We start from the raw sequence: 57671 nt of genomic DNA, 5'->3' as shown, positions 1-57671 counted from the left end.
CCGGATGGCCCCGAAATATCACCCAACGCCGCTGTCAGGCAGCGGCCGCAAGGCCCTGACGAAGGAGCTCGGTAAGGCGCGAGCAATGGCCATGATACTGGCCACCCGATCGGCAGAAATGCGGGCGAAGGGAGAAGCCGTCATCCAGCAGGCGGACAAGCTGCTGTGCGAGAGCTGGAACGAACGCATATGGTCCGACGGAGAACCCGATCGATCCGTCGCCTACGATCGACCAGGCCGTGAACGGAGGCTTTCCCTGGCTCGAGATCATGTGCGAACGTTGCAAGACACCGAGTGACGTTGATCTCGCGGCGATGAAGCATCCGCCGACCACCTTCGTGCATGATCTCGTCAGCCGGCTGCGCTGCCGCAAATGTGCCAGGGTAGGCCGACGGCCCTCCGCGACTCTGGTACAACTGGCCTGGCAACCGCGCCACCCTCGGACCGAAGCCTGACCGATGTGCAATCTCTACTCGATCACGACCAACCAGGCCGCCATCGCCGCGCTGTTCCGCGTCGTCAACCGATACGTCGGCAATCTGGCGCCGATGCCGGGGGTTTTTCCCGATTACAAGGCGCCGATCGTGCGCAATGGGCTTGGAGGCCGCGAACTCGCTATGGCACGGTGGGGAATGCCGTCTTCGCAGCACGCCATGATGGAAGCAACCAGGAAGCGCGCAGCAAAGCTTGAAGAGAAAGGCAAAACGGTCGATTTCAAGGAACTGCTGCGGATGGAGCCGGACGGCGGCACGACCAATATCCGCAACGTGAAGAGCAAGCACTGGACAAGATGGCTCGCCCCCAAAAGCCGCTGCGTGGTGCCGTTCAATTCCTTCAGCGAGTTCAACAAGGCCGAGGGCGGCGATATCTGGTTCGCGCTCGATGAATCTCGTCCTCTCGCCTGCTTCGCCGGCATCTGGACCAATTGGACATCCGTTCGGAAGGTCAAGGAAGGCGAGACGACCAACGACCTCTACGCGTTCCTCACGACCGAGCCAAATGCAGTGGTCGGCGCCATTCACCCGAAGGCGATGCCGGTGATCCTGACATCACCGGACGAGGTCGAGGCCTGGATGACGGCACCTACCGAGGAGGCACTGAAGCTGCAGCGGCCGCTTGCCGACGGAGCGCTCCAAATCGTCGCTCGCGGCATCAAGGAAGATACGGCCGGGCTCGGGACGTGACCGCCGAACGACGACAACAGGCAATTGGGCCGGTCACGTCCAAACCAGGGAAATCGTGCACTGTAACAGAAAAGAGACCGAGCGCCGGACGCCGAACCGAGTCCAAGCACCTATCAAAAGCAGTCCCCACCTGTCAAATCTACCAGTATCGACAAGACATCCGGCTCGGTAGAATCGCGCTAGGCATATCGTGCAATCAGCTAATGTTGTTGAGCGGTACCCTTGAGTGGGGTCCGCGTGCAGGCGCAGTCAATAACGGAGCCGACGACCTCGCCGAGGCAAGCCGATTTCGCGCGCGTGACATGAAAAGGAACGAGCACCACCCAGTCAAACCGCGTTGGGCTCAAGGGCAAGCGGAGCATATCGCAAAAGTGATCGATATCCGCCTCTAAGACAAATGTTGCCGCGCCTGCCCCAAGCATGCTTCGGAGGCGCCCTAGCCTGCCCAAAATGCCGCTTGTCGCAATTGAGCTGCCGTCCACGAGTTGATTGTATGTGCCAATGGGCACTGATGATCTCCAGACGTCCGGCTCGCGTGGTAGAACGCCAAATAGCTGCGGCTGCGCCGGGGCGGACTCTTTTCTTGAGCATCGCCGGCACGCATTTCTAATTCCACCCTATGTCCGACAATACAAGGCAAGCACCGCTTCGAGAGCGTCAGGAAAGGACCGATACCGCTCACATAGGATTCGATCACCGTTAGTGCCTCGCAGATTGCGATATCGCTAACATGGTCGATGTGACAAAACGCCGGGAGAACGTTGGCCTGCACGATCCGCTGCGGCTTTCTGTGGCGGCGGCCATGGCGTTTCCCGACGGCTCAATGACCGCTTCCGGGTTGCGGAGGGAAAACGCGCGGCGCAGACTCGTCATTGAGCGTGTCGCCGGCAAGGATTACACGACACTCTTTTACATAGAGAGAATGAGAGAATTATGGGCACGGATCGACAAGGTCTTGAGCTCGCCCCTGTAGCCGCCGTTGTCCGTGCGGGTGACGAATCCGATTGCAGTCATGGTCTGTCTCCTTCGCTGCCGCAGGGCCGATCCCCTGCGATGGCGAGACCGTCATGGGGAGCGAGACGCCATTGAACCCATCGGGGCGAAGCGCAGCGGCGCACCCGAGACAGCGCCTTTTTTGCAGCGAAGCGGCCGCGAGGAGCCGGCTTGCCGGCGGAGAAAAAAGGAGCTGGCGAGGGTTTCGGATGGCGGGTCGATTCCCATAGGTCGTCACGTCCATAAGCAGGGAAATCGTCCGCGGAGGCAGCCACAGGACCAGACATTGACTGCAATCGAAGCGCCGAACCGAGCGTCTCAGGCGGCGCGTCAGGCCAATGCACTACCTGTCAAATCTACCAGTATCGGTTGGACACCCAGCGCGGTAGAATCGCGCGAGGCATATCGAGCAGCCGACGAATGTCATTGAGTGGTGAGACTGTCGGTAGTATTTAGCCAGCGGATCAGCGAGGGAGCCGATCGCCTCACTTAAGCGAGCCGACTTCGCGCGCGTGAATAAGGAGCAAGCATCAGCCAGACAGAGCAGTGTTGGCGCCAAAAGCGGATTGAGCATATCGCAAAAGTGATCGATATCCGCATCTAGGACAATATTGGCGCGCCTGCCCCAAGCATTCCTCGCAGCCGCCCTAGCCTGCCCAAACTGCCGCTTGTCGCAATTGAGCTGCCGTCCGCGAGCCGATTGTATGTGCCGATGGGCACCGATGACCTCGAGACGTCTAGCTCGCGTGGAAGAACGCCTCTTGGCGGTTCCGCTGAGCGGCGCGGTGCTCCCGATCATTGCGGACGAGCACCAGCGGGTCCGATCCCTGTCCGGCAATTCAAGGCGAGCACACGCTTCAGGGGACGAGAAAAGGAGCAATGGCGTTCGCGTGAAATCCGATCATCGTTAGTGCTTCGCAGATTACGCTCTCGCTAACATGGTCGAGTTCTCAAAACGCCGGGAGAACGTTGGCCCGCACGACCCTCTCCGGCTATCTGTGGCAGCGGCCGTGGCATTCCCGGATGGTTCGATGACCGCTTCCGGATTACGTCGAGAGAACGCTCGCGGGCGGCTCGTCATCGAGCGCATCGCGGGTAAGGACTACACGACACTATTTCATATTGAGCGAATGAGGGAATTATGCCGCGTCGAAGCAAAGGGGCCAGGCTCCAGCTCAAAGCCGCCCGACGAGACAAGGCCGGCAACGTCACCCATAGAGCAACCTGGATCATCCGGGACAACGGCCGGGATATCGGCACAGGCTGCGCTGCAGATGAAATTACGGCCGCCGAGCAAGCGCTGAAGGATTACATCGCATCGAAGTACACCCCCAAGCGCAAGGCCCAGGACATTGAATCGATCCCGATCGGCGATGTGCTGTCGATCTATCTCGATGCCGAGCTCGCCAAGCTCCGCGACCGATTCAAGATCGCCGAAGATCAAGAAGAGACGATTCCCGGCATACGCAAGTTCAAGAAGCGCATCGGCCGACTGAACGATTGGTGGGGCGCCAAGATGCTCGCCGATGTCGACGGCGAGCAGTGCCGTCAATTCGCTAAAGAGCGCGGCAACAAAGGAGGCTCAAGGCGCGACCTCGAAGACCTGCGCGCGGCCATCAATCATCACGCTGCAGAGGGCTATCATCGAGGGATCGTCAAAATTACGTTGCCCGCCAAGGGCGAGCCGCGCGATAGATGGCTCACGAGATCCGATGCCGCGAAGCTGATCTGGACGTGTTGGCGGTACCGCGAGATGCAGAAAATGTTCCGGGGTCCGCTCAAAGGCCAAAAGGTCGCGACCGGGAAGAGGCCCTTACGCCATCTCGCACGATTCATTCTGATCGGGGTCTACAGCGGATCCCGAGCCGGCGCGATCGCAGCGGCTTCGCCCATTCCGGCCGTCGGCCGTGCCTTCGTCGACCTGGATCGCGGCATCTACTACCGACGCCGCCAGGGCGACGCAAAGACCAACAAACGGCAACCGCCGGTGCCGGTCCCGCCGCGCCTGCTCACACATCTCAGGCGATGGCACCGGATCGATCATCACGCCAAGCACTTCGTGGAGTTCAATGGACAGCCCGTTGCCTCAGTGAAGACAGCATTCAAGACTGCCGTGCGACTGGCAGGCCTTGGCGTGGGCATCTCGCCTCATACACTCAGGCATACAGCGGCGACCTGGCTGATGCAGCGCGGCGCCGATCCGTGGCAGGCAGCAGGCTACCTCGGCATGTCGCTTGACGTTCTGCTCAACACCTACGGCCATCATCACCCCGACTATCTCTCGGACGCCGTCGAGAAGATCGGAAAGCGAGAGAGGAGAGTCGAAGGAACCGGCGGCAGTTTCGGTTCGGTGATGCCACTGCGGGGATAGAGAATGTCGTTTCGCGTTACTTGGATTGGTAGTGCGGTCCGGGTAACGGCTGGTTCACGTGGCATCCCAAGAGTTGTTCGCGGCGGAGAGAGTGTCAGTCAATCCCTAGTGAAAGATAGAGGATTTTCGAACCTTCTAGATCAAAACCCACCACTTGAGCCACGGTGAACACTGGAGTTTCGCATCCAATGTCCTCCACTCACCGTTAGCCGCTTTCCAGCGCAAAGGTGATTGAACTATTTCTCGCTCCTACCCTCCTTGTACGCGATCATTTCGATCTTCATGTTCTCGTTTGGCGAGGGTAACGCCGGGACGCCCACGCAGCACCGGGCGGGCTTATGTCCTTCCATCGCCTTGAGATAGATTTCGTTCACGGCATCGTAGTCGCCGACATCAACGAGATACACGTTGACCTTGACGACGTCGGCAAACGTCGCCCCGCATTCCCTGAGAATCTCGGCGAGATTCTTCATGCATTGAGCCGTCTGCTCACGAATATCCGGCGGAAATTCGCCGGTGACCGGGTTGTAGCCGGCCGTTCCTTTGGTGAATATCCAGGGGCCTACAATTGATGCGTGCGAGAACGGCCGGTCGTGGGCATGGGAATCCACCAGGCGCACGGTTTCACTTGTCATCAAGAACTCCTCCTTTGTCGAATGTCATTTTCTAAGTCGCATCGTTCGTCGCTCAAGCCACCTGATCGTCAGAGTCAGAGGCCAACAGATGATGAAATACACAACCGCCACCGCGGTGAAGATTTCCAACGGCCTGAATGTCGAGGACGACAACTCGGTCGCCCTTCGGGTGATCTCGGGTACCGACAAGACCGAGGCGAGCGACGAGTACTTGATGAGCATGACGAAATTCGACGCCAGCGGGGGAAGACTGGCCCAAAACGCTTGGGGCAATACGATTCGCCTGAAGGTCTGCAGCCTGCTCAGTCCAAGCACCTTCGCCGCTTCGACATGCCCCTTTGGAACGCCTTGAATTCCCGCGCGATACACTTCTCCGATGAAGGCTGACGAATAGATCGAAAGCCCCAGAATGGCCGCGAACATTGCCGGAAGGTCGATTCCGAACGATATCGGCAGCACATAATAGTACCAGAGCAGCTGGATCAGAATCGGAGTGTTACGAACCAACTCCCCGAACGTGATGCTGATGGATCTCACCACTCTCCACTTGGAGAGGTCCAGCGACACCAGCACCAGACCGCCCAACATCGCCATCACCAGCGTGGCGGCAGAGATGATCAATGTCCCCTTTAGGCCCGAAAGCAGGAAGGGCAGATTGCTCCACACAACATCCCATCTGAACGCGTACGTGTTCATGTCTCGACCCGAGCTGCGACGATCGGTTTACTTGGCGACCATCGGGCCAAGATTATGCTTCTCCGCATACTTCTTGAGCCGGCCGTCGTTGTGGATCGTTCGTATGAACAAGTTGATGTAGTTAAGCCAGACCTGGTCCCCTGGTGCGACCACATACGAATACGGCGTGACTGCAAGCGGCTCGGACGGCGAAATCAGCCTCGCCCAGTCGAACTCCTTCTTGATCCTGACGCTGGCCGGATAGTCGCTGATGTAGACGTCGGCCTTGTTGGCGGCGATCTCGCTCAACATATCGGCGGGCGGAACGACACTGCGCTGGGTGGCCTTCCTCAAATATCCCTTCATGACATCATCCATGAAGCTTCCCAGCCCGGTCACGACCCGAACGCCGGGCTGGTCGACATCTTCCCACTTCTGAATCTTGCTGCCATCTTTAACGACGGCGTAAAGTCCGGACTCGAGATACGGGTTGGAGAATTCCACCGCCTGAGCTCGCTTGAGGGTCGCGGCGACGGCAAACATTCCGATATCGCATTTGTCGGCCTGGAGGTCGGCAATGAAAGTCGAGAACTGCGTCTCGACGATCTCGAGCTGAACGTTGAGTTCCTTCGCGAGCTCCTTGGAGAGATCGACATCGATCCCTTCAAGCTCTCCGGTCTTCGGATTCCGAAATGAAATGGCGTAATAGTTCGGGACCTGGCAGACGCGGAGTTTGCCCTTTTGCGGGATCGACGTGAGTTTCGAAACCTTTTGTTGCGCGAGCGCCGGCGTCGATCCGAAATGGAAGGCAATGCCGATCAGGCTCGCGGCGACGATCAAGAGCTTATTCATTCTGGTCCCCCGTCATTGTTCGTTGTCAGAACATCATCTCAAGGAATTGCTTCGCTCTCTCCGTCCTGGGCGACTTGAAGAACTGCTCGGATTCGCTCTCTTCGACGAGCTTGCCACCGTCCAGGAAAGCGATGCGTGTGCTTACGTTGCGGGCAAAGCCCATCTCATGCGTGACCACCACCATGGTCTGCCCATCGTCTGCGAGCTTTCGAAGGACAGCCAAGACCTCGTGTCGCAGTTCCGGGTCGAGCGCGGACGTCGGCTCATCGAACAAGATCACCTTGGGGTTCATCGCCAGCGCGCGCGATATCGCCACCCTCTGCTGCTGGCCGCCCGAGAGTTGTGCAGGGTACGCATCCCGCTTCGCTGCAATCCCGACCTTGGCCAATATCTCGATGGCTGACGCCGTTGCGACGTCGCGCGAGATTCCTCGAACCCGCATCGGCGCTTCAATGACGTTCTGAAGGACGGTCATATGCGGCCACAAATTGAATTGCTGGAACACCATGCCGATGTCCCGTCTGATCAGTTTGGCCGCCTGCGAATTCCGCGCGGCATCAGACCCAGCCATCGTGGTCCCATTGACGCGAATCTCACCGGCGGAGATTTCCTCTAGAAGCGCAAGGCACCTCAGGAAGGTCGTCTTTCCCGATCCGGAGGGACCAATGAGGCTGACGATTTCGCCCTCCGCGACCGAGAGCGAGACGTCGTCGAGCACCGAAAGAGGACCAAAGCTCTTTCTGATTTGAAGGGCTTCGAGAATGGCCTTCCTTACCGCTGACACCATGTCGTCCCACTGGCTTCTTCTGACGGCCTCTGACCCGTTCGATTAGAGTGGCTGATAGTCCGAGCGGAAAGAGACCACTTGCGAGCGCAGTGTTGCCCAAATTAGACCACCACGCGGCTAGGCGGCCGAAGGGCGTCCCCCACTGGATCTGGCCGTACCGCCGTCTCGATCGCGTTGGACAGAGCATCCAATGCCGCCGGAAGGACGTCGATCGGCAGATACCCGAAGCCGAGGCGCAGGACGGCGGAAGACTCCCCGAACCAGGCACCGTCGCCGATCTGCAGCTCGGCCGCCGGTAGAGTTGACCAGAAGCGGGCAATCCCGCCGTCGTCGAAAACGTTCGGGCTCAGCCGGAGACAGCACATTGCTCCGCCATCCGGCCTCACCCACTGGACTCTTCCCGCCTGGGCGTCGACCCACGCCGCAACCTTCGACAGACCCGCAGCAAGCAGACCGCGACGCGCGCCTAGGATTTTCTCACGCGTCTCCAGGATGACTGAGGCCAAGGTCTCATCGAGCGGAGAGCCCGAGATCACCATGTTCATCTTCGCAACCGTCAGTCGCTCGCGCAATGCGGGGTCCCGGACGGTGAGCCAGCCGACACGAAGTCCCGGTGCGCCATGCGCCTTGGATACGGATCCGCCCGTGATGACAGCATCGTCGACTGCGGCGGCGCTTCGCGGGGGAGTCTCGTCGCCGTACGTCGCGTCGCGATAGGTCTCGTCGACGAAAAGACGCGCGGCGGGAGACTTGACCCGCATCAGGTCCAGGATGGCCTTTATCTCATCCAAGGTCGCCCGGACGCCGCTCGGGTTCTGCGGACTGGCGATACTGACGAGCTTCGTGCGTTCGTTGAGAAGGGGCTCGAGCGCACCGACAGTGAGCTTGAAGCCTTGGTCGAACGTCAGGCGGCACTCGCGCAAGGTTACGCCCGCCCCGACGAGGGAGTCGCGAGACGGCGGGAAGGACGGCATCGCGATGACGGCCTCGTCGCCGGGGCGACACAGCTCGAAGGCAAGCATGAACAGACCGAGGGCCGTGCCCTGCGTCGTGACGACCTCCTCCGGCAGGACGCCGGTGAGAGCCGCGATCGCGGTCCGGAGCCGCGGAAGGCCCGCCGATGTGCCATAGCCCATCTTGAGGCCGCCCAGCGCGGCCGCGCCGCCGGCCAGGTCGAGAATTTCGCCGAGCGTCAGATCCTGGGCCGTGCTCTCGGCCAGATTGTATCGCCGATTGACGTCAAGCAAAGAAATGATCTCATTTCGGGGAAAGCGGCCCTGCCAATCTGCCTCGTCGCTCACATCGCACCTCTTGTCGTTTGGTCAGCAAGACTGTGGGTGCCGCAGGGCTCACGTCTTGTCGGAAGTTGCGATCCTCGCGGCAGGCGGCTCCGATCTGGCCATGGCTGCGCCAGCATCGCGTCTACCGTCGCGTCGACCGGCCCTACTCGAACTCCAGGATCGTTTCGATTTCGACGCAGTTTCCGCGGGGCAACGAATGCATGCCCACCGCCGAACGCGCGTGCAGCGCGATCTCCCTGCCGAACACCTCGTCGAGCAGATCGGAGGCTCCGTTGATGACCTCGGGCTGCCGGACAAAGTCGGCGACGCAGTTCACCATCCCCAGGAGCTTGGTGATGCGCTTGACGCGCTTCAAGCTGCCGAGGTTTGCCTTGATGGTTCCCAGAGTGTTGACCATGGCAACGCGCGCGGCCTGATAGCCTTCTTCCACAGAGACTTCGCGACCGAGCTTTCCCATGAATTGGGGAACGCCGGCCGAATCGGGCAGATGGCCCGCCAGATACAGGACGTTTCCGGCCGCCCTCGCCCGGGCATAGTTGCCGACGGGTGGGATGGATGCCGGAAGCTCGATTCCGAGCTTGGCGAGTACGGCCTCCGGATCCTGCAGATCCCCGGTTGTTGCAGACGAAGCGTTCATTTGCACAACTCCTCGCTGTTCGCCGTCAAGGCCGGCGAGATCTCGTCTGGTCCAAAGCCGTACTTGGCTAGAAGCGCGCGGTGTTCGTCGGAGCCCAGAAACCGTGCAAGCTCTGCGTTGAATTTGGCGATGAACGCATCGTCGGTCCGATTGAACGAGAATGCGCCGAAGCCCGCTTTCGGGCGACCGTTCTCCATCGGCGGCTCGAAGGGCTGCGCGAGCGCCAGATCCGGGTCTTTCAACGAAGCCAGCAGGGCACGATGGCCAAGCGCTGAATTCGGATAGGCATCGACGCGCCTGTCCTTGATCGCAGCCAGGACGCCCTCCTGCGCCCCGAATTCGACGATCCGGTCAGCCGGCACGCCAGCCGCCTTTGCCGTCGCGATCTGCACGGTGCCCCTGACGACACCGAGCTTGGCGCCGGACGACGCGGCCGTGGCGTAACTGGTGATATGCTTCGGATTGCCTGCGCGGACGATCATGCCGTCGACCAGAGCCCAGATTGGATTGGAGTAGGCAACTGTCTTGCAGCGCAAGGGCGTGACGAACAGCGCGGTGTTCATCTTCCATCGGCTTGCGGCCACGCCCGGGATAAGCTCAGCGAACTCCACCTTCTTCAACTCGACGTCCTTGATGCCCATTCTCGCCAGCACCACCCTGGCGACGTCGACGTCCGACCCTGCCGGAAGTCCATTGACGGTCACCGCGAATGGCGGTTCCTCGATATAGGCAAAAACGAACTTGTCTTGGGCGATCGCCGGCGCGGCGATCAGAGCCGCAATCGCGGCCATCGCGAACTTCCGTGACGTCGTTTTCATTCTGAGCTCTCCCCCGAGGACTTCGCGTCCTCGGGCTGAATATGGCAGTGACGGCAACAGCCCTAGTAGTGGGCGGATGCGCTCGCGGCGTTCTTCAAGTCAGAACACCTGCCATCAGGCATAATTGATGACGAGATGCTTGATGTCGGTCATCTCGTCCATCGCGTAGACCGTTCCCTCGCGACCCAGCCCCGATTCCTTCCAGCCACCGAACGGCATGTTGTCGAGCCGGTAGATCGGCACGTCGTTGACCATCAGGCCGCCCACGTCCCAATCCTCGATCGCGGAGAATGCGCGCCTGAGGTCGTTGGTGAACATGCCCCCCTGCAGGCCGTAGCGGGTCGCGTTCGCGCGATGGACGGCTTCCTCGAAATCCGTGAAAGGATTCACGGTCAGCACCGGGCCGAAGACTTCCTCGTCCTCGATCATCATTCCGCTCTTCGTGCCCGCCATGACCGTTGGCTGGACGACAGCGCGCTCGCGCCTGCCGCCGACCAATATCTTGGCCCCTGCAGCGGCCGCTTCGTCGATCCAGCCCGCGATACGCTTCGCCGACCCTTCGTCAATGACGGGACCGACGTCGACACCCTCCTGCATGGGATCGCCGACTTTGCAGGCGCCGACCTTGCTGGTGAGCTTCTGGACGAACGCGTCATGTACGGTGTGATCGACGAGAATGCGCTGGACGCCGATGCAGTATTGCCCGCCATAGACGACGCCACCTCTGACGCACCTGGCGGCAGCGAGGTCGAGGTCAGCATCTGCACAGACGACAACGGCGGCATTCCCGCCCAGTTCCAGCGCGACTTTCTTCTTGCCCGCGATCGACTTGATGTGCCAGCCGACCTTCGCCGACCCCGTGAACGTGACCATCGCGAAGCGATCGTCCTTGACCATCTGCTCCGCGAGGGGAACGCTGCAATGGACGACCGAAAGCGCCCCCTTTGGGAGGCCGGCTTCAGTCAAGATCTCCGCAAGCAGGAGCGATGTCAGCGGCGTCTGGGGTGCAGGCTTCAGCACGACCGAATTTCCGACCGCAAGCGCCGGCGCGACCTTGTGTAGCACGAGATTGAGCGGGAAGTTGAACGGCGCGATCGCAAGGATCGGCCCGATCGGAAACCGCCTCGCGATGCCGATGCGCCGGCGAATGGAAGACAGTTGCACGAAATCCGCGTTGGCGAGATCGAGCGGAGCGCCGTCGGCCGATGTCGTCTGGTACTCGTAGACGCCTGCATCCATGTCGAGGGGAATCTCGCGACCGCCGTAACGCCGCGCTTCCGCGGCGGCATTGGAGAGGTTGAAGATCGAACGGGCAACCTCGCCCCGGGCGTCGTAAAGAGGCTTGCCCGCTTCGGCAGCGATGGTGCTGGCGAATTCGGTGCGTCTGGCCTTCAAGATCTCCGCGGCGCGCGCGAGGATATCGGCGCGGACGAAGCGCGGCAGCTTCCGCATGACATGAAAGGCGGCTTCGGCGGCATTGATGGCCTTCTCGACCGCCGCTGTCTCCGATACCGGCATTTGACCAACTGGAGATCCGTCATAGGGTGATCGGATGACGTCGAACTGTGTAGCGTTCATGGCAGATTGACCCTGGTTTAGGTTGAAAGAAGCTCAGTCGGCGCCGAGATAGGCGGCGCGAATTGCGTGGTCTTGTGAAATTTCCTGACTGGATCCGGCTTTCGAAACCCGGCCGCGATCCATGACGACGACGTGCTTGGCCAAATCGAGCGCCACGGCGACATCCTGTTCAACGACGGCGATGCCGACACCGTCGGCGCTGATCGTCTTCAGCGCCTCGACGAGGAAATCCACTGCGACGGGCGCCAGACCGAGTGACAACTCGTCGATCATCATGACGCGCGGCCGTGACATCAGCCCGCGCCCGATCGCGCACATCTGCTGCTCGCCTCCGGACATGGAAACGGCGTCCTGGCGACGACGCTCGGCGAGTTTCGGGAAAGCTGCATAGACCCGGTCGAGGTCACGCTGAAGATCCGTCCGCGCCGCAGCACGCGCGAACGCGCCCATCAGCAGGTTGTCCTCGACCGTCATGCCGGCGAACAGGCGACGGCCTTCCGGTACATGCGCGATGCCCGCATTGACGAAATCGAGAGGCTTGGCACCGGCCAGTTCGGCATCGCCGATACGAATGCTGCCTTGGCGCGGCTTGAGCAACCCCGACAGGCTGCGCAGCAATGTCGTCTTGCCGGCACCGTTCGAACCGATCACCGCCGTGATCGCGCCGGTTTCGATCGACATCGAAACGTCCGTCAGCACGTGAACGTCGCCATAGCCTGCGGAGAGATTCGAGATGAAAAGGCTCGTGGTCACGACTTCTCTCCGAGCATGGCGGCCGCACCGCGTGTCCCGAGATAGGCCTCGATGACGGCGGGGTTGCGCGCAACCTCGTCGGTCGAGCCGCTCGCGAGCAGTTGGCCTCGGTGCAGCACGATGAGCCTGGGACAAAGTCCCCTTACGACTTTCATCAGATGCTCGATGATGACGATTGCGACGCCTTCAGCGGCAATCTTCCGGATCATGCCGAGCACGCCCTCGATCTCCCCCGAGTTCAAGCCGGCGTTCACTTCGTCCAGGAACAGCAGCTTCGGCCGTGCGACCCAGGCTCTCGCGAGCTCGAGGCGCTTGCGTTCGGCCAGAGTCATGCGAACGGGCAGGTGGTCGCGGCAATGACCGATGCCAAGACTGTTCAACGACTCGTCGGCTCGCTCTCGTGCGCCGGCGAACGATCGCGTATGACCGGCGAACATGGCAGCGGCGGCCACGTTGTCGCGAGCAGTCAGGTCGTTGAACGGCTGCACGATCTGGAACGTCCGCATCAGGCCGCGACGCGCGAGCTCATGGGGCTTGTGGCCGGTGATGTTTTCGCCACGAAACGATATCGTGCCGCGCGACGGCTTGAGATGACCGGTCACCAGATTGACGAGCGTCGTCTTTCCGGCGCCGTTCGAGCCGATGAGGCCGACAATCTCGCCTTCATTCAGCGTAAAAGAGACGTCATCGGTGGCCTTCAGTCCGCCGAACTGGCGGCTGACGTTCCTGACATCGAGCAATGCCGCGTTCATGGCCGGCTCTTTCTGGAAACGATGGATGGCAGCACGCCGGCTGGGAGCACTAAAAGCAGCAGGACGATCAGGACGCCGAGACCTCCGGCACTAAAGCTCAGGACGTTCCGCCAGACGATTTCTTCGAGCGCGACGAAGATTGCAGCACCTACGATCGGACCGAGGATCGTGCCCACGCCTCCGAGCAGGACCGCAACTATCGGTTTTACGGACCACATGACGTCGTAGACGTCCGTCGGATCGATGTAACCGATCCAGCCGGCATAGACGCCGCCAGCCATCGCCGCCGTCACCGACGAGAGCGCGAAAGCCCAGGTTTTCAGTTTCTGAGCGTCGACGCCAATACCGGCGGCGGCAGTTTCATTCATGCGGATGCAATCCAGCCCGAATCCGAGACGACTCCATTTGATCGCCGCGCCGAGGAGCACGGTCAGAACTGCGAAAGCGAGTGAAAGCCGCAGGGAGAAGGCCGCCAGAACTTCCGGGTCACCGCCGGCGCCGGCAACGGTCAGCCCCATGCCGCCGCCCGTCAGGTCGGCCCATCCGGTCGTCAGTTCCTTGAGGATCGCGCCGAGCATCAGGCTCGCAACCGCGAAGTAGTGGCCCCGCAGCCTGAGAACGCCGTAGCCGAATGGCGCGGCGAGAACGCCGCCGGCAATTCCGGCGACGGCAAGGGCCAGGCGCCAATCGAAGCCCTTTGCCTGCATGATGGCGGCGGCATAGGCTCCCAGCCCGAAGAACGCACCCGTCGCGAACGATGGGTAGCCGGTGAAGCCACCGACGATGTTCCAGGAGGCAGCCAGTACGAGCAGAAGGCTGAACATCGTGACGAGGCGCATGAGATACGGCTCGCCGCCAAGGACAAGGGGCAGGCCGGCACAGGCGGCCGCGCCAATGACGACGATGGCGAGCGCGAGAAGCGTGCGGGAATTCATTCGTAACCTGCCCGGCCCAGCAGGCCCTGCGGTCGCGTGAGCAGCATCAGGAGAAGAATCACGGCAGCTACGGAGGTGCCGTATTCGGCTCCAACAAAGAGAGACCCGAGGCTCTCTACGACACCAAGCAGAAACCCGCCGACGACGGCTCCCAGGACGCTGCCGAGCCCGCCAAGCACGCAGGCAACGAAGGCGATGTGGAGATAGTAGGCGCTGTTCAGCGGCGAAGTCGGGAAAATAGCGGCCAGCAGGCAACCCGCCACCCCAGCCATCGCAAGTCCAAGCCCGAAGGTCATCGCGTAGATCAGTTCGACTTGCACGCCCATCAACTCGGCCGTATGCCGGTCCATCCTGACCGCGACGATCGCACGGCCCAGACGGGATCTGTGGAGATAGAAGTGCAACGCGAGCGCTGCACCAACTCCCACGACCGCAGCCAGGAGACGATCGACGGGAAGCGTCAGCGCACCCCAAGTGAACGGCGCGGTGGGAAAAGCACCTTCGATCTTGCGGTAGTCTGCACTGAAAGAGCTGATCATCGCGTTGTTCAGGATCAGGTCCAGACCGAACGTGAAGACCAGCGTGATCAGCACGGGCGCTGTCACCACGCGCTGGATCAGAAATCGCTGCAGCAGCCAGCCGGCCGCAAACAGCACGGGACCCGCGACCGCAATCGCGAGCAACGGATTGATGCCCGCGTATCTCCAGGCGAAGTACGCCGTATAAGACCCGAGGACGACGGCAGACCCTTGCATGATGTTTATGATGTTCAGCACACCCCAGACGAGCGAAAAGCCCGCCGCCATCGCCGCATAAAGCCCACCCAGCAAAAGTCCGTTCAGAACGACCTGCGTGATCTGCACGATGGCATCGCCCTTCGATCAGGCGATGCCAAGGCGAAACTCGCCCTGTGCGATGGACGACGGCGCGAGCACGATCGGCTTGCCGCCCTGGATCTGGAAGACCGGCGGCACCAGCTTTTCGATCTGCCCGGTCGGACCGAACGAGATCGGACCGTAGAACGTCATCACATCGAGGCCCGCCAGTGCATCGCGTAGCGCCGGCCCTTCGAGGGATCCGGACTTGAGCGCCGCCAATTGCAGGATTGCGCCCGCGGCCGCGGCGGACGCTTCGATGTAGTCTGGCAACGCCGAATACATCGCCTGGAACTTCTGGACGAAGCGTTCCGTGTTTCCGAAGATATCCGCGCCCTTGTAACGCGCGGCCGGATGCCACCAGGACGCGCTCGAGATGTTTTCCGCCGCGGCATGTAATGCCTGCGTAAACTCTTCGTAGGCAGGCCCGGCGATCATGGTGAGTATCTGCGGCTTCATGCCCAGGTCGCGCATCTGCGTACGAACCTGGACGAGGTCGTTCACATAGCCGCCGACGAAGATCCACTCCGGATTGGCGCTGCGCATCTGGGTCAGCGCGGAGGCGAAATCCAGGCTGCCGATCGCGAATTTTTCGTCGAACACGCTTTCGAGGTTGCGCTTGGCTGCCGACTTCTTCATCTCCGCGCTCATCGCGAGCGGCAAAAGGTCGTTACGCGAAAAGATCGCCACGCGCTTGATGGTCGGCGCCGCTGCCATGACGATGTCGGCGAGAGGCTCGGTCAGCGTCTCGTTTGGAGTGAACGTTCCGAAGAGGTATTTGTAGCCCTGATCGTAGACTTCGCGAGAGGACGCCGTGGGCGCGATCATCGGCACCTTGTAGCGCTCGGAAATGGCGCTCGATGCCTTCGCCGCTCCGGAGCCGAACGGGCTGAACAGCGCATGCACGCGCTGCTGCGTCACGAGCTGATCGCAGGCCTGGACGGCACGCGGAGTCGAAGACTGATAGTCGCTATAGATGACCCGCACGGGAACGCGGCGGTTGCCGACCTGGAATCCGCCGGCCTTTGCGACCTCCTTCGCCCAGAGATCATATCCGCGCTTCTGCTTTTGACCCTCGGGAGCCAACGGCCCCGTCAACGGAAGAGGGGCGCCGATCCTCAGCTCGTCGGCACCCTGTGCTCGAACAATCGTGGGGGCCACCATCGCAGCCGCCATCCCTATCAATAATGTTCGACGCTGCATCAGCCCCTCCCTGATTTGGCCTTTATCTAGGGAGCGATGATCACAAACTGGGTAGCCGCGGTGATAGAGCCAACACGCGTAGGCGGCGTTCTCGTATTTAGAACACGCTGCCAGAGGGTCTAGGATTTGTGGTCGGCAATGCTTTGACGAACGAAGCCCAGCAGGGTCTCTGCGGCCTTCGACAACGGCCGGGTGCGCAGGGTCATCACGTCGATGGTTGTTTTCACCAGCAACGGATCGTCGATCTTGCGGGCAACGAGGCAGCCACCCGCCAATTCGCGGAAAAGCGCCTCGGGCGGCAACACCGTCAGGGCGTCGGTTGACATCACCATCGTTTTGAGAACGTCGAGAGAGTTGGCTTCAAGAAACGGCCGCGCGACAACTCCCGCCTTTGCGGCGGCACGTTCGATCACGGAGCGGATGCCAAAGCTGCGATCGGGGAGAATGTGCGCCGACGCCAAGACATGCTCCAACCGGAGGCCGCCAGCCTGCTGCGCCAGCCCATGGCTCGGTTTCATGACGGCCTGAAGCGGCTGCGGCCAGCGCATCCGCAAGAGGAGCTCGTTGCGCAATGGAGGATCAAGCGCGATCCCGATGTCTGCTTCCTCCTTCAGGAGCGTTTCTGACACTTGGTGTGTCCCGAGGATGCGCACCTCGAGGTCCACTCCGGGAAATTTGGCGCGAAATGCCGAGATGCACTCAGGCAGGATACGTCCCTGTGTCGCCTCCACCGTCGCGAGCACGACGCGGCCGCGGCGCAAGCTGCTAAGATCGTCGATCGCGGATTTCAGCCTGTCGAGATCGCGCTTGGCGGACTGCACATAGTTGGCGACAAGCTTGCCTTGCTCCGTTGCTTCGATGCCTGTTCGACTTCGCACCAGGAGTGCTGCACCAAACCGATGCTCGAGCACCTGAATCTGGCGGCTGATCGCGCTTGGCGCGATCTGAAGGCGATCTGCCGCCAGTCGTATGGATCCGCAGTCCACGACTTCCATGAAGTATCGGAGCGCCGGATCCAGCATGCCGTCAAAGCACGACTTTGGTGTGTTGTTCGCCCAACCCGTCGATCCCGCAGCGCAGCAGATCGCCCGGCCGAAGATAATCCGGCTCGGACTTGTTGTAGGCCACTCCGCTAGGCGTGCCGGTCAGGATCACATCACCCGGCATGAGGCGCATGAATTCGCTGAGGTGGGCAATGATCTGAGGGACCGTGAAGATCATTTGCGCCAGAACGGTATCCTGACGAACCACGTCGTTCTTGCGAAGCCAGATGCGTCGACCTCCCAGATCAGTCAACTCGTCCGGAGTGACCAACCAAGGACCGAGCGGCGCGAAAGTGTCGGCGCTTTTAGCTTTGCTCCACTGACCGCCTCTTTCGAATTGCCACTTTCGCTCGGTAACGTCGTTTGCGACGGCCAGCCCTGCAACGCCAACTATTGCGTCATCTTCCCTGGCGTCGATGGTCGATCGGCCGATGACGCAAGCGAGTTCTACCTCCCAATCGACGGCATTCGCCGTCTTCGGAATCCTGATGGGATCGGTAGGCCCGCAAATCGCGGTCGGCGACTTGAAGAAAACGAGTGGCTCGCTCGGCAACTCGAAGCCTGTCTCGGCCGCATGGTCCGCATAGTTTAGTCCCACACAGACGATCTTGCCGGGTGTGGGCACCGGCGACCCCAGCCGAACGTCGGCCGGTACGATCGGCTGAGCCGCGATGTCGATCGAGGACAATTCGGTGAGCCGCGCGGGATCAAGCGCCTCGCCGGTCCAGTCGGAAATGCGAGCCGAGACATCTCGAATCCGGCCCTCCTGATCGACGACGCCAGGCTTCTCCTGCCCCGGTTCACCAAAGCGCACGAGCTTCATGATCTACCCGCCGTGCTCACGGCCGCCGAGCGACAAGATCGATCTCGACACGCGCACTCAGCGCCAGCCCTACGACCTGCACTGTCGTACGCGCCGGAAACGGCGCAGTGAATGTCTTCCCATAGATCGCGTTCATTGCTGCGAAGTCGTTTACGTCGGCGAGATAGACCTGAGCCTTGATGACGTGCTCGAATCCGAGGCCAGCCGCCGCCAGGACACGCCTGATGTTCTCGAACGCTTGGCGAGTTTCAGCTTCGATGCCGCCGGCGACCAACGCTCCGCTCACCGGATCTTGTCCAACCTGGCCCGACGCATAGAGCAGATCGCCAGCCCAAACGCCTTGTGCGAATGGTCCGACAGGTGGCGTAAGGTCCGGCGCGGTAACGGTCGTTCTCGTCATTTCAGGTTCCTCCGTACGGGTGGCGCGGCCTCATTCACCCTGGAGCCTGCCCGTCGGTTTACACAAAGCATGAACCGATCTATCCTTATTGTCGGATATTGACTCGCACCCATGACCGCCCTTCGATTTGAAAGTCCACTCGACAGAGCGACCTTTCGCAGCTCGCGGATGTTTGGTGGTATCGATGTCATGTCGGCGAGATTCGTGCGGCATAGCTTCGCACCGCATTCTCACGATGAACTGATGATCGGCGTCATGCATGCCGGTGTGAAGTCGTTCCGGTGTGGGAACACACGGGAAACTGCCGCGCCGGGAAACCTGGTAGTGGTCAATCCCGGCGAGATGCATACTGGAGAACGCAAGCAAGGCCGCGAGTTGGTTTACGCCGCGCTCTATGTGTCGGAGAGCGCCCTCGCGGCGATGCTGCCCCGCTCGCGCGCTGATTGGTTTGTCATTAGACAGACGGTCATAGACGATCGCGACATTTGGCCGTGCCTTGACGCGGCGCAAAGGCTTGCCATCGCCGGCGACGACGCAGCGGCAACTGAAGAAGCGATGACCTGCGGCGTTTCATTACTGTTCGAGCGTTTTGGCACCAGTAAGCTCGTCCATTCCGAAGCAGATTGTCCGAGGGCGGTCGACCGAGCGGTAGAGTTCTTGCAGGCGCGCGCCTGTGACCATATCAGTCTAGAGGACGCGTCGAAGGCGTCTGGCGTTGGTTCGTTTCATCTTATACGGCTTTTCCAGAAGCACGTCGGCTTGACGCCATACGCCTACCTGACCCAAGTCCGAATTGAGAAATCGCGAAAGCTCCTGCGGCTCGGCGAGCCGGTGGCGCAGGTCGCGCTGGACGTCGGCTTTGCCGACCAGGCGCATTTCACGAAGCGCTTCAAGCAGCTCACCGGTACGACGCCGGCGCTTTATGCGCGGTCGATGCAATAGCCGGCATTAAGCCGCATCAGCGAGGCTCGTAGATCTTGCGTTCGTTCGGCCACAGGCTTCAGTACGACTACACGGAAGCCGCGGAATGGCTTGGCCAAACGATGATCGGGCAGCAGTCCGATTTTTCCGCCCCAGTATCCAAATCTACGACGCGCGGCTCGTCGAGCTATGCCGATCGGTATGTGTCCGCTATGATGTGAGGGGTGCAAAGGAACTGGCGGAGAGAGTGGAAGTCGAACCTACGAGCCAGGCCGTTCAGCGGTCGGGATCGCAAGCCAGGCCAACCGCACCAGTTTCGCACCAGAAACGACCCCTCCAAGAGTGATAAACGCGGCCAAACATCGAAAAAAATGCTGAAAAATCAACGGCTGCATCCCTTGTCCTGCCGCTCATAACGGTCTGGTTGCAGGTTCGAGTCCTGCCGGGCCCACCAAGAGGATCACTATCTTACTAAAGGCCACTGCCGCACCCGCTACGTGCACTTTTCGTTCGTGAGCAGGTTCGCACACCACGATCATTTGACGGCGTCAGACAGATAGCTGATTTGGCACTCGAGATTTCCGCATGCCGCTCACTGCGAGAAAATCGCAGTGACGTTTTCGCCCAACGGATAGTCCGTTTGGGCCATGATCCTTTGGTTACGGAGGGTGCAGACTTCGAGCCGTCAGGATTTAGCATCATCTTCCTGGGCCTGGAGCTAATGGCCGCCCGCACGCATTTTGAGCGGGTCCCGCTGTGCTGACGAACCAACGGCCCGTTGCAGCATCCCGCTCCCGCGCACCGAGGGCCGGGCCGTCATGGACAGACAAGCGATACCCATCGGTGAACAAATCACCACCATCGTCTTGCTGGTGATCTTCGCGCTCGTGATTTGGTACGGCGCCAAGATCTGAGACTCGGGCGCGTGTTTATTCACGGGGTTCGCATTCGCGCCCGGCTGGCCATATCGAGCAGCGCTTCATTCAAAGATGCCTTGGTGACGATGGGTATACTACGCTGGCTTTCCCACTTCGAAGTCACCACGGTTGTGTCTCGACCTTTCCGTCTCGGCACTGACGCCGAGACATCGCCCTATTTCGGTCCCAGCCGATTAGGACTGGGGAGTCTGGATCTGGAAGTCTGGAATCGCCGCTCACGAGGCTAACCACCCGCCTTCCAGCAATTCGGCGCGCTGCTGTCTCTGTGCCTCACGTTCGGCTTCGGGACCAAAAATGCCCCGCCCGGGTAGCCACCGCAACAAAAACACCAAGGCGGGTAATGGCGCCATTTCAGACGGTTATCTAATGTATACCATTGAATTCGCTCAAGATATCCCTCCTACCGGGATCGCCGCGTCATTGCCAAAGCAAAGCATCGAAAGCTAAGAGAGCTAGTGACCGGTCCGTTGCCGCGCGTTCGCGCCGCCTCATGCGCACGGCTCGGCCAGGGCGCTTCATGTGCACGTCAACATGAAAACACCGAGCCTCGCTCAAGCACCACATCTGCTCGGCGTGTGAGTGACAAGTCATTGCCTGTGGTCGCGTTCTTTCCGGATCACGGACGGACCCAAGGTTTGACGATCATTGTGAGCCACCCCACAGCTCGCATGCCACCAAAGTGATAAAAGGCATTTTAGACATAAAGGCATAGTGTCGAGCAATTGGACAAGACCGCTGACGGTCTCCGGGCGGTCCGCGAGCTGCTGGTTTGTTGATTTTCTCTCCAAGACAGGGTTCCATTCCGGCTCCATTGAGCCGAGGTCGTGCAATGCCTGCCGGAGCTGTCGCAAGGGAGCAAGCCGCCCACACGCCAAAATGGGTGAATGCACGCCTCCAGTCTCAGGACTGGTCAAACAACCCTCGCGCGGAAGCCCGGACCGCGGCAGTACTGCTTATCGACATTGCAGGCTTCACGGCGAAGACCGACCGCGCTGCCGGCGACGGCGCCGAAAGCCTTACCTACTTCATCAACGATTGCTTTGCGATACTGGCCGACGTGATCGATTCAGAGGGAGGCGACATCGTCGCTTTCGCCGGCGACGCCATTCTCGCGATTTGGGTCGATCCGGACGCTGCAGTCGCTACCGCGCAGGCCGTTCGCTGCGGCCTTGCGCTGCGACAGGCCATGACCGGCGGGCCGGGCCGAGAAGCGATCAATGCGCGTACGGCAGTAGAAACCGGCGAAGTGTTCTTCTGCAGGCTCGGCGGTTGGCAGGACAAATGGCACTACGTTGCGGCCGGCGCCCCCTTTTACAGCATCGGCCTCGCTTATCAGAAGGCCGAGATCGGCGACATCGCGTTGTGTGCAAACGCCGCGCGGCTGTTGGCGGGCTCGTGCGAACTCGAACCCATGCCCTATGGGGCGCGGCTCCTTGGAATGAACTCGCCTGATGCCGTGGCACCGATAAACGGCACTATCTTCGGAAGCCACACGGACAAGGCCGACGCCAGCGACTGGGTCGGCGAGTTTCGCACGCTCACAGTGGCGCGGGTCGGCCTTCCCGATTTCATTTTCGATGATGATTTCTTGACGAGACTGCAGGCCTTCGTCGTTGACGTCCAGCAAATCGCCGAACGGCTCGAGGGAACCGTTCATCAGGTCCTGATGGACGACAAGGGCCTGACTCTCACGCTCGTCTTCGGATTGGCTCCGCTTGCCCACGAAGACGATCCCTTTAGGGCCGTCGAGGCGTGTCTGCGCCTCCGCCGCCAGCTGGAAGCGAAGGCCATTCCCATTTCCGTTGGCCTGGCGACGGGCCGCCTGTTCTGCAGCAATTATGGCGGCCTCCATCAGAGGACGTTCGGGATTTTTGGGCAGGCGATCAATGTGGCCGCGCATTTCGCCGAGGCCGCACAGGGCGACATCGTCTGCGACGCCACGACGGCCCAAGCCGTCGGGCGCAGGATCGTGTTCAACCTGCTGCCACATCTCCAGGTCAAGGGGACGGGCGCATCGATGTTGGCGTTCAGCCCGGCGGCAGTGTCCGACGATTTCCATGCTCCGCCCCGGCGCACCATCGTCGACCGCGTCAGCGAAGCCGCGATGCTCAGGAGCTGTCTCGACGGTCTGAAGACGGGAACCGGTAAGCTCGTCCTCATTGCAGGTGAAGCCGGCATCGGAAAGTCGCGCCTGCTCGAAGACTTCATCGGATCGGCGCAGGCCGACAATCACGCCGTCCTGATCGCAAATGCCACGGCCATCGAAAGATCGACGCCCTATTTCGTGTGGCGCGCCGTATTGCGGCAGATCTTGCAGTTTGAAGGACCGGGCGACGGACTGCGGGTTCGACGCGAATTATCGGAAGCGCTGCTTGAAAACGAGCAGCTGCTGAATTGGCTTCCGCTGCTCGAAGAAGTCATTCCACTGGGATTTTCCGAATTCGCCTTCACCGAACAGATCGTCGGCTCGGCTCGCGCGAGCGCGATCGAAGAACTCGTGATCTTCATCCTACGCCGATCGAGTGTTCGCATCCTCCTGATGGAGGACGTCCACTGGTTCGACGGCCCCTCGATCGAACTGCTCGGCGCCGTCGCGCGCCGGCTTTCTGACTTCCTGATCGTGGTTACCCAGCGGACCCAGACGACAACGATCGCAGAGCAGCGCCTTGCCGTCGAACTCGCCTCGTCGCTGCAGCTGCGGCTCGACCGGCTGTCGCGCGACGACGTGCGGCTGCTGGTGAAGCGGCGCCTGAGATCGTCCGAGGTTCCGCCAGAATTGGTGCGATATGTCTACGGTCATGCCAGCGGAAATCCGTTCTTCAGCGAGGAGCTCGCGCTCGCGCTCAGGGATACCGGGAAGATTCAGGTCACGCGGGGGATTTGTTCGTTCGATGAAAAGAGCCTCGCCGAGTCCAGCATCTCGCTCTCGACCAGCGTTGAACGCGCAATCGTCAGCCGGATCGACCTGCTATCGCTCGACGACCAGCTGGTGCTCAAGGCCGCCAGTGCAGTCGGCGACGCCTTCTCCTCCGAGTTGCTGGATCAGATCGTCCCGGAGTTGTCCGCCGCCACCAAGGCGGAATGCATCCGCCGACTGATCGACTTCGACTTCCTGCAACTCGATCGCGAGACGAAGCCACTGTCCTTTGTGTTTAGGCACTCCATAACGATGGAGGTTGCCTATCATGTCTTGTCTGTTGCGCAGCGAAGGACCCTCCATCGGCGGATTGCCGGCTTCATCGAGCAGCATCACGCCGAGGAGCTGCAACCGAATTATGCGCGCCTGGCAAGGCATCTCGAGCTTGGCGGTGAGCCGTTGCGGGCGATCACCTACCTCGAACTTGCAGCGCAACAGTCGCGCAACAACTCGGCAAATCGCGAAGCGATCCGTTACGTGGAGAAACTATTCGATCTCACGCAGCGCGAAGCAATCCAGATCGGAAGCAGCCGCAAGGCGGCTTGGGAGGTCATCCTCGGCGATGCCTGTCACGAATTGTCGGACTACGAGAGCTCGGCCAACCACTATCAACGCGCGATGGAGTTGCTTGGTCATCGTCTCCCGGCGAGCAAGACCGAACGAATCGGCGCGCTTGTTCGCAACGCCGCAACCCAGTTGAGGTTACGATTTGCTTCGTCGAAACAAGTGGACCTGGCTGAGCAGGACAGGTCCGACATGCAGCGCGTCGCTCATATGCACGAATTTCTGTCGGAGCAGTATTTTTACCAGAACGACTCGCTGGCCGTGCTCAACGGAACCCTGGCTTCGTTAAACCTGGCCGAAAAATGCGGTGCGACCCCAGAGACGATTCGAGGATACAGCGCACTGGCCCTCGGAATGGGGATGTCCGGCATGGTGGGGATTGGCCGCACCTACGGAGCGCGCGCGATCCAATTGGCGGAAGATTACGGCTCGCTGCCAGAGATCGCGCGGGTCCGACTCGTCCTCGGCGTTCTCTCTTATGGCCTCGCCGAATGGGACAATGCCGAGGCGCATGGCGAACATGCAAGACGTTGTTACGAGCGCTTGGGAGACCGAAAGCGTGCGCAGAACAGCGAGACGATGTTGATCTTCATCGCGCTGTTGCGGGGACATATTTCGCTCGCCGACGAGCGGCTTGCCAGGTTGTTCGCGGAACTCTCCGACGATTCCCCGCCGCAGATCCGCGCTTGGAGTCTTTCCCTGCGGGCGTTGATCGACATCACCCGGGGCGGAGCCGATAACGGATGCCTCGACAAACTGAGAGCGCTGGCGGGCCAGCGGTTGATCCGCACGGAACAATTGCTTTGCACGGGCGTGGCCGCGGCCGGCTATCTCGAGCGCGGCGAGGTCGCGGTCGCCCTTGAGCTTGCGGAACGGGGACTTCCAATCTTGCGCGAATGCGGCGTTGTGTGGGGCGGATATGCCTTCGGACCGGCAGGAATCGCCGATGTCTTACTGAGCCATTGGGAGCGAGCTTCCGGCTCGGTCTCTTCGAACATTCAAAGCCAGGCGAAGCTGGCGTGCCGGGAGCTTTCCCGGCTCGCTCGAACATCGCCGATCTGCCGTCTCTACAGTCTGTTAATGAACGGCCGATTGCGCCTCCTGACCGGTCAACCGGCGCGGGCGCTCGAGAATTGGAAGCGCGCCGCCAAAATGGCCGAGCTGCTGCAAACTCCCCGCGAGCAGGCGCAGGCGATCTATCGAACCGGCCTTGCGATCAGCGCGAGCGATCCTGAGCGTGAGTCTCGCCTGCGGCAAGCGGCTGACATCTTTGAACGCCTCGGCGCCGCCAAGGAGCTCGCCGAACTGAAACATGTCCATCCATCGCTGTCGTCGCAATGGAGGCAGACTTGAGTCAACGCCGCATCATCATCGTAGGCGGCGGAATGGCGGGACTATCCGCCGCCTATCAGCTCAGCCTTACTCCGGAATTGCGCAAGCAATATCACGTCACGGTCTATCAGCTGGGATGGCGGCTCGGAGGCAAGTGCGCCAGCGGGCGCGATGCGCAGGGCCGCAACATCGAGCATGGCCTGCATATCTGGTTCGGCCACTATCTGAACGCCTTCCAGATGTTGGAGGAGGTTTACCAAAATTTGCCGCGGGAAGGAGCGACAGTCGGATTGAACACCTTGATTCTCCCACAGGGTTACACGCCGATCGGCGATCCCGATGGGGCCAAGCCGAGCGTGTATGACGTCAGTTTTCCGACATCGAAGAAAGTCGGTATACCCGGCAGAGAACCGGCTGACCTCAGCATCGCCAATTGTCTGTCGCACGCGATAGGCCTGTTGATCGCCTTCCACGATTATGCGCTCGGGTCAGACTCGCCGATCGTCAAGCTCGACGAAGTTTCGATCGAAACGATCAAATTGCGCGACGATCCGCAGTTTCCACCCTCAAGACTACTCGGTGTGGTGACGGCAAGAACCTGTCTGGAGATTGCCTCGACGTGGCTGTCGCATCTCGACGAAGACATGATCTCGTTTGGTCCCGCAGACATGGAATTAGTCCGGCGGGTGCTTCAGGGCGCCGCCGGCGCTAGTGGTCATACGACCTTTGCGAATACCGCAGCCGGCCACTTGTTCAACCAGGCCTTGCAACTAGCGTGGCCGCTGGTGGACGGCATTTTCGACGACATCGTGATCGAGCAACGATCCATCCAGCAGATGGACGGTGAGGACTTTCGCCGCTGGTTGGTTCGTCATGGCGCCGAACCCACACTGGTCAAGCAGTCGCCAATGGTGAGAGCGCTCTACGACACGATGTTTCAGTATCCGGACGGAGACGTCGCCAACGCGAGCTACGGCGCGGGAACCGCAGTGCAGGTCCTGCTTCGAGCACTCGGAACCTATCAAGGAGCCGTGGCGTGGGAGCTGCAGGCCGGTGCAGGCGAAGTGATCGTCGCTCCCCTGTTCGAGATACTCAAGCAGCGAGACGTCGAGTTTCGGTTCTTTCACAAACTGACCGATATCAGGGTCTCGTCGGATGGGCGATCTGTCGATTCACTGCACTTTGACGTGCAGGCGATACCGAAGTCCGGCTATGAATGGACAGTGCCGATTGGCCATGGACTGTTCGGCTGGAGCAGCCAACCCGACTGGCTTCACCTCGACGTCCCCCCGAACGGCTGCGTTGATTTTGAATCGTTCTGGTGCAACGAGCGGGTCGACACCGACGTAAAGACACGAATCGACGATTTCGACGATGTCGTCCTGGCGATACCGCTCGGCGCTTTCAAGAAGTTCACGGGTAACAAGAGTGTCGAGCGACCGCCCGGACCCGGCCTATCCAGCATTGAAGCAAAGCACGAGCCGTTCGACGACCTTTACAACTACAGCACCGACTTCTGGAATATGGCGGCAAAGCTTCGCCTGGTGCCCAGCATCGCAGTTCAGCTCTGGAGCACGCGCTCGCTTGCCGGCCTCGGCTGGTCCGGACAAAAGCCGGCGCTGGTGTCGGGCCCCAATCCTCTCGACATCTGGGCGGACATGTCTCAACTCCTGCGATATGAGCGCCGCGACCCTCCCTACTCGCTTCACTACCTCTGTGACGTCTTTCCTTCGAAATTGTACGCAGCGCCGCGGACAAGCCGGCATGTCCAGGAGATGGCAAATCTGCTGGCCTATCTCAAGACGTTGGATTGGCTCGAGCACAAGGCCAAATTCATCTGGCCGAAGGTCATGACGAACGGTGCGTTTGACTGGACCGTGCTCTACGACGACCAGAATCGCAACGACTATCGCCGGATCAGGGCGCAGCACGTCAAAGCCAATATCAGTCCCTGGGACTGCTGTGTCGCGACGGCGGCCGGCACCAGCGCCTGGCGCCTGAAGACCGACGAGTCCGGCTTCAAGCACCTGTACCTCGCCGGAACCTGGATCGACACCGGCTTCAACACCGAATGCGTTGAAACAGCCGTCATCTCGGGAATGCAGGCGGCGCGCGCGATCACCGGCGCAGAGCTCGAAATTCCCGGCGAGCGTTTTCTTCACGCTACCCGACAATATCTGTCTCTCTGTGATGTTATGCGCAGCTGCGCGCCCGCTCCCGCTGAATGAGGATTGGCTGCATGGCGCGCAGAAAGATTGCAATCCTGGGAGGCGGTGTCGCGGCGCTCAGCGCGGCGTTCGAGCTGACGGAGCAGGATCCCCTGCATCAACTGTTCGACATCACCGTCTACACGATCGGCTGGCGGCTCGGCGGCAAGGGAGCGGTCGGCCGCGACAAGGAAAAAGGGTATCGCGCCGAAGAACACGGACTTCATGTCTGGACCGGTTTTTACGATAACGCATTCGAACTGGTCGACCGGCTTTATGCCGCGATGGACGATCTCGACCTCAGCCCGCCGTTCGGATCACGCGAGAACGCCTTCGAGGGCCTCGATCGATCCGTGCTCATGGAGCCGTTCAATTCCGGTTGGGCTTCATGGACTATCGACATTCCATCCCATGAAGGAATTCCGGGCACACCGCGTCCCGCATTCTCGCTCGTCGATTTTCTGCGCTCACTACTCGAATGCTCGGTGCAGCAGAGCCAGTCGATCGCTGGCTTCACGGACCAATGGCCGGAGGGGACCCAGCACTCCGCTGTGGCGGCCGGAGCAACCGACGGTCCTTTCAGAACGGCGCGGGCGAAGGTCGATATCCTGCCGCAGGATCCCAGGGCGGTCAGCCCGCGTGACGCCGCCGAACTCCAGACGATACTAAGGCATGCTCGGATTCAGCTCTGCGGCAAGCCGGCGTCGGCCGCCAAGTCTCGCGACCCGCGCGAGATCGTGGCGGAGGTCGCGCTGACGATCGCGATCGGCATGTTGAGCGACGGCGTGCTGTGGCAGGGCTTCGACTGCATCGACCATCACGAGTGGACCGGTTGGATGAGGTCGAACGGTTGCTCGGATTCGGCGCTGGATTCCGCCATCGTCCGTGGCTGCTATGATTATGTGTTCGGGTTCTTCGGTAGCCACACGGATGAACGCGGGAATGTCATTCCCTGCAGGAATGTGGCGGCTGGCACCGGCACCCGCATCCTATTGAAGCTGCTCTTCACATATCGCGGGTCGTTCTTCTACCTTCTCAAGGCGACCATGGGCGAGCTGCTGTTCGCTCCGCTCTACCAGGTTCTCACGAAACGCCACGTCAAGTTCGAATTCTTTACCAAGGTCGAGCACATCGGACTGTCTCAAGACAAAGCTTCGATCGAATTCATCGACACCACCGTTCAGGCGACCACCCACTCCGGCAATTCCTACGATCCGCTGATCTGGATCGGCGCAGATGGCACAATCCCGAGCTGGCCTTCCCATCCAGACTACTGCCAGCTGGTCCAAGGGCAGGATCTGCGAGACCAAAGAATAGACCTGGAATCGGCGTGGACGAAGTGGCCCGGCGTCGGCCCTCCCCGGAAGCTGCTGCGAGGGAGGGACTTCGACGACGTCGTGCTCGGCATCGGCATCGGCGCATTCGGCACGATATGCAAGGACCTGATCTGCCACACGCCCGGCTGGCGAGAGATGGTCGATGCCATCAAGACGACGGCGACGGTAGCCTTTCAAGCATGGACGATCGTCGGCATGCGGGAGCTCGGTTGCAACCAGGATCGAACGGCTCTTTCGGGATTCGTATTGCCGCTCGATACCTGGGCCGACCTGAGCCTGATGTTGCCGCTGGAAAAATGGCCTAAACCGCCTCCCAAGGGGTTGGCATATTTCGTTGGCTCCCTGGTCGACGATCCCGCGGATCGGCCGCCCCCGTTCTGCGAACACAGCTATCCGGCCAGGATGCTCGCGCGGCAGAGGCGAAGGATGCTGCACTGGGTCGAGAACAACCTTCGCTTCTTGTGGCCCGGAATTGAAGGCCCCGGCCATGCCATTCGTTGGGAGCGATTCTTCGACTATCGTGCTCATTGCCCCCCGACGCGAAGGCGGTTCTTCGCGCAATATCCGCGGGTGAACATCAATCCCTCGGACCGATATGTGCTATCAGTTCCCGGCAGCGTCTTCAAACGCATGGAGGCCGGCAATTCGGGGGTCGACAATCTCTTTCTCGCCGGCGACTGGGTTCGTACCGGTATTAATGCGGGTTGTATTGAAGCATCGGTCATGGCGGGCCGCTCTGCGGCAGCCGCAATTGCAGGAGTACATATTGCCATGCCAAACGCCAACGACTTCGACGACGTTTCGCTGCCAACCGCCTTGTTGCCGGCATTGGACCTGCTGCGCAAGCTTGCCACAAACGCCGTCGCCGGTACCGGCGAAATCGAGGCGTTCTGCGTCGTCCAACAACGGTCGCGCTGCGAACTCGAGAAAATGCTACCCGATGGGCTGACACTCCTCGAACCTCCAGCGCCCCACAGCACGATCAAGACAGCGCATTACGGCGCGTCGTCCGATGCAGAGAGCAACACGGAAACGACACCGGAGAATATCCCCGAGCCACCGCATCATGTCGTCCTGATCTTTGCCCGGCAACGCAACGTGCGTCCGGGACCACTACCCTTCGGCGGCGCGCACTACCTGGAAATCGCCCAGCTGATTCCCGACGTTATCCATAAGAACGCACCTTCATTGCAGAACGTCCTGTTCAGCTACATGCCGCACTTGTTCGTGAGCTCGCTGGCAGCCACGTTGATCGGCCAGAATCTTTACGGCTTCAACAAACAGGTCGCACGAATCCAGGATGATAATGACTCCTTCTCCATGCGAAGCTCATCCGGCACCATAAGAACCTGGTTCGAGCGCGACGGCGTGCCCGGTGGCATCGACAGCTATCTCGTCATCAAGCAAATCCGCGACAAACTGGATCAGCCTCTGGTCGGCGTCCAGCCGGATGGCAATTTCATCTACTCGATGCTGAAATACGGTCTTGGCGGCGCGGTCGTCCAACCCATCAAAGGCAAGATCGCGCTATCCTCGCCTTTCTCCCATAAGGCAGAGGAGATCGAACTCGCACCGATCTCAAAGCCGCCGCAAAAGGACGACTCTTGGGGATTCCGGTTCATCGCGCCTTGGACGCTCAGCCTGCCCTTCAACTTCCCGGCCGGGCGGCCGAGTTCGAGCGCAAGAAATCTGGCGAGGGCCACCGGCGAGTACAGCACGGCATTGCTGGGCCGTATCTTGGTACGACGCTGACGGCCTGGAAGCCTGGCGTCACTAATTCGCTCAATGGTCGCCAAGGCACCGCACTCGTACGAAGCTCAGCCTCATCTTAGGGAGGCTGCTTCGGAGTAGGGCAGCGCAGGATGATGCCGCGCGACACGTTATCGCGCGAGCCGTTACCATTTCAATACGCGCGCGCGAAGTCGCCCTCCTGTTTGATATCGGTGAATACAGGAAAGCGCGCCTTCCACGGCGTGCCCTTGGCCGTCGTCAGCTTGTTGAGCCGCTCAAGCACGCCGAGGCCATCCTTGCGCAGGCTCGCCGAAACCGCCGTAAGATCCGGGAAATTCTTCAGGACGGCATCGAGCCAGATGGTGCGGCCCGCCAGGAAACCGCCCGCGCCCGCGGCATAGGCGAAGTCGAGGACACGTTCGAATTTTTCCGGCGCGGCGCCGCCCGACAGCAAGACCCAGGGAATGCTTCGCTCACGGCAGATCTCGCCGATCGCATCGAACTCCTTCTGCGCGGCTTTGGCTTCGGAGCTGCCGTCACGGGCCGGCAGGCTGTTTGCCGCGAGAGGGCTCTCAAGCTTCAGGAGATCGACGCCGTATTCGGGCTTGGCAAACTCGCGCACGCTGTCGATGACCAAGCCCGGGAGCTTGCCAGGCGATTCCACGTAATCGGCGGTATGATTGGCACTACCAAGGAACGGATAGACCAGCAGTTCAAGAACATAGGGAACGTCGTGGCGGGCGCACTCCTCGCCAATCTCGCGCACGAAGCGCTTCTGATGCTGGTTTACCGCGGTGTCCGCATCCGGCCGATACCAGGCCAGCACCTTGACGGCGTCGCCGCCCATGGCGCGAATCTTCTCCACACTCCAGTTGGCGATCGCGCGCGACTTGCGACCGCCCGGGGTCTCTTCGACGCGATGCTCCTCCAGCGTCATGATCAGACCGCAGCGCGGCGGCAACAGATCAATCGCGGCGGGCACGGCAAAATTCGGGTCGAACAGCATCGAGCTGCAATGCGGCGCAAGGTTCTCCACGAGGAGCCGCTTGGCCGCGGTGACGTCGGAATATTCGACCTGATCCCGCGCGATTCCCTTCGCCTTCGCAATGGCATCGAACAGCGGCGGCCGCTGATCCAGCGCAACCATGCGAAAGTGGCCTTCCGCGTCGGCAAGGCGGCCCAGCCCGCGGTTCTTTCCAATCGTCCTCATGGCTTCGTCCTCATGAATGCTAGACACTCGTTGATGGTAGGGATTCCGTTGCGGCCACCGGCGTGGCGACATTTCATCGCGGCCGTGGCTGCAGAAAACGCCATGGCGTTGCGCACTTCGAGACCGGCGCCAATCGCCAGCGCATAGGCGCCGTGGAAGACGTCGCCTGCGCCTGTGGTATCGACGACATCGACCGCATAGGCGGCATACCGGTGCACCTGGCCATTCTCGTACCAGTTCACACCGTCCTCGCCGCGTGTGACGGCAACGACACGGCAGCCGAAACGCGCGAGCGCTGCGAGAGATTCGTCTTTGGCAGATCCGGCGAAAGAAGCGAGCGCGGGCTCGGAGAAGATCGCGTGGTCGGTCAGGGGCAGCAGTCGCTCGAATACCTCGGCATCAGCCATGTCGCCGTCGAGCACCGTCGGAATGCCGAGCGCACGCGCCTCGCGAAACAGCGTCGCGGCGCCCTCCACCCAGCGCGGATCGGCCAACACCGAGGATGCGCGAGCGACGGCTTCAAGCGGAAGCCAATCGGCCGCTTCCGGAAAGAGACCACGGAAGTTCACGATCTGCCGCTCGCCCGAACTGTCGACAATGATCCCCGAGACCGATGAGCGGCCATCGGGAAACAGCCGGAAATTCTCGACGTCGACACCTTCGGCCGCAAAAGCCGACCGCATCTCGTGCCCGGCGGCATCGTTCCCTGCCCGCCCCCAGAACGCGACGGAGGCACCGAGCCGCGCGACCGCGACCGCGGCATTGGCGGCCATTCCGCCGCCAAGGGTACCGTAGTCGATGGCCCTTATCTTCTCGCTGTTGCCCGCAAAGAGCCGATCGACGCGCCAGACCTGATCGAGCGCGGATAGCCCAAGGCAGATCACCTGGACACGCCTGGCTCCGGACGCCACATCCGCGAGCGCCGAAAGATCTTCGATATTCGCCGATTCGCTCACCGCAAGACCTGCCCGTTCGCTGCATCGAACAAATGCGTCTTGCCCGGCTGCGGCCGCAAACTGAGGCGATCGCCGAGCTTCGGTCGCAACGCTGGATCGACCCTTGCGATCGCGGAGACGCCGGCGAGATCGAAATGAATCAGGGTGTCCGAGCCGAGCGGCTCGACCAGCTTGACGTTGATGGCAACGCTATCGGCCGTATCAGTTGCCGCGACGAAATGCTCGGGACGAACGCCGAGGATCGCGCTGCCGGCCCGGCGCAGGTGGCTTGCGGTCTCGCCATCCAGCGGCACCGCCTCTGCGCCTTGCGAAAGGATCGCGCGCTCCCCACGCCATTCGACCGGGAAGAAGTTCATGGCGGGCGAGCCGATGAAGCCAGCGACGAACTGGTTGGCCGGCCGCTCGTAGACCGTCTCCGGCGTGTCGTATTGCTGGATCGTCCCGCCTTGAAGCACCACGATCCGGTCGGCCATCGTCATGGCCTCGATCTGGTCATGGGTCACGAAAACCATGGTGGTCTTGAGCTCCTGCGATAGCGCCTTGATCTCGGCCCGCACTTGCCCGCGCAGTTTTGCGTCGAGGTTGGACAACGGCTCGTCGAACAGGAACGCCTTGGGATTGCGCACAATCGCACGGCCCATGGCGACGCGCTGGCGCTGTCCGCCGGAGAGCTCCTTCGGCTTGCGATCGAGATAGGGTTCGATGTGCAGGAGCGCGGCGGCACGCTTCACGCGCGCATCGATCTCCGCCTTCGGCGTTCCCCGCAACTCCAATGCGAACGACATGTTGTCGTAGACGCGCATGTGCGGATAGAGCGCGTAGTCCTGGAACACCATCGCAATGTCGCGCTGTGCAGCTTGCACGCCGTTGACGCGCTTGTCGCCGATGTAGAGGTCCCCGGACGTGATCGGCTCGAGACCCGCGATGATTCGTAGCAGTGTGGACTTGCCACATCCGGATGGCCCCACAAAGACGACGAATTCATGGTCCGCGATCTCCAGATTGAGATCGGGGATCACGGTGAAATTGCCGTAGCGCTTGAGGAGGTTGCGGATCGAGATCGAGGCCATGATCGCTTAATCCAGCGCCAGTACCGGCTTGATCAGCTCGCCCTTGGCAAAGCGGGCGAAATTCTCAGGCAGAGCCGACAAGCCGAACTCGGCGTCGACGAGGACGCGGTATTCGTCCTTGAACCTGCGCAGCAGCTCGACGTTCGGCTCGAAATCCGAGACCGGGAAGTAGAAGGTCCGGATCATGTAGAAGTCCTTGCGGCGGAACACCTTGCCTTCCTCGATGGTCCAGGGCGCGGCGTTCTCGCCGACCAGCACCAGCGCACCGCGCGGCAGGACAAGCTCGATGCCGAGATTGCGCGCCGCGTGCGCACCGGAGCATTCCATGATGAGAGCGAAGCGCTGCGATGTGTCGCCTACGGGATGCGCCTTCGCACCGAAGGATTGCGCGATCTTCAACCGCGTCGCATTGGGGTCGGCGACGTGGATGTCGTTGTAGCCGAGCGCGCGGAGCGCCAGCACGACGCCGAGACCGACTGGCCCGGCGCCCATGACAAGAACAGGTCCGGCCTCACCCGGCGGCGCCACGCGGCTGACGAAGCGGACGGCGTGGCCCGACGTGCCGATGGTGTCGAGCAGCAGCGGCGCGAGGCTGTCCTCGATATCGTCAGGCACCGGCAGCAAACAGTTTTCCGGCACCGGAACATATTCGGCATAGCCGCCCGGCCGGTTCCAGCCGATCAGGCTGGAGACCTCCAGGCACATCTGGGTGTCGCCGCGCTTGCAGGCGGCGCAGTGGCCGCAATGCAAGGGAATATAGACGGCACAGCGGCGACCATGCAGCCGGTGACCGGGCTGCTCGACGACGCCGAAGATTTCGTGTCCGGCAGTGAACTCTGCGCCCTTGTGCCAGAGCTTGAAGTCCGAACCACACAGCGCTGTGCGCGAAACGCGCACGAGCACTTCACCCGTGCCGACGTCGGGCATTGCCACGCGCTCGATGGTGATGCGGTCATCGCCGTGGAAGACCGCGGCCTGCATGATCGAATTCGGACGGGGTGACACGTTCATCAGATACCTAACCTTTCACCGCGCCGAGCGTCAGTCCGGACACCAGCCAGCGCTGCACCAGGGCAGCCAGCACCAGCGGCGGCAGCGCGATCAGCGTCGCCGCGGCCATGAGGGCGCCCCATTGCGTCGAGCCTTCGCCGATGAAGTTGAAGGCCGCCGCGATCAGCGTCTTGGTGTCGCCGTTGGAGAGCACCAGCGCAAACAGGAAGTAGTTCCACGAGAAGACGAAGGCGAGGATCGCCGAGACGGCGACGCCGGACGCCACCAGCGGCAGCGCGATGCGCCAGAGGATGCGCGTGACGCTGCACCCGTCGACCTGCGCCGCCTCGAAGACGCTGCGCGGGATGCCGTCGAAGGATGGCAGCAGCACCCAGATCACGATCGGCAGCGTGATGACCGCGTGGCTCAGGATCAGCGCGGTGTAGGAGCCGATCATGCCGATTTGCCGGAACATGACGTACCACGGCAGCAGGAACAGCGTGCCCGGCGCCATGCGCGCGGCGAGCGTCAGGATCGCGGGCCACGAGATCCGTGTCCAGGACACGGCGAAAGCGGCGGGAATGCCGAACAGTAGGCCGAGCGCTGTCGAGCCGACGGTGACGATGAGGCTGTTGAGCGCATAGCTGAGGAACGGCGTGGTCTTCGTCAGCTCGACATAATTGTCGAGCGTTGGCGTGAAGATCAGCGTCGGCGGATAGGCCGTCACCTCGAACGACGGCTTGAACGAGGACAGCACCATCCAGACGGTCGGGGCCATGATGAGCACGCCGGCCAGCACGAGCTGCGCGGTGTTGAGCCAGCGGATCCAGCGGTCGGTGTTGGCGGCATCCGTCATGACATCACCACGCCACGGCGCCGCGCAGGCGGTTGAAGGCGAGTACGGCGCCGAACACGATCGCCGTCAGCGTCAGCATCAGGGCGCTGGCATAGCCGATGTTGAAGAACTCGAAACCCACCCGGAAGCCGTAGATGTTGAGCGTGTTCGAGGCGTTGCCGGGGCCGCCCTGGGTTGTGATGTAGATGATGTCGAAGAAACGCAGGAGATCGACGCTGCGCAGGATGGCCGCGGTGACGATGGTCGGCAACAGCAGCGGCAGGGTGATGCGCTGGAAGGTCTTGAACGGCGAAGCCCCGTCGATCTGTGCCGCCTCGTAGACGCTCGGCGGCAGGGATTGCAGGCCGCCCAGCACGATCAGGGCGACGTATGGCGTCCACTGCCAGCTGTCGACCAGAGCGACGGTCGGAATGACCCAGGTCGGCGACGCCAGCCAGTCCGACGGCGGCAGGCCGAACGACTGGAGGATGTAATTGGCCGCCCCGAGCGAGGGATCGAGAATCACGAGCCACATCATGCCCGCCACCACCGGCGGCATCATGAACGGTGAGATGAACAGCGAACGCACGATTCCCGGCAGACGCTTGGCGTGAAACAACACCAGAGCCAGCCACACGCCGAAGACGAGCTGGAGCACCAACGACAGCACATAGAGCGCTATGGTGACCCAGAGCCCGTGCCAAAACTCGTAGTCGGAGATCAGCTTTGAGTAATTGGCGAGACCCGCGAAGGACTGCTTGCCGGTCGAGGAGAAATTCTGGAAGCCGAGCCAGATCGTATAGACGACCGGAAACGCGATCATCGCGACCGTGAAGAGCACGGCCGGCGCCGAGAGCGCCGACATCTCCAGCCTCTGCCGATCCTGCGTCAGTGTCGCAGCCGTATCCGACATGCGTCCATGTCCTTCATCGAATGAGATGCCGACCGGCGCGAAGCGGGCCGGCATCGGACCGTTACTTCTGCGCGATCAGCGCATCGAGCGCCTTGTCCGCGTCGGCACAGGCCTGATCGACGCTCTTCTGCTTCAGGATCAGATCTTGAACCGCCTGACCGATGAACTCGCGCGATTCCGGATTGGCAATGATGGGATAGCCGACTTCCGATGAACCCTTGGTCGCAAGCACGTCGAGTGCGCCCTGCCATTCCTTGCGCACCGGCTCCTCGTCGATCCATTTGCGGTACTCAGGATCCTTGGCGACCGACGGCCGCGGCGGGGCAATGCCCTGCAGCGCCATCTTCTTCTGCACCTCGGGGCTGGTCGCCCACTGCACGAAGTACCAGGCCGCGTCCGGCTGTTTGCTGTGCGAGGACACCGCCATGCCCCAGCCGATCGTGGTCGGCACCTGGCCGGCCTCGCCCGCCGGGAACGGCAACAGGCCGGTGTCTTTAAGCCGCGCGCCGCCCTCCATCACAGTGCGCAACTCATTCGAGGATTCGAACGCCATTGCGGCGCGGCCGCTGCGGTAGAGCGCCGAAATCTGCTGGAAGCTGTAGTTGACCACACCCGGTGGACCGAAGTCGCGCAGCAGCCGGCTGTAGGTATCGAGTGCTTCCTTGCCCTTCGCCGAGCAGAGGTTCGACTTGCCGCCCGCGATGTAGCTGCCTCCGATGTTGTGCAGCATGTTGCTGAAGGTGTAGGCGACCGCGGGCTTGAGGCCACGCGAGACGAAGGGCGTGATTGCGCTGTCGCAGGTCTTGATCTTCCCGGCGGCCGCCTCGACATCCTTGATGGTCTTTGGCACCTCAACGCCGCACTTCTTGAAGATGTCGGTACGATAATAGAAGATCGGACCTTCGATGTTCATCGGCATGCTGGTCAGCTTGCCGCCGAAGGTCGCGGCCTTGAGCAGGGCCTGGCTCAAGCCGGCCGGGTCGTATTCCCTGGCCACCTCGTTCTTGGCCATCGCAGTGAGATCGCCGTACCAGCCGGCCGCGGCGAACTGCTCGCCCTCGCGCGAAGGCAAAGTCATGAACACGTCGACCTCGTCGCTGTTCGCGTTCATGACGGTAACCAGACGCTGGCGCATCTGCTGTTCCTGATAGCCATCGACCTTCAGGGTCATGCCGGTCAGCTTCTCGAAATCGGCCTTGTAGGTCAGCAGCGCCTGCGCGACCGGATTGTTGTTGGCGAGAAAGGTGACGGTCCTGCCCTTGAACTTCATCCAGTCGAAATCGGCCGCATGAGCCTGCGCGCTGACGGCGACAATCGCGAGAACGGGCAACGCGACGTGCGTCGCGAGCATCCTGGCCTTCATCGAACTCTCCTCCCGGCTGGCCGCCTTAAGCTGGCGGGCCATTTTGAACGCGACTTGAAAACGGTTACAATCTAGACTTCCGCTCAGTCGTGTCAAGCAGTGGACAAACTACATATTCTGCGGCAAATTTACATGATTACCGCTACCACGCGGTTTGCCCCATCGAATGTAACGTTACATTGATGCGATTGACCAACGCCAAATCCGTGAAGCAGGGCATCCGCGCCGTCGCAGCCCGCGCCGGCGTCTCCACGGCGTCGGTGTCGCGCGCACTCAACAATCCCGATGCGGTAAGCCCTTCCTTGCGGGCGCGCATCGAACAGGCCATCGATGCGCTCGGCTACATTCCGCATGCGCCGGCGCGCATCCTGTCGTCACGGCGCTCGCGCACGCTCGGCGCGATCGTTCCGACAATCGACAACACGATGTTCGCGCGCGGCATCGCCTCACTCCAGCAGTATCTCTCCTCGGTCGGATACATGCTGTTTCTCACCACGAGCGGCTACGATCTCGACGTCGAATTGCAGCAAGCGCGCAATTTGATCAGCCGCGGCGTCGATGGACTTGTGCTGCGCGGTGATTGCCATCACGAGGGCCTGCGCAAGTTGCTTGCGGACAATGCGGTTCCCTTCATCAATGTCGGCATCTACCAGCCTGATCGACCCCACCCTTGCGTCGGAACCAACAACGAAGCGGCCGCCCATCGCGCCGCCGCCCACGTCATCGAGCTTGGCCACCGCCGCATCGGTATCGTCTCGGCGCTCCAGCGCAACAACGACCGCGCCAGCGCTCGCGTCGCCGGCTTTCGCCGCGCGCTCACCGAGAACGGCCTGGAGCTTCCGCCGCAATGGCATGTCGAGGTACCCTACACGCTGGACGACGCGCGCGAAGCGGCCCGCTATCTCCTCAACCTGAAGGATCGTCCGACCGCCGTCGTCTGCGGCAACGATGTGATCGCCTACGGCGTGTTGCTCGAGGCGGAGCGCGATGGATTTTCGGTACCGCGCGACCTGTCCGTGGTCGGCTTCGACGATCTCGACTGGAGCCGCCATTTGCGGCCGAGCCTGACCACGATCCACGTACCGACCGGAGAAACTTGGCAGCGCGCCGGGGAATATCTGGTGCGCAGCCTCGCCGGCGAGCAGACCATCATGCATCGCGAGATCGACTTCTCCCTGGTGGTCCGCGAATCGACGGCTCCCCCTCTCAAATCCTGAAGCGAGACCTCTCCGATGCGCTCAAATTTCTCTCTTGCGCCCGACTTCCATGCCGTGGTGATCGGCGGCGCCGGCGACATCGGCGCCGCAATCAGCAATCAGTTTTGCGACCTCGGCGCGACGGTGACCGCAACGGCGGCCAACGAGACCGATCTGGCGCGCACTTTGCTGAAATCGCGCGCTGGACTCACACTCGCAACGCTCGACGTCACGAACGACGACGCTGTCGCCTCTTTCGCCCGACAGCAAAGGCGCGTCGATGCGCTGGTCAACTGCGCGGGAATCCTCGCCCGCGACAAGGAATACGAGATCGAGACCTTCATGAAGGTCCTCGACGTCAATCTCACGGGCACTTTTCGAACCTGCATGGCGTTCCGTCCGCTTCTCGCCGAGAGCAACGGCTCGATCGTCAATCTTGCCTCGATGAATGCGACATTGGCGCTGCCGCGAATCCCGGCGTATTGCGCCAGCAAGGGCGGTGTCGTGATGCTGACCAAGGCACTCGCCCTGGCATGGGCCGAGCAAGGCATCCGGGTCAATGCGGTTGCCCCCGGCTATATCGAAACAACGATCAATGCAGCCGGCCGCACCGATCGAGCGCACTATCAGCGCATCGCCGACCGCACCGCTTTCAAGCGCTGGGGTCAGCCGGAGGACATTGCGGGAGCCGTCGCGTTCCTCTGCATGCCGGCATCACAATATGCGACCGGCACCGTCGTCGCGGTGGATGGCGGGTTTCTTGCCGGATGAGCCAGGAAACCAACGGACACGGCCTGCATAATGTCGCCGGAAATGTTTGGGAATGGTACGAGGACCGCCTCGCACCGTCGGGAGTCCCCTTGAATCGCGAGCCTGCACCGGACCGCTCGACGCGCGGTGAATCCTCCCTCAGCGACGAGTCCTGCGGCAGCCGCCACCGCTTCGCAGCGCGAGACCCGAACGCGTCGATCGGCTCGTCGAGCAAGATCGGCTTCCCTGTCGTGCGCACCGAGCAGCTACAGGATCCGGCATAGGATGACGCTGGCGACAAATGCCGCGAAGCCGGCCCCTGCTCCCGGCACCCGTCTGTTGCCGCAGTTCTTGCGCAATTTCGTGCGCAATCGCGAGACTGGCCTCGTGCTGGTCGGCATTGTCGTCGGATTGCTGAGCGGCGTCCTCGTTGCCGCGATCTCGGGCCTCAGCCAGGCCTCGCACGCGCTGCTGTTCGACATTCCCCTCGACGCACATCTCAGCGCCACGGGCGTCATTTCCTGGCAGCGCACGCTGCTGATCCCGGCAGTTGGCGGCCTGGTCCTGGCGCTGATCGGGCTGTACTTCGCGCGGCGCGTGAAGGGACAGCAGCTCGCTGACGCCATCGAAGCCAACGCGCTCTATGGCGGACGGGTGTCCTTCCGCGGCAGCCTGCTGATCTCGATCCAGACTCTGCTGTCCAACGGATTCGGTGGCTCGGTCGGACTGGAAGCGGGATACACCCAGATCTGCTCGATGTTTGGCTCCCATGTCGGCCAGCGCCTCGCCGCCCGCCGCAACGACATGCGGCTGTTGGTGGCCTGCGGCGCGGCGGGGGCGATCAGTGCAGCGTTTTCGGCTCCGCTGGCCGGCGCCTTCTATGCCTTCGAGGTCGTGCTGGGAGCCTACACCTCGGCCGCTCTCGTGCCCGTCATCGCCAGCGCCGTCACGGCCTGGCTGGTGGCGCGGGAGTTGACGCATCAGTCGTTTCTGATGGTGCCCGGCTTCCCATCGCCCGTGTCCGTCGAGATGATCGGACAGACCGTGCTGATCGGCATCATTTGCGCATTCGTCAGCATCCTCGTCATGCTCGCGGTCGCATTTTCCGAACGTTGCTTTCAGCGCGTCACGTTTTTCAGCGGCTTCATGCGTCCGATCCTTGGCGGCCTGCTCCTCGGCGGCCTCGCCCTGCTGACGCCGACCGTGCTCGGCGCCGGCCATGGCGCAATGCAGATCCTCCTGGTCAGCAATCCGACCTGGCTCCTGCTCACGACGACCATCGTGCTCAAGATCCTGGCATCGGCTGTCTCGCTCGGCTCCGGCTTTCGCGGCGGCCTGTTCTTTGCCTCGCTGCTGCTCGGCGCGCTGATCGGCCAGCTCTACAGCGTCGTGCTGACCGGCCCCTTCCCCACGCTCGCGCTTCAGCCCGGCACCGCCGCCATCGCGGCTCTCGCCGCGCTCGGTACCGGCGTACTGGGCGCACCGTTCAGCATGGTTTGTCTCGCACTCGAGATCACCGGCGATTTCTCCGTGACCGTGGGGGCGGTGGTCGCATCATCGGTCTGCGCGCTGATCGTCCGCGAGTTGTTCGGCTACAGCTTTGCGACATGGCGCTTCCATCTGCGCGGCGAGGTGATCCGCGGTCCGCAGGACATCGGCTGGGTCCGTCAGATGAGCGCAGCCTCCCTGATGCGTGCCGACTTCGAGAATGCGCTGACCACAATGCCGATCGGCGAGGCGCAGAAGCTGTTTTCGCCGGCGCAGGTCCGGCAGATCGTGCTGCGCGATCCGAACGGCAGCTATGCCGGCATCGTTGCGTCGGCGACGCTGCATTCCGTCACCAATCGGGACGACGATCCGCTCGGGTCGCTGGCCCAGCAGCAGGATGAGTACCTGCTTCCGACCACGTCGGTTCGCGAGATCCTGAAGGCCTTTGAACGGAGCGAAGCCGACGTCCTCGCGGTCATTGACCGTGCCGAGCATCGCGTCACGATCGGCACCCTGAGCGAATCCCATGTGTTGCGCACCTATGGGGAAGAGCTCGAACGCCGGAACCAGGAGCTGTTTTCGCGGTGATACTTGCGCGCTATGGCCTTAGATCCATATCGATCCGCACAAAATCGCCGCGATAGGTGACTTCACCGAGATAGATCACTGTGCGATCGCTCGCCGTGAAGACACGGCGGACTTCGGCAACCGGCGAGTTCAAAGGCACGCGCAGCAGCCGCGCGGCCTCAATGTCTGCGGTTCCGATGGTCAATGTCTGGCGTGCGCTGGCAATCGCCGGATCCCTGAGATCGTTGAGGATCGGTATCACCGTCTCGTTGCGAAAGCGCTTTGGAGACCTGCGAAAGATCTTCTCATCGAGATAGATGGAAATGACGCAGTAAGGCTGCTTCTGGCGCGAGTGCAGACGGCGCATGAAGACATATTTCTCGGCCGGCTTGCCGTCTTCGGGAAGCAGCGGCGCATCGCTCCGGCTTTCCGAGATGTTGATGATCTCCGGAGAGGTGTCGCGGTACATGTCCGCGAGATCGGCCAGGGTGGTCTCGACCTTGAGCCAGCGGTCCTGTCGTACGGTCCCGGTGACGAAGGTGCCGCGGCCCTGCTGCGCCTCGATGACACCGTCGCGGGCGAGCAGTTCGACGGCCTGCCTGATGGTGACGCGCGAGACGCCGAACTCGGCCGCCAGCTCCTCATTGGCCGGCAGGCGAAAACCTTGACTCCAGACACCGCGCGCGATCCGCTGGCGAAAAATATCGGCAATCTGCGCGTATTTGGGGACGTGACTGTCGGAACTCAATTCCATCTCGCCCTCCGGAAATCAAGCGGCCCAGTCACGGCATCACAAGGGCTGCACCGCGTTCGCCGATCATCAGGCTCGTCGCATTGGTGTTGGCCGAGGTGATCTGCGGCATCACCGAGGCATCGATCACGCGTAGCCGCTCGACGCCGCGCACCCGCAGCTGCGGATCGAGTACGGCCCGCTCGTCGCTGCCCATGCGGCAGGTCCCGACGCAGTGAAACACCGTGCCGCCGGTATTGCGCGCGAAATCCCACAGCCCGGCCTCATTGCTTGCGGCCTCGCCCGGCACCATCTCGACATCCCAGAGCGGGCGGAACGCGTTTTGCTGATAGATCTCGCGCAAGATCTTGAGGCCGGCAACAATGGTCTTGCGGTCGATCTCCTCGGCGAAATAGTTGGGCGCGATCAGCGGCTGCTCGAACGGATCGGTCGAGCGGATCGCGAGCTGTCCGCGCGACCGGCCGTGGCATTGCCAGACCGAGGCCGTGAAGCCGGAATAGCTGTGGAGGGGTTCGCCGGGCTTATCGACGGAGAGCGGCATCACGTTGAACTGCACGTCCGGGCGGCCACCGACCGCATATTCGGTACAGGCCGCTCCGCCCACCTGTCCCGCCCCCACCGTCAAGGGCCCCCGCCCGGCCAGCATCCATTGCAACCCCATCTTCGCGAGCTCGACAGGATGGCGGACCTGGTCATTGAGCGAGATCCGCTCCTTCAGGCGCACGATCAGCCGTGCCTGATAATGGTCCTGCAGGTTGGAGCCGACTTCGGGCGAGTCGGTGACGACGGCAACGCCGTGCTTGCGAAGCAGGTCGGCCGGACCGATCCCGGAAAGCTGGAGGATTTGCGGCGATTGCAGCGCGCCGCCGGACAGGATGACCTCGCGATCGGCGGTCGCGCGATGAACCTGCCCCTTGCTGATCCACTCGACGCCGGTCGCGACGCGGCCGTTGAAAGTGACTTTGCTCACCTGTGCGTGCGTGATGATGGTCAGGTTGCGCCGGTCGGCAATCGGTCGAAGAAAGGCGGATGCCGAGCTGGTCCGCCAACGCCGCCCGATGCCGAGCTGATAGGACCCGACGCCAAGCGTCGTCGCGCCGTTGAAGTCGGGATTGCGCGGCAGACCGAACTGCACGCCCGCCTCCACCCATGCCCTCGACGCCGGATTGTCGTTCCGCAGGTCGGAGACTTCAAACTCACCGAGGCCGCCGTGAAACTGGCTCTCGCCGCCGCGATAGCGCTCGTAGCGCCGGAAGTAGGGCAGGACGTCGCGATAGCTCCAGCCGTCGGCGCCGAGCCGTTCCCAGTCGTCAAAATCCTCGTGCTGGCCGCGGATGAAGATCAGGCCGTTGATCGACGACGATCCGCCGAGCACGCGGCCGCGCGGCCAGACGATGGCGCGGCCGCCGCTTCCTTCCGACGGCTCGGTCCTGAACAGGCGCGAGAAGCGCTCGTTGTAGATGGTCCGGTAATACCCGACCGGCAGCTTGAGCCAGAAATTCCGGTCCGATCCGCCGGCTTCGAGCAGCAGCACGCGGCAGGCAGAATCGGCCGACAGTCTGTTTGCGACCACACAGCCGGCCGACCCGGCACCGACGATGATGTAATCGTAGCCAAGCCCCGACATCAGGCGGTCCGGTATTGTTCGATCGAGGCAAGATCGGGCGTGATGCCGAGACCCGCCTCGTCGCCGAGTTCGATCATGCCGTCGCTGACGTCAAGCACGGGGCCGCAGAATTGATCTCGCAGCGGGTTCTCATTGCTGTCGACCTCCAGCAATCCCTCGCCGCCGACGCCCGCCAGCAGATGCGCGGACGCCAGGAGGCCGATGCCGGCGCCGAGATAGTGCGGACAGAACATCTTGCCTGACCTCAGGATGTCGCGGGCGATGCCGGCGCAAGCCGAAAGCCCCCCCCACTTGGCGATATCGGGCTGGACGATGCCGAGAACCGGCTCGCTCAGCACCTCGGTAAAGCCGGCGTGGCTCGCGATGTTCTCACCGGCCGCGAGCGGAAAACGGATCGTCTCGTGCAGCTGCTTCCATTCCCGCCGCGGACGGTCCGCGCGGATGGGCTCCTCGAGCCAGGCAAGACCGAACGGCTCGAGCTGCGGCGCACGCTCGAGCGCCTGCGCGATGGTCCAACCCTGGTTGACGTCGGCTGCAAGCATGCCATCGCCGACGAGGCGGCGCAGCGCGGCGAGGTTGCTCCGGTCGTCTGCCGGATCGAAGCCGATCTTCAGCTTCAAGGCGCGATAGCCGCGGCCGAGGGCGGCTTCCGCCGCTCGCTCCGATCCGACTGGATTGATGCCGCTGGCATAGACCTTGATCCGCTTCCGCGATCCGCCGAGCAGTTTCCACAACGCAACGTTCCGGCGGCGTGCATGGAGATCCCAGACGGCGAGATCGATGCCGGCGATCGATTGCGCGAACGGGCCCGCTTCGCCGGATTGCAACGCGAGCACCGAAGTCCCCTGCGTCAGTCGCTCGAATGCGGCATCAGGTTCGCTTGCCCTCAATCCGACAAGCGCCGGCGCCAGGACCTCGTTGACCAGCCGAACACGATGCTCGGCGCCCGGCGCGGGAAAGTTGCACCAGACCTCGCCCCAGCCCGCGTAACCGTCCGTGTCCTCGACCCGCACGAACACGGCAGGCCGGTCCCCCATGCGCCCGAACGAGGTGATGACCGGTGTCGTCAGCGGATAGCGGAAGCCAAAGGCCTGGACGCTCCGGATAGTGAAAGGCGGCGATGTCATGCGCGGAAATGCCTGCGGCGCCTGCGACCAAAGCGGCGCTTGTCTGGTCCTCCTATTTATAATATGACTTGGCCAAACATCAACTGCAATCTGGGTGGATGCGTCGAATGGACGGAGCTGGTGTGAGACGCTTTGGTCTCGGATTGATACCGTGGGTCGGTGCGATCCTGCTCTGGTATGCCGTGCGCTGGAGCGGCTTCGTCAACGCATCGCTGATTCCCGCCCCGCACCAGGTCGCCGCGAAGTTCGTCGAGCTTCTCACCAAGGAAGGCCTTTTGATCGACATCTTCGCTTCGACCAGGCGCGTCTTTTTCGGCGTCTCGCTTGGAATTCTTGTCGCGGTGCCCGTCGGCTTTCTGCTCGGATGGTATCGCCCGGCCCGCACCTTCGCCGACCCCATGATCAATTTCTTCCGCGCGCTGCCGCCGATCGCGCTGATCCCGCTCGTCATCGTCTATTTCGGCGTGGACGAGCTCGCAAAGCTCGTCATCCTGTTCTACGCCTCGTTCTTCTCCGGCGTGATCGTCATGTATGAGGGTGTCTCGCAGATCACGCCGCTCTATATCCGCGTGGCGCAGACTCTCGGCGCCAATCAGGCGGAAATCTTTCGCAAGGTCATCATTCCCCTCACCGTTCCGCACATCCTCACCGCGCTGCGGGTCGCACTTGGGGTAGCCTGGGCGACGCTGGTAGCATCCGAATTGATCGCAGCCCAGCGTGGGCTTGGCGCCATGATCCAGAATGCGTCGACCTACTTCCTGCTCGACGTCATCTATGTCGGCATCATCTGCATCGGCCTGATCGCGTTGATCATGGATATGATCTTGCGAAAGATCACGGCCCGGTTGCTGGTCTGGCAGGATCGGGCCATCGCATGACCACGCGTGCACGGTTCGACAAGGTTTCGCTTGCCTTCGAGACCCCGAAGGGACGCCTCAACGTCGTCGAGGATGTCAGCTACGATATCAACGATGGCGATTTCATCGCGGTGATCGGCCCTTCAGGCTGCGGCAAGACCACGATGATGAGCATGCTCGCCGGCTTCCAGAAGCCGACGACCGGAACCGTGCTGTTCGACGGACAGCCGGTCGCCGGTCCCGGTCCCGAGCGCGGCGTCATCTTCCAGGAATATGGCGTCTTCCCATGGCTGACGGTGAAACAGAACATCGCTTTCGGCCTGACGCTCCGGGCCAATCACGTCGCCGCCGGCGAGCGCGATTCGATCTGCGATCACTATCTCGGCCTGATGGGGCTGTCCGACTTCGCCAACTCCTATCCGAAGCATTTGTCCGGCGGCATGCGTCAGCGGCTCGCGATCGCGCGGGCTTACGCCGTCAAGCCGCAGTTCCTGCTGATGGACGAGCCGTTCGGTGCGCTCGACGCCCAGACCCGATCCAACATGCAGAACCTGCTGCTCAAGGTGCTCCAGACCGAAGGCAAGACGGTCATGCTGATCACCCACTCCGTGGAGGAGGCGATCTATCTCGCGTCCCGTATCGTTGTGGTGACCGCGCGGCCGGCGCGGATCAGGCAGATCATCGACGTGCCGTTCGCCTATCCGCGCGATGAATCGATCCAGGAGCGGCCGGAATTCGGCGAGCTGCGAAGTCATATCAAGCATCTTGTGATGGACGAGTATCGCGCCCAGCAGGCGCAGATGCGTCCGGTCTCATTCTCGGAATAACAACACAGCGGAGGACGACCTATGGATCGGCGACAATTTCTGACCACGACGGCCGGGCTTGCCCTGGGGTCCTTCACCGCCGCAGCGCCGGCGATTGCGCAGGCAAAAACCAAAGTTCGTGTCGGCTATCTGCACACCGTTGCCGTCGACGGCCAGATCTGGACCGGCATGGACCGCGGCTCCTTCGAAAAACAGGGACTGGATCTCGAGCTGCGGCAGTTCAATACCGGCCTCGAAATCTTCCAGGCGCTGATCGGCGGCAGCCTCGACGTGCTGGCGACGGGCGCCGTGCTCTCGAACTTCCCGGCCCGCGGCCAGGGCAAGGTCTTCCTCATCAACGACATCGAGGTCGCGACCGCGCAGCTCTGGGTGCGCGGCGATCAGGGCATCAAGTCATTCGAGGATCTGAAGGGCAAGCGGATCGCAACGGCGACCGGCACCACCGCGCATGTGTTCCTGGACACCGCGCTGCGCGCCAACAAGGTCGATCCCAAACAGGTCGAACTCGTCAACCAGACCATGCCGGCCGCCGTAACCGCCTTCATTTCAGGCGCGGTGCCTGCCGTTGCGCTCTGGGTGCCCTTCAACGTGACGGTTCGCGACAAGGTGCCGGGCGCGGTCAAGCTCGCCGACGCCTCAGCCTATTATCCAAAGGCCGCGATCATCGGCGGCTGGGCCGCGGCCAACGACTATTACGAGCCCAACAAGGAAACGCTGGCGAAGCTGATCCGTGGCTGGGCCGATGCCAATGACTACATCATCGCGAACAGCACCGAAGCGATGGAAAAGCTGCAGAAGGGCCATTACAGCCAGACGCCGATGGCCGACATCGACGAATCGTTCAAGGCGCAGAAGATGTTCTCGTCGCGGGACTGGAAGCGGATGTATTCCGACGGCACCGTCACCAACTGGCTGCAGCAATCGACCGACTTCTTCATGGCCAATGCCGGCATCAAGGACTTTACGCCGGCAAGCAAGTATTTCGATCCGAGCCTGTATTTGAAAACGATTGCGTGACGCATCTGGATGCGGATGCTCTCCTAGAGAAAGCTCTCGAACGCGAGGCGCTGCGCCGGCGTCAAATGCAGGCCGTGCTTGGTGCGACGGTCCAGGAAGTCGGCAGGCTGCCTGGCCCACTCCTTCTCACGGAGATAGACCGCTTCGCATTCATAGAACTCACCGCCGAAATGACGGCCGAGGTCGACGGCGCTGCGGACCGGCCCCAGCAGCTGGCGCGCGCGCGTCCCATAGAGACGGGCATAGTGATGGATGAGCGTCCGCGGCAAATCGGGATAGTCGCGGGCCAGCCGATTCGCGAATTCATCGAAGCTGCCGCCGATGTCGCCGCCCGGCAGCGGCCGATGCGCGGTCCAGGCCGACGACAGCTTCGGAAACCACGGCGCGAGGCGCTGCAGCGCCTGCTCCGCCAGCCGGCGGTAGGTCGTGATCTTGCCGCCGAAGATCGAGAGCAGCGGCGGCACGCCCTCGGCGCCGTGAACCTCGAACACATAGTCGCGCGTCACGGCCGACGGATTGTCGGCGTTGTCGTCGTAGAGCGGCCGGACCCCGGAAAACGCGTGCACGATCGCGCTTGCCTGCGGCGGCGTCTGGAAATAGCGGCGCAGGACCTGCAACAGGTAATCGGTCTCGTCCTCGCCGATCGCGACATCCTCGGCGCGGCCTTGATAGGGAATATCTGTCGTGCCGATCAACGCGAGATCGTCCTCATAGGGGTTGACGAAGATCACCCGGCGATCGCTGTTCTGCAGCAGATAGGCCTGCGGCCCGCGCCAGAATTTTGGCACCACGATATGGCTGCCCTTGACCAGCCGTACGCTCTGGGCCGAGTTCAGGCCCGCCACGCCCTGGATGACATCCTGAACCCACGGCCCGGCGGCGTTGACCAGCGCGCGCGACCGCACGACCTGCGTCGTGCCATCGTCCCCCTGCATTTCGAGCAGCCAGCTCCCGCCGTCGCGGCGCGCACGCACCGCCCGCGTGCGCGGCAGGATGCAGGCGCCGTTCTGCGCGGCATCGATCAGATTGAGGATCACCAGCCTGCTGTCATCGACCCAGCAGTCCGAATATTCGAAGCCTCGCCGGAACTCCTGACGCAGCGGCGCGCCCTCCGGGGCGCGCGACAGATCCAGGCTGCGGCTCGCCGGCAGTTGCTTGCGGCCACCGAGATGATCGTAGAGCAACAGCCCGGTGCGGACCAGCCACGCCGACCGCTGCTCCGGCGAATGCGGCAGCACGAAGCGCATCGGCCAGATGATGTGCGGCGCCGATGCGAGCAGCACCTCGCGCTCGATCAGCGCCTCGCGCACCAGGCGGAACTCGTAATATTCGAGATAGCGCAGCCCGCCATGGATCAGCTTGCCCGAGCGCGACGAAGTGCCCTCGGCGAAATCATCCTTCTCGCAGAGCAGCACCTTCAAGCCGCGGCCGGCGGCGTCTCGGGCGATACCGGCACCGTTGATGCCGCCACCGATGACCGCGATATCGACCAGCCCGTGATCCATGCCTGCGACCGGCGCAGTGCCCGTCATCGCTTGCTGCTGCGCCGTTTCTCGGCGCGGCGCGGCGCCGCCTTTGCCGTCGCGCGGGCCTTGTTCGGCTTCGGCGCCTGCAGGCCGTAGGTGGAGAATCCCTTCGCGGTGTCGGCAATCTCCTCGTCGGTCAGGATGACGCGCGAATCGAGCGCCAGCGAAAGGTAGTACTGACGCGCGATGGTCTCGAGCTCGACCGCGAGCCACATCGCCTTGTCGAGATTGGCTCCGAGCGCGATCATGCCGTGATTGGCGAGCAAGCAGCCATTGCGTCCTTCGAGCGCGGCGATCGCATGGTCGGACAATTCCTTGGTGCCGTAGCGCGCATAGCCGGCGCAGCGGATCTCGGTGCCGCCAAACGCCGCCATCATGTAGTGGCAGGCCGGGATCGGCTTGCGCGCGATCGCGAGCACGGTCGCGTAGGTCGAGTGAGTATGGACGATGGCGCCGACATCGGGCCGGGCGCGCGTGATGTCGAGATGGAAGCGCCACTCGGTGGACGGCTGCAGCGGCCCCTCCCACGCGCCGTAGTCGCCTTCGAGCGGCATCGAGGCGATCATCTCCGGCTTCATCGAATCGTAGGGCGTCGCCGACGGCGTGATCAGCATCCGGTCCTTGTAGCGGGCGGAGATGTTGCCCGATGTCCCCTGGTTGAGACCCGACGCATTCATCCACCGGCACTTGGCGATAACAGCCTCGCGCAATTGTCGTTCCTCACGGGTCATACGAACTGCCTTTCTCTTCAGCACGGATTGCGTGGCGGCTCGCCGGCCAGGAAGCGACGAACCTCTTCGGCCGCCTGCCCGGCGGCCACGGTGACGGTACGCACGGAGGCGCCGGCGATGTGCGGCGTTAGCGTGACGTTGGGAAGTCGCAAGAGCGGCCAGTCCGCCGGAACCGGCTCGACCGCGAAGGTGTCGAGCATGGCGCCGCTGAGATGCCCCGATGCCAGCGCATCATGCAGCGCGTCGTAGTCGACCAGCGGCCCGCGCGCGGTGTTGATCAGGAACGCGCCCGGCTTGATCCGCGCCAGCGCCTCGCGCCCGATGAAACGGGTGGTCTCGGGCGTCACCCGGGCGTGCAGCGTGACGACGTCGGCGCGGCCGAGCAATTCGCCGAGCGCGACATGCTCGACGCCGTCATTGCGGTCCTGGGCGCTGAGCTGGACATAGGGATCGGCGACCAGGATCTTGCAGCCGAAGGCCCTCAGCAGCTTGACCACCCGGCTGCCGATCGCGCCATAGCCGACAATGCCGACCGTCATCTCGCCGAGTTCGCGCCCGGTGCGATCGGCCCGATAGAGATCGCCGCGCCATTCCCCGCCACGCAGCGCCTCGTGACCGCTGCGGATCAGGCGCGTCTCGGCCAGAATCGCGCCGATGGTGAACTCCGCGACCGCACTCGCATTGCGGCCGGGCGTATTGACCACCAGCACGTTGTGGTCGCGCGCCGCCTGCATGTCGATGTTGACCGGGCCGCCCCGCGACACCGCGATGAACTTCAGCTTCGGCAGCCGCTCCAGCATCGACCGCGAGATCGGCGCCAGATGCGTGACGAGCAGCTCGGCATCGCCGATGAAGCCGATGATCTCGTCGGACTGCCCCATGAATTCCTTCAGGCCATCGAGCTTCGAGCCGGCGTAACCGTGCTCCATCGGTTCGTCCGGCCAGGGCTGCTCCAGGGTGCGGATGTCGACGTCATCGCCGCAGGCTGACCGGATGTGCTCGGCGAACACCGAGGGCAGCATGAAGCGGTCGCCGACGATGGCGATGGACTTAGACATGATCGCCTCCGGCGCGCAGCGCAGCGAGTTGCTTCCAGACCGGCCGCGACGCCAATCTTGCCTCGAGATAGGTCGGGAAGATGCTGGCGTAGCGCTTCGCCAGCGCGGCGTCCGGCGATTGCGGCGCACTCAGATGAGGCGCGACCCACTGCTCGGCGCAGGCGCGCATGTCGGGACAAGCATCGATCGCGACCGCCGCGATCATCGCAGCGCCCGCGGCGCCGGCCTCGGCACGGCTGCAGATCCGGACGTCGCAATCCAGTGCGGCTCCGAGGATGGCGCCAAGCGCACGGCTCTTCGCCGCGCCGCCCGTGATCCTGACATCGCGCGGCAGCGCCCCCATCGCCGCGTAACAGTCCCGTGCGGCGAAGGCCAAGCCCTCCATCACGCCGCGCATCAGGTCGCCATAGCGGTGGCGCGAGCGCAAGCCGAAGAACTGCGCGCTGGCCTCATGCGCGACGAACGGACCACGCTCGCCGGCATCGGAAATGAACGGATGAAACAGCACCTCGCCGGGCCTTGCCCTCAGCACCTGATCGTCGAGCCGGCGGATCAGTTCGGAGCGCGTGCGCGTCACGCCTTCCGCCGCCAGCATGTCGCAGGCGAGATCGAGCATCCAGTCGATATTCAGCGTCGCCGCCATGTTGGACTGCATCTGGGCATAGTGACCCGGCACCGGGAACGGCATGGTGTAGCCGGTTGCCTCCCTGTTCAGCGTCACCGCGTCGGCGCTCGGAACCAGCCGCATATGCATGCCGGTCGAGCCGATGATGGTGCAGCCGACGTCGGGCGACGGATCGTAGAGCCCGGCGCCGAGCGCGTTGCAGATCACGTCCACATAGCCGAGGCAGACCGGCACGCCTTCCGGCAGGCCGATCTCGATGGCGGCGGCCGCCGTCAGCGGATGCGTCGTCACCGCGCCATCGACGACCGGCGGGAACAGGCGTGTCAGGTCGGCGATACCGATCAACCGCGCGGTCTCCGCATCGAAGCTTCGCTTGCGAAAATCGCCGCAGGAGAACGTCGCTTCCGACGGATCGGTCGCGCGCTGGCCTGTGAGCAGGAAATAAAGCCAGTCCTTGCAATGGAAGGCCGTGGTCGCGCCGGCGATCGCCTCAGGCCTGTGCGCCTGCAACCAGGCCAGTTGCGGTCCTTGCTGACAGGCGTTGAGCCCGGAGCCGGTGCGGCGATAAAGCGGCGTGTTGCGCTCGCCGGCGCGAATCTCCTCGACCAGCCGGCCGGCGCGCGAATCGAGCCACAACAGCGCCGGCGCAACCGGCCGGCCGTCGTCATCGATCAGCCAAGTGCCGTCGCCCTGCCCGGTCACCGCAATCGCCGCGATCCGCGCGGACAAGTCAGGCACCGACTTCGCCAACGCGCGAATAACCGCGATCGTGTCGCTCCAGGTCCGCGCCATGTCCTGCTCGACATGGCCGCTAACAGGGCTAACGTATGCGTTCGGCCGCGAGACATCCGCAAGCTGCTCGCCGGTCAGCGTGAACGCCACCGCCTTGATCAGGGAAGTGCCGGCGTCAATGCCGATGATGACGTCGCGGCTTGCGGAAGCGGTCATCATCACGCTCCCTCCGCATGGCGAATGCAAGTTCCGTCGCTGCCAAAGATGTGCAGGTGACGTGGCTCCAGCGCGAACGAGACAATGTCTCCCGGCCGCGCCGCGACGCGGCCCGGCGTGACCGCGATCAGCATGCGGCCGCCGCAATCGCCGGCAACATGCGACTGATCGCCGAGCCACTGGTTGGAGACGACCTTGACCCTGACGTCACCGGTCCCGACCGAGATCTTCTGCGGACGGATGCCGATCCGCACCTGCGGCATGGCCGCGAGCGCCTTCGCCGCCTCACCGTCGAGCCCGGCGCCGGCGATATCGAAACGCATGTCGGTTCCGACCGACAGGCGGAAGCCGCCATCCGACCGCGTCATGCCAGCGTCGAGCAGGTTCATCGGCGGCTCGCCGATGAAGCTCGCGACGAACAGATTGGCCGGCCGGCCCTTCAGCTCCTTTTCGCTGGCGAACTGCTGCAGCACACCGCCTTCCATCACAGCGATGCGGTCGGCCAGCGCACTCGCTTCGGTCTGGTCGTGGGTGACGAAGATCGCGGTCATGCCGCGCTCGGCAAGCAGGCTCTTGATCCGGCCGCGCAACACTGCGCGCAGCTGCGGTTCGAGTTGCCCCATCGGCTCATCGAGCAGATAGAGATCGGCGTCGCGCACCAGCGCCCGCGCCAGCGACACCCGCTGCTGCTGGCCGCCGGAGATCGCGCGCGGATAGCTGTCGAGGATGTCCTCGATCTCGACCAGGCGGGCGATCTCGTCGACGCGACGCGCCACCTCGGCGCGCGGCAACTGGGCGGATTTCAGCGCGAACGCGACGTTCTCGCGGACCGTGAGCGGCGGATAGAGCGAGTAGCCCTCGAAGGCCATCGCGACCTTGCGCCGCGCCGGCGGCAGCTCGTGGATCCGCCGTCCGCCGAGCGCGATCGATCCGGCCGAGACGTCCTCGAAACCTGCGATCATGCGCAATGTCGAGGTCTTGCCGCAGCCCGACGATCCCAACAGTGCGACGATCTCGCCCTTCTCGACCGCCATATCGAGCGCGCGCACCGCATGCACCGGCTCCTTGCCGCGGCTGCGATAGACCTTGTCGATGCCTCGTAGCTCGAGCATGTCCATGACCATCCGCTCCTATGCCGCCTTGAGCCGCTGCGACGCCCCGATCCGCAGCCCGGTCGCGCGATCGAACAACATCGCGGCGTCGGGCGCGAAGCGGACGAAAACGGCATCGTCAGCCGCGCCTTGCGATGCATCCGGCGGCAGCGCCGCCAGCCATTCCGTTCCGTCGGCAAGACGGAGCAGCAGCACCGCCTTCTCGTGCATCGGCGTGATCGCGAGAATGCGCGCCGGAATGGCGTCATCGGTGGATGCGGACGAGACCGCGAGATCCTCCGGCCGGACGCCGAGCCAACATGCACCGGCTGGTGCCGCGCCATCGGCCGTGCCGAGCCGCATCGTGGCGCCGGCGACCGTGGCCGACAGCATGCCGTGCTCCGCTACTGGCGAGACCTCCGCGAGGTTGATGGTCGGATCGCCGAACAGGCGCGCGATCGCGACCGATGCGGGCTGGGCATAGATATCGGCAGGCGTCGCGACCTGCGCGAGCCGGCCGTCGATCAAGACCGCGATGCGGTCGGCGATCGCCATCGCCTCGCGATAGTCCTGGGTCACGTAGAGCACCGCGGCAGTGCCGCGCCGCAGCAGGTTCGGCAGTTCGAGCCGCATCTCGTAGCGCAGCTTGGCGTCTACATTGCGCAGGGGATCATCCAGCAGCAGAACATCCGGATTGCCGATCAGCGCCCGCGCCAGCGCAGTGCGCTGCTTCTGTCCATTCGACAATTCGCGCGGCGCGTGGCCGAGCACGTGCTCGATCTTGAGCAGCCTGCTGATTGCAGCAACGCGGCCGGCGACATCGCCGCTGCCGGCCCTGGCGCGCAGGCCGCTTGCAATATTCTCGTGAGCGGTCATGTGCGGGAACAAGGCAAAGTTCTGGAATGCCATGCCGATCCCGCGCCGCTCGGGCGGAGCACCGACCACCGAGCGGCCGCCGACCAGGATGTCGCCGTCGTCGGGCTCGAACATGCCCGCGATCATGCGCAGCAGCACGGTCTTGCCGCTGCCGGACGGTCCGAACACCGCGACGATCTCGCCGGGCTCGACCGCCAGCGACAATCCGTCGGCGGGCCGTGCCGCGCCGAATGCCTTGCTCACCGAATTGATCTCGAGACGCGCCATTGGATCAGCCTTTCACCGCGCCGAGCGAGAGACCTTCGACCAGGTAACGCTGCGCATAGAGCGCAAGCAACAGCGTCGGCGTCACCGACAGCACGATCGCCGCCGCGATCTGGCCGTACTGGATTCCGGACGCGGTGACGAAGGCGAGCGCGCCGACCGTCACCGGCTGCTTGTCGGCGGAGGCCAGGATCAGGGCGAAGACGAAATTGTTCCAGCAGAAGATGAAGGACAGCAGTCCCGCCGCGGCGATCCCCGGTCCGGCCAGCGGCACCGCGATTCTGGTGAACGCCTCGCGCCAGGAATGCCCGGCGAGCCGGTAGGCGTGCTCGATATCGGGACTGATATCCTCGAAATAGCCGCGCACGATCCACAGGATCAGCGGCAGCGCGATCAACTGATAGACCCAGACGATCCCGAAGTAGGTGTCGTTGAGGCCGAGCTCCTGGTAGTACAGCGACAGCGGCAGCAGCACGAGCAGCGGCGGCGCAAAGCGGAACGACAGCAGCGTGAACGCGATGCTCTCGCCGAGGCGGAATTTGAAGCGCGCAAAGGCGTAGGCCGCCGGCACGCCGAGCAGCAGCGCCAGCAGCACCGCTGCGCTCGACAGCACGACGCTGTTGAACAGATTGCGCATGAAAGAGATCTGCAGATTGCCGGCCGCGGTGCGCAGCTGGCCGGAGATCAGCGCCTCGTAATTGGCAAGCGTCGGCTCGAACAGGATCCGCGGCGGGATCCGCAGGATCTGCTCGTTGGTCTGGAACGACATCAGGAAGATCCAGACGATCGGAAACATGAAGAAGATCAGGATCAGCGTCAGCGCCACGCCGCGGAAGATGCGACCGGCAAGGCTGGAATGTTCCATCGCGCTTCTCCCCGTCACGCGTGGCCGTGCGCACGCGCGCGCAACCGCAGCCAGTTCTTGATGAAGATATTCGACAGGATGTTGGTGATCAGCCACAGGATCATCAGCAGCGCCGCCGACCTGCCGACATTGGTGTACTGGAAGAATTCCAGATAGGCCTGCACCTGGAACACCATCAGCCGGTCGCCCGGCCCGCCCTGCGTCATCGCATAGATGATGTCGAACTGCTGGATCGAATCGAGCAGCCGGAACAGCGACGCCGTGATGATGTAGGGCGCGAGCATCGGCAGCGTGATGCGGAAGAAGACAAAGCTCGCCGGCACGCCGTCGAGCGCCGCGGCCTCGAACGGCTGCCGCGGCAGCGAGCGCAGGCCCGCCAGCAGCAGGATCATGATGAAGGGCGTGTAGACCCAGACATCGACCAGCACGACCGTGAACAGCGCACTCGACGGATCGGAGGCCCATTTGAAATCGGTGACGCCGAACAGACCGACCAGATAGGACAGGATGCCGAAGCTCGGATTGGTCATCAGCTTCCACATCAGCGCGGCGATCGCCGGCGCCGTCATCAGCGGCAGCAGCAGCATAATCGACACCGCGTTGTGGAAGCGGGTCGGCCGGCGCAGCAGCAGCGCGATGCCAAGACCGAGCAGCAGCTCGAGGACCACCGTGAGCGCAGTATAGGCGATCGAGACGCGGAACGTATTCCAGAACGCCGGGTCGGACAGGAAGTCGATGTAGTTTCCGGCGCCGATGAACCCGCGCAGATAAGGCAGGTTCAGCCGGTAGCGCTGCAGCGAGTAGACCGCCGCGGTCACGAACGGAACCAGGATCGCCACGCAGACGAGCAGCGCCGGCAGGCTGAGCAGATAGGGCAAGAGGCGCACGCGCGGCCTTGGTTTGGCCGGCGCTGCCTGCGCGTTCGTCTGGAGAAGTTGGACCATGCTCATGATGATAAGAGATCGCATTCGGCTGGCAAACGCCGCCGGCTCGGATGGGACAAGGGTCCGAGCCGGCGGATGGGTGCGGTGCGGGGGATCAGGCACCGCACAGTTGATCCGTCAGCCGAGACCCGCCTGCTTGAGCTGGCGGTTGATGCTGTCGGCGAGCTTGTCGAGACCTTCGTCGACGCTGACCTCCTTCGCCACCATCTTCTGCAGCGAGGCGGCCCATTCAGTCGTCAGGTCGAAGAACAGCGGCTGCGCTGTGAAGTAGATCTTGGCGCCGGGCGACGACATGTCGTGCTGCTCGAGATAGCCGGGATAGGATTTCGCGATGCGGTCGCGGAACTCGCTGTCCTTCCATACCGACGCGCGCACCGGATTGACGAAGTCCATCTTGCGCGCGCCGAACAGATCGTGCTCGACAGATGCCGCCCACTGCATGAACAGCCAGGCCGCCTCCTTCTGCTTGGAGAAGCTCGACATCGCGAGCGACCAGATCCAGACGTTCGGGGTCGGCGCCTTGGCGGCCGGATTGGCCGCGAACGGCGCGTAGCCGAGATGCCCCTTCTCCTTGTTGTCGCCGCCGTTCATGAAATAGCCGAGGATGTCGGCGTCGAAGATCATGCCCGAGGCGCCG

The 57671-nt window shown here is 62.6% G+C and carries 49 protein-coding genes and 1 pseudogene; 15 read left to right on the top strand and 35 right to left on the bottom strand.

From position 1 onward, the window contains the following. The first annotated feature begins 4 nt into the window (after positions 1-4). From E2I15_RS39055 to E2I15_RS00785, 4 genes and pseudogenes are all read left to right on the top strand, one after another. Positions 5-455: pseudogene (locus E2I15_RS39055) on the top strand (hypothetical protein). A 3-nt stretch (positions 456-458) separates the two neighbouring features. Then, positions 459-1184 (top strand): SOS response-associated peptidase, encoded by a 726-nt coding sequence (locus tag E2I15_RS00800; protein WP_137483357.1) that lies wholly within the window; start codon positions 459-461, stop codon positions 1182-1184. Between the two features lie 730 nt (positions 1185-1914). Then, positions 1915-2157 carry a hypothetical protein gene (locus tag E2I15_RS00795; RefSeq protein ID WP_246668416.1) on the top strand — a complete coding sequence of 81 codons (243 nt, stop codon included), beginning with the start codon at positions 1915-1917 and terminating at the stop codon, positions 2155-2157. A gap of 1161 nt (positions 2158-3318) precedes the next feature. Further along, the gene (locus E2I15_RS00785) at positions 3319-4548 is read left to right on the top strand and encodes a tyrosine-type recombinase/integrase (RefSeq protein ID WP_170991794.1); all 1230 of its coding nucleotides are present in this window, start codon (positions 3319-3321) and stop codon (positions 4546-4548) included. A 236-nt stretch (positions 4549-4784) separates the two neighbouring features. Here the strand turns inward: E2I15_RS00785 and E2I15_RS00780 are convergent, their stop codons facing one another. The 16 genes from E2I15_RS00780 to E2I15_RS00705 form a co-directional block, all read right to left on the bottom strand. After that, complete coding sequence (locus E2I15_RS00780) at positions 4785-5183, bottom strand: RidA family protein (protein WP_137483355.1); 399 nt, start codon at positions 5181-5183, stop codon at positions 4785-4787. A 24-nt stretch (positions 5184-5207) separates the two neighbouring features. Then, on the bottom strand, positions 5208-5879 hold the full coding sequence (locus E2I15_RS00775) for an amino acid ABC transporter permease (RefSeq protein ID WP_137483354.1): 672 nt from the start codon (positions 5877-5879) through the stop codon (positions 5208-5210). 27 nt (positions 5880-5906) lie between these two features. Continuing rightward, positions 5907-6710: an ABC transporter substrate-binding protein gene (locus E2I15_RS00770; protein WP_137483353.1), complete on the bottom strand. Its 804-nt coding sequence runs from the start codon at positions 6708-6710 to the stop codon at positions 5907-5909. A 25-nt stretch (positions 6711-6735) separates the two neighbouring features. Next, a complete protein-coding gene (locus E2I15_RS00765) occupies positions 6736-7497 on the bottom strand; it encodes an amino acid ABC transporter ATP-binding protein (RefSeq protein WP_155262152.1) in 762 nt (253 codons plus the stop codon). A gap of 101 nt (positions 7498-7598) precedes the next feature. Next, complete coding sequence (locus E2I15_RS00760) at positions 7599-8798, bottom strand: pyridoxal phosphate-dependent aminotransferase (RefSeq protein ID WP_137483352.1); 1200 nt, start codon at positions 8796-8798, stop codon at positions 7599-7601. Between the two features lie 142 nt (positions 8799-8940). Further along, entirely contained in the window at positions 8941-9435 is a 495-nt protein-coding gene (locus E2I15_RS00755; protein WP_137483351.1) for a RidA family protein, read from the bottom strand. Further along, a complete protein-coding gene (locus E2I15_RS00750) occupies positions 9432-10226 on the bottom strand; it encodes a transporter substrate-binding domain-containing protein (RefSeq protein ID WP_170991793.1) in 795 nt (264 codons plus the stop codon). The genes E2I15_RS00755 and E2I15_RS00750 overlap by 4 nt, the downstream gene beginning before the upstream one ends. Positions 10227-10367: 141 nt before the next feature. Beyond that, on the bottom strand, positions 10368-11831 hold the full coding sequence (locus E2I15_RS00745) for an aldehyde dehydrogenase family protein (RefSeq protein ID WP_137483349.1): 1464 nt from the start codon (positions 11829-11831) through the stop codon (positions 10368-10370). A 33-nt stretch (positions 11832-11864) separates the two neighbouring features. Further along, positions 11865-12584, bottom strand: a complete 720-nt coding sequence (locus E2I15_RS00740; RefSeq protein ID WP_276487419.1) for an ABC transporter ATP-binding protein — start codon at positions 12582-12584, stop codon at positions 11865-11867. After that, entirely contained in the window at positions 12581-13336 is a 756-nt protein-coding gene (locus E2I15_RS00735; protein WP_137483347.1) for an ABC transporter ATP-binding protein, read from the bottom strand. The genes E2I15_RS00740 and E2I15_RS00735 overlap by 4 nt, the downstream gene beginning before the upstream one ends. Then, positions 13333-14271 carry a branched-chain amino acid ABC transporter permease gene (locus tag E2I15_RS00730; protein ID WP_137483346.1) on the bottom strand — a complete coding sequence of 313 codons (939 nt, stop codon included), beginning with the start codon at positions 14269-14271 and terminating at the stop codon, positions 13333-13335. Before E2I15_RS00730 ends, E2I15_RS00735 begins: the two co-directional genes overlap by 4 nt. Then, a complete protein-coding gene (locus E2I15_RS00725; RefSeq protein WP_137483345.1) occupies positions 14268-15134 on the bottom strand; it encodes a branched-chain amino acid ABC transporter permease in 867 nt (288 codons plus the stop codon). The genes E2I15_RS00730 and E2I15_RS00725 overlap by 4 nt, the downstream gene beginning before the upstream one ends. Positions 15135-15152: 18 nt before the next feature. Continuing rightward, positions 15153-16349 carry an amino acid ABC transporter substrate-binding protein gene (locus tag E2I15_RS00720; protein WP_137483344.1) on the bottom strand — a complete coding sequence of 399 codons (1197 nt, stop codon included), beginning with the start codon at positions 16347-16349 and terminating at the stop codon, positions 15153-15155. Positions 16350-16468: 119 nt separating this feature from the next. Continuing rightward, positions 16469-17371 carry a LysR family transcriptional regulator gene (locus tag E2I15_RS00715; protein ID WP_137483343.1) on the bottom strand — a complete coding sequence of 301 codons (903 nt, stop codon included), beginning with the start codon at positions 17369-17371 and terminating at the stop codon, positions 16469-16471. 4 nt (positions 17372-17375) lie between these two features. Next, positions 17376-18215, bottom strand: a complete 840-nt coding sequence (locus E2I15_RS00710) for a fumarylacetoacetate hydrolase family protein (RefSeq protein WP_137483342.1) — start codon at positions 18213-18215, stop codon at positions 17376-17378. Positions 18216-18231: 16 nt separating this feature from the next. After that, complete coding sequence (locus tag E2I15_RS00705) at positions 18232-18615, bottom strand: RidA family protein (protein WP_137483341.1); 384 nt, start codon at positions 18613-18615, stop codon at positions 18232-18234. Positions 18616-18726: 111 nt separating this feature from the next. Between E2I15_RS00705 and E2I15_RS00700 the strand changes: the two genes are divergently transcribed. The 4 genes from E2I15_RS00700 (at position 18727) to E2I15_RS00685 (ending at position 30583) form a co-directional block, all read left to right on the top strand. Further along, positions 18727-19557: an AraC family transcriptional regulator gene (locus E2I15_RS00700; RefSeq protein WP_137483340.1), complete on the top strand. Its 831-nt coding sequence runs from the start codon at positions 18727-18729 to the stop codon at positions 19555-19557. 1746 nt (positions 19558-21303) lie between these two features. Then, positions 21304-25308 carry an AAA family ATPase gene (locus E2I15_RS00695; protein WP_137483339.1) on the top strand — a complete coding sequence of 1335 codons (4005 nt, stop codon included), beginning with the start codon at positions 21304-21306 and terminating at the stop codon, positions 25306-25308. Next, positions 25305-27515, top strand: coding sequence for an NAD(P)-binding protein (locus E2I15_RS00690; protein ID WP_170991791.1), 2211 nt, complete (start codon positions 25305-25307; stop codon positions 27513-27515). Before E2I15_RS00695 ends, E2I15_RS00690 begins: the two co-directional genes overlap by 4 nt. 11 nt (positions 27516-27526) lie before the next feature. Next, positions 27527-30583 carry an NAD(P)-binding protein gene (locus tag E2I15_RS00685; protein WP_210241916.1) on the top strand — a complete coding sequence of 1019 codons (3057 nt, stop codon included), beginning with the start codon at positions 27527-27529 and terminating at the stop codon, positions 30581-30583. Positions 30584-30734: 151 nt separating this feature from the next. Here the strand turns inward: E2I15_RS00685 and E2I15_RS00680 are convergent, their stop codons facing one another. The 7 genes from E2I15_RS00680 to E2I15_RS00650 form a co-directional block, all read right to left on the bottom strand. Continuing rightward, on the bottom strand, positions 30735-31772 hold the full coding sequence (locus E2I15_RS00680) for a tagatose 1,6-diphosphate aldolase (RefSeq protein ID WP_137483336.1): 1038 nt from the start codon (positions 31770-31772) through the stop codon (positions 30735-30737). Next, positions 31769-32728, bottom strand: a complete 960-nt coding sequence (locus E2I15_RS00675) for a sugar kinase (RefSeq protein ID WP_137483335.1) — start codon at positions 32726-32728, stop codon at positions 31769-31771. Before E2I15_RS00675 ends, E2I15_RS00680 begins: the two co-directional genes overlap by 4 nt. After that, positions 32725-33798 (bottom strand): ABC transporter ATP-binding protein, encoded by a 1074-nt coding sequence (locus tag E2I15_RS00670; protein ID WP_137483334.1) that lies wholly within the window; start codon positions 33796-33798, stop codon positions 32725-32727. Before E2I15_RS00670 ends, E2I15_RS00675 begins: the two co-directional genes overlap by 4 nt. Positions 33799-33804: 6 nt before the next feature. Beyond that, the gene (locus E2I15_RS00665; protein WP_137483333.1) at positions 33805-34809 is read right to left on the bottom strand and encodes a zinc-dependent alcohol dehydrogenase family protein; all 1005 of its coding nucleotides are present in this window, start codon (positions 34807-34809) and stop codon (positions 33805-33807) included. Positions 34810-34816: 7 nt separating this feature from the next. Beyond that, on the bottom strand, positions 34817-35644 hold the full coding sequence (locus E2I15_RS00660) for a carbohydrate ABC transporter permease (RefSeq protein WP_137483332.1): 828 nt from the start codon (positions 35642-35644) through the stop codon (positions 34817-34819). Between the two features lie 4 nt (positions 35645-35648). Beyond that, on the bottom strand, positions 35649-36536 hold the full coding sequence (locus E2I15_RS00655) for a carbohydrate ABC transporter permease (RefSeq protein ID WP_137483331.1): 888 nt from the start codon (positions 36534-36536) through the stop codon (positions 35649-35651). A gap of 61 nt (positions 36537-36597) precedes the next feature. Continuing rightward, the gene (locus E2I15_RS00650) at positions 36598-37899 is read right to left on the bottom strand and encodes an ABC transporter substrate-binding protein (protein WP_170991790.1); all 1302 of its coding nucleotides are present in this window, start codon (positions 37897-37899) and stop codon (positions 36598-36600) included. A 182-nt stretch (positions 37900-38081) separates the two neighbouring features. Between E2I15_RS00650 and E2I15_RS00645 the strand changes: the two genes are divergently transcribed. Genes E2I15_RS00645 through E2I15_RS00630 form a run of 4 tightly spaced genes read left to right on the top strand, consistent with a single transcriptional unit; the run spans position 38082 to position 41921 of the window. Then, positions 38082-39116, top strand: coding sequence for a LacI family DNA-binding transcriptional regulator (locus tag E2I15_RS00645; protein ID WP_057021071.1), 1035 nt, complete (start codon positions 38082-38084; stop codon positions 39114-39116). A gap of 15 nt (positions 39117-39131) precedes the next feature. Further along, the gene (locus E2I15_RS00640; RefSeq protein ID WP_137483328.1) at positions 39132-39866 is read left to right on the top strand and encodes an SDR family NAD(P)-dependent oxidoreductase; all 735 of its coding nucleotides are present in this window, start codon (positions 39132-39134) and stop codon (positions 39864-39866) included. Next, positions 39863-40129 carry an SUMF1/EgtB/PvdO family nonheme iron enzyme gene (locus tag E2I15_RS00635; protein WP_137483327.1) on the top strand — a complete coding sequence of 89 codons (267 nt, stop codon included), beginning with the start codon at positions 39863-39865 and terminating at the stop codon, positions 40127-40129. Before E2I15_RS00640 ends, E2I15_RS00635 begins: the two co-directional genes overlap by 4 nt. Position 40130: 1 nt before the next feature. Beyond that, positions 40131-41921 (top strand): chloride channel protein, encoded by a 1791-nt coding sequence (locus E2I15_RS00630; RefSeq protein ID WP_137483326.1) that lies wholly within the window; start codon positions 40131-40133, stop codon positions 41919-41921. A gap of 10 nt (positions 41922-41931) precedes the next feature. Here the strand turns inward: E2I15_RS00630 and E2I15_RS00625 are convergent, their stop codons facing one another. Genes E2I15_RS00625 through E2I15_RS00615 form a run of 3 tightly spaced genes read right to left on the bottom strand, consistent with a single transcriptional unit; the run spans position 41932 to position 45405 of the window. Further along, positions 41932-42654: a GntR family transcriptional regulator gene (locus E2I15_RS00625; RefSeq protein WP_016848470.1), complete on the bottom strand. Its 723-nt coding sequence runs from the start codon at positions 42652-42654 to the stop codon at positions 41932-41934. Positions 42655-42682: 28 nt separating this feature from the next. Next, entirely contained in the window at positions 42683-44278 is a 1596-nt protein-coding gene (locus tag E2I15_RS00620; RefSeq protein WP_155262151.1) for a GMC family oxidoreductase, read from the bottom strand. Next, on the bottom strand, positions 44278-45405 hold the full coding sequence (locus tag E2I15_RS00615) for a mandelate racemase/muconate lactonizing enzyme family protein (protein WP_137483684.1): 1128 nt from the start codon (positions 45403-45405) through the stop codon (positions 44278-44280). The genes E2I15_RS00620 and E2I15_RS00615 overlap by 1 nt, the downstream gene beginning before the upstream one ends. Positions 45406-45527: 122 nt before the next feature. On the opposite strand from E2I15_RS00615, the gene E2I15_RS00610 reads away from it, so the two are divergent. From E2I15_RS00610 to E2I15_RS00600, 3 genes are read left to right on the top strand one after another with little or no spacing between them, the layout of a single operon-like run. Further along, positions 45528-46283, top strand: a complete 756-nt coding sequence (locus E2I15_RS00610) for an ABC transporter permease (RefSeq protein ID WP_225163506.1) — start codon at positions 45528-45530, stop codon at positions 46281-46283. After that, positions 46280-47089 (top strand): ABC transporter ATP-binding protein, encoded by an 810-nt coding sequence (locus tag E2I15_RS00605; protein WP_016840344.1) that lies wholly within the window; start codon positions 46280-46282, stop codon positions 47087-47089. Before E2I15_RS00610 ends, E2I15_RS00605 begins: the two co-directional genes overlap by 4 nt. A 21-nt stretch (positions 47090-47110) precedes the next feature. Then, entirely contained in the window at positions 47111-48106 is a 996-nt protein-coding gene (locus tag E2I15_RS00600) for an ABC transporter substrate-binding protein (protein WP_028335663.1), read from the top strand. Positions 48107-48129: 23 nt separating this feature from the next. On the opposite strand, the gene E2I15_RS00595 is transcribed toward E2I15_RS00600, so the two are convergent. The 9 genes from E2I15_RS00595 to E2I15_RS00555 all read right to left on the bottom strand — a co-directional run. Continuing rightward, a complete protein-coding gene (locus E2I15_RS00595) occupies positions 48130-49638 on the bottom strand; it encodes a glycerol-3-phosphate dehydrogenase (RefSeq protein WP_137483685.1) in 1509 nt (502 codons plus the stop codon). Continuing rightward, positions 49635-50363 (bottom strand): class II aldolase/adducin family protein, encoded by a 729-nt coding sequence (locus tag E2I15_RS00590; RefSeq protein ID WP_170991820.1) that lies wholly within the window; start codon positions 50361-50363, stop codon positions 49635-49637. Before E2I15_RS00590 ends, E2I15_RS00595 begins: the two co-directional genes overlap by 4 nt. Before the next feature lie 17 nt (positions 50364-50380). Further along, complete coding sequence (locus E2I15_RS00585; protein ID WP_137483687.1) at positions 50381-51421, bottom strand: 2-hydroxyacid dehydrogenase; 1041 nt, start codon at positions 51419-51421, stop codon at positions 50381-50383. Then, positions 51414-52994, bottom strand: coding sequence for an FGGY-family carbohydrate kinase (locus E2I15_RS00580; RefSeq protein ID WP_137483688.1), 1581 nt, complete (start codon positions 52992-52994; stop codon positions 51414-51416). The genes E2I15_RS00585 and E2I15_RS00580 overlap by 8 nt, the downstream gene beginning before the upstream one ends. Before the next feature lie 2 nt (positions 52995-52996). After that, a complete protein-coding gene (locus E2I15_RS00575; RefSeq protein WP_422109893.1) occupies positions 52997-54112 on the bottom strand; it encodes an ABC transporter ATP-binding protein in 1116 nt (371 codons plus the stop codon). A 12-nt stretch (positions 54113-54124) separates the two neighbouring features. Beyond that, on the bottom strand, positions 54125-55228 hold the full coding sequence (locus E2I15_RS00570) for an ABC transporter ATP-binding protein (RefSeq protein ID WP_137483689.1): 1104 nt from the start codon (positions 55226-55228) through the stop codon (positions 54125-54127). A 4-nt stretch (positions 55229-55232) separates the two neighbouring features. Beyond that, entirely contained in the window at positions 55233-56090 is an 858-nt protein-coding gene (locus tag E2I15_RS00565; protein WP_018273209.1) for a carbohydrate ABC transporter permease, read from the bottom strand. Between the two features lie 14 nt (positions 56091-56104). Beyond that, positions 56105-57034, bottom strand: a complete 930-nt coding sequence (locus tag E2I15_RS00560) for a carbohydrate ABC transporter permease (protein ID WP_170991821.1) — start codon at positions 57032-57034, stop codon at positions 56105-56107. A 117-nt stretch (positions 57035-57151) separates the two neighbouring features. Continuing rightward, positions 57152-57671 (bottom strand): extracellular solute-binding protein (locus E2I15_RS00555; RefSeq protein WP_155262150.1); only part of this gene is annotated, 520 nt, incomplete at its 5' end.

The sequence above is a fragment of the Bradyrhizobium sp. BR2003 genome (genome assembly GCF_009720285.1).
In the GTDB taxonomy this organism is placed as follows: Bacteria; Pseudomonadota; Alphaproteobacteria; order Rhizobiales; family Xanthobacteraceae; genus Bradyrhizobium; species Bradyrhizobium elkanii.
The sequence above is the reverse complement of the archived record's forward strand: the minus strand, read 5'-3'. Positions and strand labels throughout refer to the sequence as shown.

Bases quoted from the DNA above. Each gene is read 5' to 3' on its own strand.
- E2I15_RS00580 (WP_137483688.1), bottom strand. From the start codon at position 52,994: ATGACCGCTTCCGCAAGCCGCGACGTCATCATCGGCATTGACGCCGGC.
- E2I15_RS00560 (WP_170991821.1), bottom strand. From the start codon at position 57,034: ATGGTCCAACTTCTCCAGACGAACGCGCAGGCAGCGCCGGCCAAACCA.
- E2I15_RS00775 (WP_137483354.1), bottom strand. From the start codon at position 5,879: ATGAACACGTACGCGTTCAGATGGGATGTTGTGTGGAGCAATCTGCCC.
- E2I15_RS00635 (WP_137483327.1), top strand. From the start codon at position 39,863: ATGAGCCAGGAAACCAACGGACACGGCCTGCATAATGTCGCCGGAAAT.
- E2I15_RS00625 (WP_016848470.1), bottom strand. From the start codon at position 42,654: ATGGAATTGAGTTCCGACAGTCACGTCCCCAAATACGCGCAGATTGCC.
- E2I15_RS00780 (WP_137483355.1), bottom strand. From the start codon at position 5,183: ATGACAAGTGAAACCGTGCGCCTGGTGGATTCCCATGCCCACGACCGG.
- E2I15_RS00585 (WP_137483687.1), bottom strand. From the start codon at position 51,421: ATGTCTAAGTCCATCGCCATCGTCGGCGACCGCTTCATGCTGCCCTCG.
- E2I15_RS00670 (WP_137483334.1), bottom strand. From the start codon at position 33,798: ATGGCCTCGATCTCGATCCGCAACCTCCTCAAGCGCTACGGCAATTTC.
- E2I15_RS00575 (WP_422109893.1), bottom strand. From the start codon at position 54,112: ATGGACATGCTCGAGCTACGAGGCATCGACAAGGTCTATCGCAGCCGC.
- E2I15_RS00715 (WP_137483343.1), bottom strand. From the start codon at position 17,371: ATGCTGGATCCGGCGCTCCGATACTTCATGGAAGTCGTGGACTGCGGA.
- E2I15_RS00590 (WP_170991820.1), bottom strand. From the start codon at position 50,363: ATGACCCGTGAGGAACGACAATTGCGCGAGGCTGTTATCGCCAAGTGC.
- E2I15_RS00700 (WP_137483340.1), top strand. From the start codon at position 18,727: ATGACCGCCCTTCGATTTGAAAGTCCACTCGACAGAGCGACCTTTCGC.
- E2I15_RS00650 (WP_170991790.1), bottom strand. From the start codon at position 37,899: ATGAAGGCCAGGATGCTCGCGACGCACGTCGCGTTGCCCGTTCTCGCG.
- E2I15_RS00785 (WP_170991794.1), top strand. From the start codon at position 3,319: ATGCCGCGTCGAAGCAAAGGGGCCAGGCTCCAGCTCAAAGCCGCCCGA.
- E2I15_RS00685 (WP_210241916.1), top strand. From the start codon at position 27,527: ATGGCGCGCAGAAAGATTGCAATCCTGGGAGGCGGTGTCGCGGCGCTC.
- E2I15_RS00615 (WP_137483684.1), bottom strand. From the start codon at position 45,405: ATGACATCGCCGCCTTTCACTATCCGGAGCGTCCAGGCCTTTGGCTTC.
- E2I15_RS00640 (WP_137483328.1), top strand. From the start codon at position 39,132: ATGCGCTCAAATTTCTCTCTTGCGCCCGACTTCCATGCCGTGGTGATC.
- E2I15_RS00595 (WP_137483685.1), bottom strand. From the start codon at position 49,638: ATGACGGGCACTGCGCCGGTCGCAGGCATGGATCACGGGCTGGTCGAT.
- E2I15_RS00730 (WP_137483346.1), bottom strand. From the start codon at position 14,271: ATGAATTCCCGCACGCTTCTCGCGCTCGCCATCGTCGTCATTGGCGCG.
- E2I15_RS00645 (WP_057021071.1), top strand. From the start codon at position 38,082: ATGCGATTGACCAACGCCAAATCCGTGAAGCAGGGCATCCGCGCCGTC.
- E2I15_RS00600 (WP_028335663.1), top strand. From the start codon at position 47,111: ATGGATCGGCGACAATTTCTGACCACGACGGCCGGGCTTGCCCTGGGG.
- E2I15_RS00660 (WP_137483332.1), bottom strand. From the start codon at position 35,644: ATGACGGATGCCGCCAACACCGACCGCTGGATCCGCTGGCTCAACACC.
- E2I15_RS00800 (WP_137483357.1), top strand. From the start codon at position 459: ATGTGCAATCTCTACTCGATCACGACCAACCAGGCCGCCATCGCCGCG.
- E2I15_RS00665 (WP_137483333.1), bottom strand. From the start codon at position 34,809: ATGAACGTGTCACCCCGTCCGAATTCGATCATGCAGGCCGCGGTCTTC.
- E2I15_RS00755 (WP_137483351.1), bottom strand. From the start codon at position 9,435: ATGAACGCTTCGTCTGCAACAACCGGGGATCTGCAGGATCCGGAGGCC.
- E2I15_RS00695 (WP_137483339.1), top strand. From the start codon at position 21,304: ATGCCTGCCGGAGCTGTCGCAAGGGAGCAAGCCGCCCACACGCCAAAA.
- E2I15_RS00705 (WP_137483341.1), bottom strand. From the start codon at position 18,615: ATGACGAGAACGACCGTTACCGCGCCGGACCTTACGCCACCTGTCGGA.
- E2I15_RS00765 (WP_155262152.1), bottom strand. From the start codon at position 7,497: ATGGTGTCAGCGGTAAGGAAGGCCATTCTCGAAGCCCTTCAAATCAGA.
- E2I15_RS00620 (WP_155262151.1), bottom strand. From the start codon at position 44,278: ATGTCGGGGCTTGGCTACGATTACATCATCGTCGGTGCCGGGTCGGCC.
- E2I15_RS00605 (WP_016840344.1), top strand. From the start codon at position 46,280: ATGACCACGCGTGCACGGTTCGACAAGGTTTCGCTTGCCTTCGAGACC.
- E2I15_RS00745 (WP_137483349.1), bottom strand. From the start codon at position 11,831: ATGAACGCTACACAGTTCGACGTCATCCGATCACCCTATGACGGATCT.
- E2I15_RS00795 (WP_246668416.1), top strand. From the start codon at position 1,915: ATGGTCGATGTGACAAAACGCCGGGAGAACGTTGGCCTGCACGATCCG.
- E2I15_RS00680 (WP_137483336.1), bottom strand. From the start codon at position 31,772: ATGAGGACGATTGGAAAGAACCGCGGGCTGGGCCGCCTTGCCGACGCG.
- E2I15_RS00770 (WP_137483353.1), bottom strand. From the start codon at position 6,710: ATGAATAAGCTCTTGATCGTCGCCGCGAGCCTGATCGGCATTGCCTTC.
- E2I15_RS00570 (WP_137483689.1), bottom strand. From the start codon at position 55,228: ATGGCGCGTCTCGAGATCAATTCGGTGAGCAAGGCATTCGGCGCGGCA.
- E2I15_RS00565 (WP_018273209.1), bottom strand. From the start codon at position 56,090: ATGGAACATTCCAGCCTTGCCGGTCGCATCTTCCGCGGCGTGGCGCTG.
- E2I15_RS00720 (WP_137483344.1), bottom strand. From the start codon at position 16,349: ATGCAGCGTCGAACATTATTGATAGGGATGGCGGCTGCGATGGTGGCC.
- E2I15_RS00735 (WP_137483347.1), bottom strand. From the start codon at position 13,336: ATGAACGCGGCATTGCTCGATGTCAGGAACGTCAGCCGCCAGTTCGGC.
- E2I15_RS00710 (WP_137483342.1), bottom strand. From the start codon at position 18,215: ATGAAGCTCGTGCGCTTTGGTGAACCGGGGCAGGAGAAGCCTGGCGTC.
- E2I15_RS00750 (WP_170991793.1), bottom strand. From the start codon at position 10,226: ATGGCCGCGATTGCGGCTCTGATCGCCGCGCCGGCGATCGCCCAAGAC.
- E2I15_RS00630 (WP_137483326.1), top strand. From the start codon at position 40,131: ATGACGCTGGCGACAAATGCCGCGAAGCCGGCCCCTGCTCCCGGCACC.
- E2I15_RS00655 (WP_137483331.1), bottom strand. From the start codon at position 36,536: ATGTCGGATACGGCTGCGACACTGACGCAGGATCGGCAGAGGCTGGAG.